The 56583-nt window shown below is 62.6% G+C and carries 51 protein-coding genes and 2 pseudogenes (2 of these 53 running past the window's edge); 22 read left to right on the top strand and 31 right to left on the bottom strand.

The features are described 5' to 3' along the window. The 3 genes from ACW4DH_RS04105 to ACW4DH_RS04115 form a co-directional block, all read right to left on the bottom strand. Window positions 1-1049, bottom strand: partial view of a phospholipase D-like domain-containing protein gene (locus ACW4DH_RS04105; RefSeq protein WP_459635090.1) — the 5' portion only. 82 nt of this gene lie to the left of the window's left edge; only the first 1049 of its 1131 coding nucleotides appear in the window; it begins with the start codon at window positions 1047-1049; its stop codon lies beyond the left edge, outside the window. Window positions 1050-1231: 182 nt separating this feature from the next. After that, window positions 1232-1579 carry a DUF6455 family protein gene (locus ACW4DH_RS04110; protein WP_459635091.1) on the bottom strand — a complete coding sequence of 116 codons (348 nt, stop codon included), beginning with the start codon at window positions 1577-1579 and terminating at the stop codon, window positions 1232-1234. A gap of 305 nt (window positions 1580-1884) precedes the next feature. Continuing rightward, complete coding sequence (locus tag ACW4DH_RS04115; protein WP_459635092.1) at window positions 1885-3096, bottom strand: zinc-dependent alcohol dehydrogenase; 1212 nt, start codon at window positions 3094-3096, stop codon at window positions 1885-1887. Between the two features lie 171 nt (window positions 3097-3267). Here ACW4DH_RS04115 and ACW4DH_RS04120 point away from each other — a divergent pair, with 171 nt between their 5' ends. After that, complete coding sequence (locus tag ACW4DH_RS04120) at window positions 3268-3822, top strand: hypothetical protein (protein ID WP_459635093.1); 555 nt, start codon at window positions 3268-3270, stop codon at window positions 3820-3822. A gap of 25 nt (window positions 3823-3847) precedes the next feature. Here the strand turns inward: ACW4DH_RS04120 and ACW4DH_RS04125 are convergent, their stop codons facing one another. After that, window positions 3848-4639: a sulfite exporter TauE/SafE family protein gene (locus tag ACW4DH_RS04125; protein WP_459635094.1), complete on the bottom strand. Its 792-nt coding sequence runs from the start codon at window positions 4637-4639 to the stop codon at window positions 3848-3850. A gap of 242 nt (window positions 4640-4881) precedes the next feature. Here ACW4DH_RS04125 and ACW4DH_RS04130 point away from each other — a divergent pair, with 242 nt between their 5' ends. From ACW4DH_RS04130 to ACW4DH_RS04150, 5 genes are all read left to right on the top strand, one after another. Continuing rightward, window positions 4882-5610: a methyltransferase domain-containing protein gene (locus ACW4DH_RS04130; protein WP_459635095.1), complete on the top strand. Its 729-nt coding sequence runs from the start codon at window positions 4882-4884 to the stop codon at window positions 5608-5610. Continuing rightward, window positions 5607-6761, top strand: coding sequence for an NAD(P)/FAD-dependent oxidoreductase (locus ACW4DH_RS04135; protein ID WP_459635096.1), 1155 nt, complete (start codon window positions 5607-5609; stop codon window positions 6759-6761). Before ACW4DH_RS04130 ends, ACW4DH_RS04135 begins: the two co-directional genes overlap by 4 nt. After that, entirely contained in the window at window positions 6761-7885 is a 1125-nt protein-coding gene (locus ACW4DH_RS04140) for a type III polyketide synthase (protein ID WP_459635097.1), read from the top strand. Before ACW4DH_RS04135 ends, ACW4DH_RS04140 begins: the two co-directional genes overlap by 1 nt. A gap of 89 nt (window positions 7886-7974) precedes the next feature. After that, window positions 7975-9528, top strand: a complete 1554-nt coding sequence (locus ACW4DH_RS04145; protein ID WP_459635098.1) for an alpha/beta fold hydrolase — start codon at window positions 7975-7977, stop codon at window positions 9526-9528. A 211-nt stretch (window positions 9529-9739) separates the two neighbouring features. Then, window positions 9740-11326, top strand: coding sequence for an alkaline phosphatase D family protein (locus ACW4DH_RS04150; RefSeq protein WP_459635099.1), 1587 nt, complete (start codon window positions 9740-9742; stop codon window positions 11324-11326). A 117-nt stretch (window positions 11327-11443) separates the two neighbouring features. Here the strand turns inward: ACW4DH_RS04150 and ACW4DH_RS04155 are convergent, their stop codons facing one another. The 4 genes from ACW4DH_RS04155 to ACW4DH_RS04170 all read right to left on the bottom strand — a co-directional run bounded on the left by ACW4DH_RS04155 (window position 11444) and on the right by ACW4DH_RS04170 (window position 15835). Next, a complete protein-coding gene (locus ACW4DH_RS04155; protein ID WP_459635100.1) occupies window positions 11444-13681 on the bottom strand; it encodes a glycerophosphodiester phosphodiesterase family protein in 2238 nt (745 codons plus the stop codon). A 271-nt stretch (window positions 13682-13952) separates the two neighbouring features. Then, the gene (locus ACW4DH_RS04160; protein ID WP_459635101.1) at window positions 13953-14165 is read right to left on the bottom strand and encodes a hypothetical protein; all 213 of its coding nucleotides are present in this window, start codon (window positions 14163-14165) and stop codon (window positions 13953-13955) included. A 340-nt stretch (window positions 14166-14505) separates the two neighbouring features. Further along, entirely contained in the window at window positions 14506-15198 is a 693-nt protein-coding gene (locus tag ACW4DH_RS04165) for an aspartate/glutamate racemase family protein (RefSeq protein WP_459635102.1), read from the bottom strand. A gap of 34 nt (window positions 15199-15232) precedes the next feature. After that, on the bottom strand, window positions 15233-15835 hold the full coding sequence (locus ACW4DH_RS04170) for a LysE family translocator (RefSeq protein WP_459635103.1): 603 nt from the start codon (window positions 15833-15835) through the stop codon (window positions 15233-15235). A gap of 97 nt (window positions 15836-15932) precedes the next feature. On the opposite strand from ACW4DH_RS04170, the gene ACW4DH_RS04175 reads away from it, so the two are divergent. Next, a complete protein-coding gene (locus ACW4DH_RS04175) occupies window positions 15933-17327 on the top strand; it encodes an aminotransferase-like domain-containing protein (RefSeq protein ID WP_459635104.1) in 1395 nt (464 codons plus the stop codon). A 132-nt stretch (window positions 17328-17459) separates the two neighbouring features. Here ACW4DH_RS04175 and ACW4DH_RS04180 read toward each other — a convergent pair whose 3' ends face one another. From ACW4DH_RS04180 to norR, 4 genes are all read right to left on the bottom strand, one after another. Further along, window positions 17460-17720 (bottom strand): hypothetical protein, encoded by a 261-nt coding sequence (locus tag ACW4DH_RS04180; protein ID WP_459635105.1) that lies wholly within the window; start codon window positions 17718-17720, stop codon window positions 17460-17462. Then, window positions 17701-18822 carry a methyl-accepting chemotaxis protein gene (locus ACW4DH_RS04185; RefSeq protein ID WP_459635106.1) on the bottom strand — a complete coding sequence of 374 codons (1122 nt, stop codon included), beginning with the start codon at window positions 18820-18822 and terminating at the stop codon, window positions 17701-17703. The genes ACW4DH_RS04180 and ACW4DH_RS04185 overlap by 20 nt, the downstream gene beginning before the upstream one ends. A gap of 119 nt (window positions 18823-18941) precedes the next feature. Continuing rightward, the gene (ytfE, locus tag ACW4DH_RS04190; protein ID WP_459635107.1) at window positions 18942-19598 is read right to left on the bottom strand and encodes an iron-sulfur cluster repair protein YtfE; all 657 of its coding nucleotides are present in this window, start codon (window positions 19596-19598) and stop codon (window positions 18942-18944) included. A 179-nt stretch (window positions 19599-19777) separates the two neighbouring features. Beyond that, window positions 19778-21298: a nitric oxide reductase transcriptional regulator NorR gene (gene norR / locus ACW4DH_RS04195; RefSeq protein ID WP_459635108.1), complete on the bottom strand. Its 1521-nt coding sequence runs from the start codon at window positions 21296-21298 to the stop codon at window positions 19778-19780. 185 nt (window positions 21299-21483) lie between these two features. On the opposite strand from norR, the gene ACW4DH_RS04200 reads away from it, so the two are divergent. After that, window positions 21484-21645, top strand: coding sequence for a DUF542 domain-containing protein (locus ACW4DH_RS04200; protein WP_459635109.1), 162 nt, complete (start codon window positions 21484-21486; stop codon window positions 21643-21645). A 22-nt stretch (window positions 21646-21667) separates the two neighbouring features. Here the strand turns inward: ACW4DH_RS04200 and ACW4DH_RS04205 are convergent, their stop codons facing one another. The 3 genes from ACW4DH_RS04205 to ACW4DH_RS04215 form a co-directional block, all read right to left on the bottom strand. After that, window positions 21668-21883 carry a hypervirulence associated TUDOR domain-containing protein gene (locus ACW4DH_RS04205; protein WP_459635110.1) on the bottom strand — a complete coding sequence of 72 codons (216 nt, stop codon included), beginning with the start codon at window positions 21881-21883 and terminating at the stop codon, window positions 21668-21670. A gap of 41 nt (window positions 21884-21924) precedes the next feature. Then, window positions 21925-23109, bottom strand: coding sequence for an NO-inducible flavohemoprotein (hmpA, locus tag ACW4DH_RS04210; RefSeq protein WP_459635111.1), 1185 nt, complete (start codon window positions 23107-23109; stop codon window positions 21925-21927). 187 nt (window positions 23110-23296) lie between these two features. Beyond that, a complete protein-coding gene (locus ACW4DH_RS04215; RefSeq protein ID WP_459635112.1) occupies window positions 23297-24283 on the bottom strand; it encodes an NAD(P)H-dependent flavin oxidoreductase in 987 nt (328 codons plus the stop codon). 263 nt (window positions 24284-24546) lie between these two features. On the opposite strand from ACW4DH_RS04215, the gene ACW4DH_RS04220 reads away from it, so the two are divergent. After that, window positions 24547-25419 carry a LysR family transcriptional regulator gene (locus ACW4DH_RS04220; protein ID WP_459635113.1) on the top strand — a complete coding sequence of 291 codons (873 nt, stop codon included), beginning with the start codon at window positions 24547-24549 and terminating at the stop codon, window positions 25417-25419. A gap of 15 nt (window positions 25420-25434) precedes the next feature. On the opposite strand, the pseudogene ACW4DH_RS04225 reads toward ACW4DH_RS04220, so the two are convergent. The 3 genes and pseudogenes from ACW4DH_RS04225 to ACW4DH_RS04235 all read right to left on the bottom strand — a co-directional run. Further along, window positions 25435-25800 (bottom strand): annotated as a pseudogene (locus ACW4DH_RS04225) (NnrS family protein); the annotation flags it as partial. A 70-nt stretch (window positions 25801-25870) separates the two neighbouring features. Continuing rightward, window positions 25871-27025: a cytochrome P450 gene (locus ACW4DH_RS04230; protein WP_459635114.1), complete on the bottom strand. Its 1155-nt coding sequence runs from the start codon at window positions 27023-27025 to the stop codon at window positions 25871-25873. Window positions 27026-27409: 384 nt separating this feature from the next. After that, complete coding sequence (locus ACW4DH_RS04235) at window positions 27410-28117, bottom strand: succinate dehydrogenase iron-sulfur subunit (RefSeq protein ID WP_459635115.1); 708 nt, start codon at window positions 28115-28117, stop codon at window positions 27410-27412. 710 nt (window positions 28118-28827) lie between these two features. On the opposite strand from ACW4DH_RS04235, the gene ACW4DH_RS04240 reads away from it, so the two are divergent. Further along, window positions 28828-30531, top strand: a complete 1704-nt coding sequence (locus ACW4DH_RS04240; protein WP_459635116.1) for a methyl-accepting chemotaxis protein — start codon at window positions 28828-28830, stop codon at window positions 30529-30531. Between the two features lie 264 nt (window positions 30532-30795). Here ACW4DH_RS04240 and ACW4DH_RS04245 read toward each other — a convergent pair whose 3' ends face one another. The 9 genes and pseudogenes from ACW4DH_RS04245 to ACW4DH_RS04285 all read right to left on the bottom strand — a co-directional run bounded on the left by ACW4DH_RS04245 (window position 30796) and on the right by ACW4DH_RS04285 (window position 39540). After that, entirely contained in the window at window positions 30796-31920 is a 1125-nt protein-coding gene (locus tag ACW4DH_RS04245) for a zinc-dependent alcohol dehydrogenase family protein (RefSeq protein WP_459635117.1), read from the bottom strand. 51 nt (window positions 31921-31971) lie between these two features. Continuing rightward, a pseudogene (locus tag ACW4DH_RS04250) lies at window positions 31972-32485 on the bottom strand (aldehyde dehydrogenase family protein). Window positions 32486-32563: 78 nt separating this feature from the next. Continuing rightward, window positions 32564-33994, bottom strand: coding sequence for a hypothetical protein (locus ACW4DH_RS04255; RefSeq protein WP_459635118.1), 1431 nt, complete (start codon window positions 33992-33994; stop codon window positions 32564-32566). Between the two features lie 121 nt (window positions 33995-34115). Continuing rightward, window positions 34116-34307 (bottom strand): hypothetical protein, encoded by a 192-nt coding sequence (locus ACW4DH_RS04260; protein WP_459635119.1) that lies wholly within the window; start codon window positions 34305-34307, stop codon window positions 34116-34118. A 338-nt stretch (window positions 34308-34645) separates the two neighbouring features. Continuing rightward, window positions 34646-35137 carry a YciE/YciF ferroxidase family protein gene (locus ACW4DH_RS04265; protein ID WP_459635120.1) on the bottom strand — a complete coding sequence of 164 codons (492 nt, stop codon included), beginning with the start codon at window positions 35135-35137 and terminating at the stop codon, window positions 34646-34648. 285 nt (window positions 35138-35422) lie between these two features. Beyond that, the gene (locus ACW4DH_RS04270; protein ID WP_459635121.1) at window positions 35423-36448 is read right to left on the bottom strand and encodes an AbrB family transcriptional regulator; all 1026 of its coding nucleotides are present in this window, start codon (window positions 36446-36448) and stop codon (window positions 35423-35425) included. Window positions 36449-36591: 143 nt separating this feature from the next. After that, window positions 36592-38097, bottom strand: coding sequence for a tripartite tricarboxylate transporter permease (locus ACW4DH_RS04275; protein ID WP_459635122.1), 1506 nt, complete (start codon window positions 38095-38097; stop codon window positions 36592-36594). A 10-nt stretch (window positions 38098-38107) separates the two neighbouring features. Further along, complete coding sequence (locus ACW4DH_RS04280) at window positions 38108-38557, bottom strand: tripartite tricarboxylate transporter TctB family protein (RefSeq protein ID WP_459635123.1); 450 nt, start codon at window positions 38555-38557, stop codon at window positions 38108-38110. Next, a complete protein-coding gene (locus ACW4DH_RS04285) occupies window positions 38554-39540 on the bottom strand; it encodes a Bug family tripartite tricarboxylate transporter substrate binding protein (protein ID WP_459635124.1) in 987 nt (328 codons plus the stop codon). The genes ACW4DH_RS04280 and ACW4DH_RS04285 overlap by 4 nt, the downstream gene beginning before the upstream one ends. A gap of 139 nt (window positions 39541-39679) precedes the next feature. Between ACW4DH_RS04285 and ACW4DH_RS04290 the strand changes: the two genes are divergently transcribed. From ACW4DH_RS04290 to ACW4DH_RS04310, 5 genes are all read left to right on the top strand, one after another. Next, window positions 39680-40348, top strand: a complete 669-nt coding sequence (locus ACW4DH_RS04290; RefSeq protein WP_459635125.1) for a response regulator — start codon at window positions 39680-39682, stop codon at window positions 40346-40348. Continuing rightward, a complete protein-coding gene (locus ACW4DH_RS04295; protein WP_459635126.1) occupies window positions 40345-41739 on the top strand; it encodes a sensor histidine kinase in 1395 nt (464 codons plus the stop codon). The genes ACW4DH_RS04290 and ACW4DH_RS04295 overlap by 4 nt, the downstream gene beginning before the upstream one ends. Before the next feature lies 1 nt (window position 41740). Continuing rightward, window positions 41741-42775, top strand: a complete 1035-nt coding sequence (locus ACW4DH_RS04300; RefSeq protein ID WP_459635127.1) for an ABC transporter substrate-binding protein — start codon at window positions 41741-41743, stop codon at window positions 42773-42775. 242 nt (window positions 42776-43017) lie between these two features. Then, window positions 43018-44196 (top strand): acyl-CoA dehydrogenase family protein, encoded by a 1179-nt coding sequence (locus ACW4DH_RS04305; protein ID WP_459635128.1) that lies wholly within the window; start codon window positions 43018-43020, stop codon window positions 44194-44196. A gap of 10 nt (window positions 44197-44206) precedes the next feature. Then, a complete protein-coding gene (locus ACW4DH_RS04310) occupies window positions 44207-45349 on the top strand; it encodes an acyl-CoA dehydrogenase family protein (protein ID WP_459635129.1) in 1143 nt (380 codons plus the stop codon). Between the two features lie 97 nt (window positions 45350-45446). Here ACW4DH_RS04310 and ACW4DH_RS04315 read toward each other — a convergent pair whose 3' ends face one another. Further along, the gene (locus tag ACW4DH_RS04315) at window positions 45447-45911 is read right to left on the bottom strand and encodes a hypothetical protein (protein WP_459635130.1); all 465 of its coding nucleotides are present in this window, start codon (window positions 45909-45911) and stop codon (window positions 45447-45449) included. A 313-nt stretch (window positions 45912-46224) separates the two neighbouring features. Here ACW4DH_RS04315 and ACW4DH_RS04320 point away from each other — a divergent pair, with 313 nt between their 5' ends. Further along, the gene (locus tag ACW4DH_RS04320) at window positions 46225-47460 is read left to right on the top strand and encodes a multidrug effflux MFS transporter (RefSeq protein ID WP_459635131.1); all 1236 of its coding nucleotides are present in this window, start codon (window positions 46225-46227) and stop codon (window positions 47458-47460) included. Window positions 47461-47487: 27 nt separating this feature from the next. Here ACW4DH_RS04320 and ACW4DH_RS04325 read toward each other — a convergent pair whose 3' ends face one another. Beyond that, window positions 47488-48087 carry a Yip1 family protein gene (locus ACW4DH_RS04325; RefSeq protein ID WP_459635132.1) on the bottom strand — a complete coding sequence of 200 codons (600 nt, stop codon included), beginning with the start codon at window positions 48085-48087 and terminating at the stop codon, window positions 47488-47490. A gap of 143 nt (window positions 48088-48230) precedes the next feature. Then, on the bottom strand, window positions 48231-49256 hold the full coding sequence (locus ACW4DH_RS04330) for a DMT family transporter (protein ID WP_459635133.1): 1026 nt from the start codon (window positions 49254-49256) through the stop codon (window positions 48231-48233). Between the two features lie 74 nt (window positions 49257-49330). Here ACW4DH_RS04330 and ACW4DH_RS04335 point away from each other — a divergent pair, with 74 nt between their 5' ends. Continuing rightward, window positions 49331-50185: a LysR family transcriptional regulator gene (locus tag ACW4DH_RS04335; protein ID WP_459635134.1), complete on the top strand. Its 855-nt coding sequence runs from the start codon at window positions 49331-49333 to the stop codon at window positions 50183-50185. Window positions 50186-50469: 284 nt separating this feature from the next. On the opposite strand, the gene ACW4DH_RS04340 is transcribed toward ACW4DH_RS04335, so the two are convergent. Continuing rightward, the gene (locus tag ACW4DH_RS04340) at window positions 50470-51363 is read right to left on the bottom strand and encodes a polyprenyl synthetase family protein (RefSeq protein WP_459635135.1); all 894 of its coding nucleotides are present in this window, start codon (window positions 51361-51363) and stop codon (window positions 50470-50472) included. A 139-nt stretch (window positions 51364-51502) separates the two neighbouring features. Between ACW4DH_RS04340 and fni the strand changes: the two genes are divergently transcribed. The 5 genes in view from fni to crtB are tightly spaced (each overlapping or abutting the next) and all read left to right on the top strand, a layout consistent with a single transcriptional unit that may run on beyond the window. Beyond that, a complete protein-coding gene (gene fni, locus ACW4DH_RS04345) occupies window positions 51503-52564 on the top strand; it encodes a type 2 isopentenyl-diphosphate Delta-isomerase (RefSeq protein WP_459635136.1) in 1062 nt (353 codons plus the stop codon). Next, entirely contained in the window at window positions 52557-53861 is a 1305-nt protein-coding gene (locus ACW4DH_RS04350; protein WP_459635137.1) for a glycosyltransferase, read from the top strand. Before fni ends, ACW4DH_RS04350 begins: the two co-directional genes overlap by 8 nt. Further along, window positions 53858-55048, top strand: coding sequence for a lycopene beta-cyclase CrtY (gene crtY / locus ACW4DH_RS04355; RefSeq protein WP_459635138.1), 1191 nt, complete (start codon window positions 53858-53860; stop codon window positions 55046-55048). The genes ACW4DH_RS04350 and crtY overlap by 4 nt, the downstream gene beginning before the upstream one ends. Continuing rightward, complete coding sequence (locus tag ACW4DH_RS04360; protein ID WP_459635139.1) at window positions 55045-56538, top strand: phytoene desaturase; 1494 nt, start codon at window positions 55045-55047, stop codon at window positions 56536-56538. Before crtY ends, ACW4DH_RS04360 begins: the two co-directional genes overlap by 4 nt. Beyond that, on the top strand, window positions 56535-56583 hold the 5' portion of the coding sequence (gene crtB / locus ACW4DH_RS04365) for a 15-cis-phytoene synthase CrtB (RefSeq protein ID WP_459635140.1). Its footprint extends 893 nt past the window's final position; only the first 49 of its 942 coding nucleotides appear in the window; it begins with the start codon at window positions 56535-56537; the stop codon falls past the right edge of the window. Before ACW4DH_RS04360 ends, crtB begins: the two co-directional genes overlap by 4 nt.

A 56583-nucleotide genomic window follows, 5' to 3' on the forward strand; every position in this document is an offset into this window, starting at 1 on the left:
TGCCCGCGTAATATTTCCTTACTCTCGGCAAACTGCCTTTCGAACAGCGTCACTATCGCCTGGGCGAATCGGGGGTCATCCACTTCCTGGTTGGCTTCCATGTTCCAGCGCAGGCTCCAGTGATCGAAGTTGCACGACCCCAGCGTGCACCAATCATCGGCCAGACAGAACTTGGCGTGGGTGAACTGAGGCTGGTATTCATAAATGCGCACCCCTGCCCGCAGCAAACGACCGTAGTAATGTTGCCCGGTATAGCGGACGCTGGGATGGTCGTGTTTCTTGCCCGCCACCAGCAAGCGCACGTCCACTCCCCGCCGCGCCGCCTGTGTCAAACGGTAACGCAGGCTGACCGACGGCAGAAAATACGGCGTGCAAATCCACATCCGCTGGCGTGACGCAGCGATACGTTGCAACAGCGAATTGCGAATTGCCTGGTAGCGTTGTCCACGGCCGGAGATGACCCGTCCATTCATGCCGGCCTCGTGTACCGGCAGCGCCTCGCCGTCAGGTACCGGAGGGATGATCGACGGCGTCTTTTCGCCCTCTTCGCCACGCGTCAGCGAAGCCTGCCACAGTTGCGCGAATAGCCGGCTCCAGTCGGCGACGACTGGCCCTTCGACGCATATCGCCACGTCGTGCCATTCATCGATGAATTCATCGATCATGCAGAAGCCACCGATGAACGTCATGCGTCCATCCACGGTCACCTGCTTGCGATGGTCGCGGGCCAGATTGGCGTTCAGGCGTCCGGCAGAGAGCGGATTGAAAAACCGCAGCGTTACGCCAGCCTGCGTCAGGCGTTCACGGTCCTGATCTTTCAGTCCCTGGGTGCCATAGGCGTCCAGCAGCATATAAACCTCTACGCCGCGCTGCGATGCACGTGTCAGCGCCTCGATTACACGGTCGGCGAGTCGGCCGGATGCCACCAGGTACTGTTCGACAAGCACCGACTCACGTGCCGCATCGATCGCCTCGAATATCGCCGGCCAGTAACGCTTGCCCTCCGGCAACAGCGTGAAGTGGTTATCGGCTTTCCATGGGTTAGGCATCCTTGCTCCCTTCTCTCTTCGATGAGGCACGTTCTGTATCCGCTTGAGTCTTCCAGACTAAAGCAGACTTGCCAACGATGCCCGCCAAACGCCGGTATCATTCAGGCTATCATGGCATTTAACGGCAGTGATCATAAAAAAACCGGCATCGTAATGCCGGTCTGGAGACTGCTCAGGTCAGGCTAGTCCATCATGGTCGCCACGCGCTCTAGCGCCTCGGCATTGGGACAAAATCCCCGGCACGCCTCGGTAGGGGTGTGGTGACGCATGGCGAGCCAGCAGCGCCCGACCTGGGGGCAGCGATTGCAGGTTCTTTCCACTGCCTGGAGTGTCTCCTTCCCCAGCGGGCCACTCGAGACAGAGATCCCGAGGCGCTGCATCATCACAGGCAACAGCGTCCTGGCCGGGATAAGGCTGTGCGCGACGTCCCGATTCAGCGTTCTCGCGACTTCCCGCTCGATGGCGGGCGCCAGCGGCATGGCGAGATTGCCGACGATCTTTCGGTAGGCATCGCCGCATTCAAAGGTCATGGACTGGACGACCCGTGGGGCCGAAGCCTCGAAACACCATTCGCCCAGACGCTCCCACCACGAGAGCCGGCCAGAAACAGGAGGCGCTGAGGAATGCGACGGGGAATGCAAGTGAGCCATACCTTACCTCTCGGACTTCTCGGGTTGGATGTCTCCTCGAGTATTGTTCCTGGATGGGTAGCGGGCCTTGACCCTTATCAAGCTTTGCGCCGTCAGTGTGGGCATCGTCATACAAGCGGGGCGCTTCCGCCCGTACGGAAACGCCCCATTCACGACAATGTTGTCAGCGCTCTGCCCTTTCGGCCTCAGCCGGCCTGGGGCAGCAACTCGACCTTGATCCAGCCGGCCTCGCGACGATCGAAGGCCTCGAAGGCTTCGATCACGTCGGAAATCGGCTTGGCCTGGCTGAGGATCTTGGCCGGATCGACCTTGCCGGCCAGAGTCAGCTCGATGAGCTCGGGAATGTACTTGCGATGGTTGCAGTTGCCCATCTTCAGCGTCAGGTTCTTGTTCATCGCCATGCCGATGGGGAAGGCGCGCATCGGCGGCGGGTAGACGCCGATGATCGACAGCGTGCCGGCCTTGGCCAGGCTCTGGACGGCCCACTGCAGTGCCTGGCTCGGCGCATCGCCCGGGTGCCAGTTGTCGCCGGAGGGATTGGTTTGCGGCGCGATGGTGCGCGACTCCTGCTCCTGGGTCTGGACGTCGCTCTTGTCCTCGGCATGCTCGTCATGCGCATGCTGGGCGTCGATCCCCACCGCATCGATGGCGCGATCCGGACCGATGCCACCAGTGAGCCGGATGAGCGTCTCCACCGGGTCCTCGCGGTCGAAGTTGATGCACTCGGCGCCCAGCTCGCGGGCCTTGTCCAACCGATCATCCTTGGAGTCGATAGCGAATACCCGCCCGGCGCCGAGCAGCTTGGCACTGACGATGGCGCACAATCCTACCGGTCCACAGCCGAACACCGCCACACTCTTGCCATCCTCGATATCGGCAATGTCGGCACCGAAATAGCCGGTCGGCAGGATGTCCGACATGACGATCGCCTGATCGTCGCTGATCTCCGACGGCAACTTGACCAGCCCGGTATTGGCGAATGGAATCCGCGCCTTTTCCGCCTGCAGGCCATCGAATGGGCCGGTCGCGGCCGGGCCACCGAAGAACGATGTGCCCGCCAGCTTGCCGTTGGGGTTGGCCACGTCGCACTGGGCATAATACCCCGCACGACAGTAGGCGCACGTGCCGCAGGCGATGGTCGAGGGAATCACCACCCGATCGCCCGGCACGAGATTGCGCACGTCGTCGCCCACCGACTCAACGATCCCCACCCCCTCGTGGCCGAGAATGGTGCCTTCCTTCATGTCCGAGAAAGTCCCGCGGATGAAGTGCAGGTCGGTGCCGCACAGTGCAGACGTGGTCAGACGAACAATCGCGTCGGTGGGTTCCTGTATCTGCGGTTCGGGAACGTCATCGACCCGAATGTCTCCGATTCCATGGAAAACGACAGCTTTCATCATGTTCTCCTGTGAGGTTTGGCTGAGGTTTAGAGCGTGTAGTACCTGAACCTATGCAGAGCGTAGATAGAATTGGCGGGGCAAGCACAGCGCGGGCAAGCTTTACATGCCAGCCTACGCGATGCGCGTTTATCCATGCGACACTATGTAGCTCACAGTCAGGAGAGACACATGACGGCGACACGGATGACCCGCACCTACGCAGGCCGCGTCCCGGCCAAGCCGATGATCGAAGGCGGCGCACTCTGGGTGCCGGTGGAACATCATATCGAAGGCGTTTTCGAGAATGCCGAGGCCGTGACCACGGTGACGTTCGAGCAGGCGCAGGGAGAATTGGCCGAGGAAGCCCTGGCGCTGGCGCAACAATACCGCACGCTACGCGAGCGGCTCGACACGCAGGAGCCGCATCCGCGCCATCATTTCGAGATGCAGGCCATCACCGTGCTGCCGTCAGGCATCGGCGATCCGGTGGAACGCGGCGGCTGGCAGCTTTACACGCCGGGCGAGGAACTCTATGCCTCACGCAGCCAGCTGGAACAGGGCCGGTATCGCGTACTGTACTACCGACTGACGCCCAAGGTGCCCGGCACCTTGCTGCACGAGGCACTCGAACAGTTCGAACTCGCCATCGTCACCCACGGCCGCATGCGGATAGAGCTCAAGGAGATCAATACCCGCATGGGGCGCAACGCCAACGAATTGAAGCGGCGCATGCTGCAGGCCTGAAACCCCGCCCGCGATGCATGGCGCCTTACACCAAAAAGCTGATGCCCACGCACAACAGCAACAGGGCAAACAGCCGCTTCAGCACGCGGGCGGGCAGCCGATGGGCGAGACGGACGCCGAAGCGTGCCGCGAACATGCTGGTCAGCGCGATACCGACCAATGCAGGCAGGTAAACATAGCCTGCGCTCCGGTCGGGCAGTTCCGCCTCGCCCCAACCCACCCACATGAACGACAGCGCCCCGACGATGGCGATCGGCAGGCCGCATGCCGACGATGTCCCCACCGCCTGCTGCATCGGCAGGTTGCGCCACAGCAGGAAGGGCACCGTGAGCGAACCGCCGCCGATGCCGAAGATCGACGATGCCCAGCCGATCACCGCGCCGCCCGAACCCAGCCACGCCTTGCCGGGCGGACGATAATCGTCCTGGCTGCCCTTGGGACGCCAGCTGAAGGTCAGCTGCAATGCCATGACGATGGCGAAGATACCGATGATCGTCTGCAGGTGCGGCCCGGCGATGTAGGACGCGGTGACCGCCCCCAGCGCACTGCCGACCAGGATGCCCAGCGTCATCCACCCCACCAGCGGCCACAGCACCGCACGCTTTTTATGGTGGGCCTGGATGGCATTGAGCGACGTGAACACGATGGTCGCCAGCGACGTGCCCACGGCGAGATGCGTCAGCACTTCGGGCGCCATGCCCTGCGCGGTGAAGCTGTACACCAGCACCGGCACGATGATCAGCCCACCACCGACCCCGAACAGCCCGGCCAGCACACCGGCAAAAATTCCCAGTATCAAATAGAGCACAAAGAGCATGGCCACTCCGTAACAGCCGCGAGGCGGCAACGATAAGCGCACTCGGCAACCGACACTCGCGCCGGCCCCCACGAAACAACATCAACATTATCAATAATTAGCATCGCATGATTGGCCGCCCGAACGAAGCCGGATTTTCAACTCGGCTCCTCACACCGCGCGCCCCCCTTGACCGCGGGCCAAAGGCTGACGACAGTAAAAGGGAATGGAGTTCACCTTTTCCTGACGACGGACATACGGACATGCTCACGTCGCTGACCCGACGCCAGCTCGAAGGCGAGCTGATGGACGAACCTGGCGTGGAGGCCCACGCCCATATCGATGCGCTGCGCGGCCTGCAACGTATCAACACCATGAGCCGCACCGCCGCCGTGTTGTGGCCCGAAATCGTGCGAATTGCCCGTGCCCACCCCGAGCGCGAACTCACGCTGCTGGATATCGCCACCGGAGGGGGCGACGTGGCGATCGCACTGGCCCGTCGCGCGCAGCGCGAAGGTATTGCGCTGCGCGTCGAGGCTTGCGATATCAGTCAGACGGCACTGGATTATGCCGCCCGCCAGGCTCAGCAGGCCGAGGTGCCGGTGCGCTTCTTCCGCCTGGATGCGCTCAACGCGGCGCTGCCGACCCGCTACGATATCGTCACCTCCACCCTGTTCCTGCATCATCTTGATGATGCGCAGATCGTGACGCTCCTCAACATGCTCTCCCGGCATGCCCGTCACCTGGTGATCAGCGATCTGATCCGCAACCACAGCGGCTATGGGCTCGCCTACGTGGGCTCCCGGCTGCTGTCCGCCTCGCCGATGGTCCACACCGATGCCATACGCTCGGTGCGCGCGGCATTGACCTTGCCCGAAGTTCGCACCCTGACCATGCGCGCCGGGCTGGGCAAAATCCACCTCAAGACGCATTGGCCGAGCCGTTTCCTGCTGCGCTGGTCGCATCCAGGCGCTCAGGGCGGCGGCGCATGAATGCCGCCACGTTGCCCCGTGACTGGGATGTCGTGGTCGTCGGTGCCGGTGTGGCCGGCAGTGTCTCGGCCTATCGGCTGGCCCGGCTTGGCCTGAGCGTGTTGCTGGTAGAGAAATCGGCGTGGCCCCGCGACAAGGCCTGCGGCGGCTGCCTCAACGCCGCCTCCCTGCAAGCGCTGAGCGATGCAGGGCTCGCCGAGGCGATCCATGCCGGCCCCGCCTACACGATGATGCACCTCGCCAGCGGCCGACAGCAGGCTCGCGTACCGCTGCCCGAGGGGCGCGCGCTGAGTCGGCGTTATCTCGATGCCCGCCTGGTGGAGTGCGCCACTTCCGAGGGAGCGAGCTTCCTGCCCGCGACCCAGGCGCTGCTCGGTGCCACGCAGCCGGATGGCCGTACGCTCACGCTGCGCCACGGCGATGAAACGCTGACCGTCACTGCCCGCCTGGTGCTCGGCTGCGACGGGCTCGGCAGTCGCCTGCTGCGCGAGGATGAACCCGATACGCTGGAGGTCGACAACGACTCGCACATCGGTCTGGGCACCACGCTGATCGATGCGCCCGAGCCCTACGCGACAGGCATCATCCATATGGCCTGCGGCCCGTACGGCTACGTCGGGCTGGTGCGGGTGGAGGACGCCCAGCTCAATATCGGCGCAGCCCTCGATCCGCGCTGGGTCAAGCAGCACGGCGGCCCGGCGTCGGCAGTCGCCGCGACGCTGCGCTCCGCCGGCTTTGCCACGCCCGCGGCACTGCAGGAAGCCAGCTGGCACGGCACTCCCAAACTGACGCGACGCCGCCACCGGCTGGGCGCAGCGCGTGTGCTGGTGTTGGGTGACGCCGCCGGTTATGTGGAACCCTTCACCGGTGAGGGCATGGGCTGGGCATTGGCCAGCGCGGCGGCCATCGAGCCGTTGGCGCTCGAGGCAGTGAACGCGTGGCACGACGATCTGGTGGAGCGGTGGACCGCCTGCCATACCGAACTGATCCGCACCCGACAGCTTGGCTGCCGGGGCCTGTCGAGCATGTTGCGCCATCCCCGGCTGCTCGAGACGCTGCTGCCGGTGATCGACACCCTGCCGGGGGCGGTCGCGCCGCTGACGGCGTGGCTCAATCGCGATTACAAGCTGACTCCCGCGGAGGATACCTGATGGCCGCGAATGCAATACTGCAAGGTCTTGGCGTGGCGACTCCCGCCGGGACACTCGATCAGACTGCCGCCGCCGAGATCGCTGAGACGCGTTGCTGCGCGAACGAGCGCCAACGCAAGGCGCTGCGACGCATCTACCGTTACAGCGGCGTGCAACGGCGTTCCAGTGTGCTGCTATGTCGCGGCGATGCCGATGATGCCGGCCCTGCGGACAATGAGGGCATTGCCGGCTTCGAGGCGTTCTTCCCGCCGGCGGCTTCGGCGGACGATTACGGGCCGCCGACCGCGGACCGCCTGCAGCGTTACGCAAAAGACGCCGGCCCGCTGGCGGCAACGGCATGCCGTGCGGCGCTCGCCGAGGCTGCGACCGAACCGGCGACGATCACCCATGTGGTCACGGTGTCGTGCACCGGCATGGTCGCGCCGGGGCTCGACAGCGAGCTGATCCAGCGTCTCGGGCTTTCGGTGGACGTGGGCCGGCTCAATCTCGGGTTCATGGGCTGTCACGGCGCACTCAACGGCCTGCGTACCGCCAGCGCCCTGGCCCAACAGGATTCTCGGGCCCGCATTCTGCTGTGCTGCGTCGAGCTTTGTACGCTGCACTTCCGCTACGGCTGGGACCTGGAAAAGATCGTTGCCAACTCGCTGTTTGCCGATGGCGCCGGCGCAGTGGTGCTCGGCCAGGGCGAACGGGCCGATAGCGGCTGGCGACTGCTCGACACGGCCAGCCGGTTAGCCCCGTCCTCCACTGATGCGATGACCTGGAAGATCGGCAATCACGGCTTCGAGATGACCCTGTCCAGCGAGGTGCCCAGATTGATTCGCGGCGCGCTGCGCGAATGGCTCGAGCCGTGGCTGGCGGGTCACGGCATGACCTTGCGCGACGTCGCGCACTGGGCCATTCATCCCGGCGGCCCGGAAATCATCCGTGCCGTGACGCAGGCGCTCGAGCTGCCGGAGGATGCCGACCGCGACTCCCGCGCGGTACTCGCCGAGCATGGCAATATGTCCTCCCCGACCGTGCTGTTCGTCCTCGAGCGCCTGCGCCGCCGCGCCGCCCATGGCCCCTGCGTGATGCTCGGCTTCGGTCCGGGGCTGTCGATGGAGGCTGCACTTCTAGTATGAATGGCACGAGCCTTGCGGCATCCGCCTGGGTTGCTAGGGTGAAATAAACGCTTCCGGGCGGGCCTTCAACAACAACAGGGATGATCGGCATGCAACGCATTCGACGTTTTCCGCTTCCTTCGTGCGTCGGCTGGATGACGCTCGCGACCCTCCTGTTCTTCACGATTCTCTGGCAGTCGCCGGCCCAGGCCCAGAGCCAGCCCCCAACATCGCAGGACGTGCCACGCCTGGAGAGATCGGAATGCGCGACACAGGCGCTGACCGCGCTGGAGGCGCAGTGCTACACCTTCTACGGTCAGGAGGACTGGGATGCGCCGAACGGCACCGTCATCGAACTGCCGGTGGCGGTGATCGCACCGCAGCAGGAGGGCAGCACGGACACGCCGGTAGTCTTCTTTCCCGGCGGGCCCGGCTACTCGGTCATCGGCAATCGCGACTACATCGACCAACTGCGCAAGGACATCGGCAACCGCACGCTGGTGGTGATGGATCATCGCGGCTTCATCCACGCCAAACCGGCGCTGGAATGCCCCGAATATGCCGAGGTGTCCCCCTACCACAACATCATCCATACGCCGGCCCTCACCTCCTCGCTGGACCCGATGCAACGCCTGAAGCGCATCACCGGCGTCGTGGCGGACTGCTATACCAAGCTCGAGGAAGAAGGCATCGCGGTGCCCCAGTACAACGAGTACGCCGTCTCGCGGGATGTCGACGAGATCCGCAGGCTGCTCGATTACGACACTATCGACGCCTTTGGCTCCTCCACCGGTAGCGGCACGGTGCTCTCCTATCTGCGTTACTACCCCGACAGCGTACGCGCCGCGATTCTCGGCTGGCCCTGGTTCACCAGCCTGCGCAACCGCCCGCCCGTGGATGAGTTCTATACCGCCAAGCAGACCTTCACCGACGTACTGGCGCTCTGCGTCGCCCAGGATGAAGCGTGTCGCGAACAACTGCCGGCCTGGTTCCTGGCCATCGACCGGGCGCGCCGTACGCTCGACGAGCGTCCCTTCACCGCCCGCGTCGAAGCGGTCGACGGCAGCGAAAAGACGCTCTACTTCGATGGCGCGGCCTTTCTCGACACCCTCTACCTGATGCTGCCGCAGGATTACGCGGCGCTGCCGAGCCTCATCTCCCGGATACAGGAAGGCGACTACGCGTCCCTCGCCGACTTCTTTCTGATCGACCAGTACACTTCGGCGCCGGAAGCGCCCCACTATGCGCTGGGCTATTTTCTCTCGCACGTCTGCAACGACATGGGCACCAACCGCCCTCGTCCCGAGGATTCAATCGCCGCGGTCCAGCGCGAGCCCGCCATCCTCGGCTTCGAGCCGCCCTGGTTATGTGCCTGGTGGGGCAGCGACGGGGACGTACCGCCGCAGCACAGCGACCCGGTCGAGTCCTCCACGCCGGCCCTGGCGATTCATGGCCAGATGGACCCCTGCTGCGGGACGCGCTGGAGCGAGCGGCTTCAGCGGACCATGCCCAACCTGCAGTACGTCGAATATCAAGCCAAGGGCCATAGCCCGGTCACCGAATGCCGCTCGACGATGATTCGCGCCTTTCTCGACGACCCCGGGGCCCCGGTCGACGACAGCTGCAAAAACGAGGTGCCGCTGGAGCCGTGGACGCTGGAGTAGAGCCGGGGCCGTCGGCCGTGGCGATTCATTCGGGCCCCATATTACGCGGGTGCCTTACGCAAGCGGCGCGGGTGCCTTGTGCAAGCGGTGACGCTTCGGGCCGGCCACGAGGATGGCAGTCATCTCATCGGGGGGTCATGGGGCTGTCAGCGCAGTGTCATACAGGGGCGTTACTTTCTGGGCATCGATAGCCACTGCAAGGATGCCCACCATGCGCATGACCCGCCGCCATTTTCTACGCAACTCCGCGCTGACCGGTGCCGCCCTGACGACCGGTACGCTATGGGGAGCGCCGGCGATCGTGATTGCCGATTCCCGCCGGCCCGTCACCGCACAAGGCATCATGAGCGGCGACATGCGCCCCGACGGCGCGATCATCTGGAGCCGCGCCGACCGCCCCGCGCGCATGTGGGTCGAGATCGCCGAACGGCCCGACTTCAAGTCGTCGCGCACCCTGGCAGGCCCCGACGTGTTGGAGGCCAGCGATTTCACCGGCAAGCTCGACATTCGCCACCGCCTTCAGGGCGACGGCCCGCTGCACTATCGGGTCCGCTTCGAATCCCTCGAGGAACCGGGCATTTTCAGCGAACCGTTGAGCGGACAACTACAACTGCCGCCGCAGACCCGGCGTGACGTGCGCTTCGTGTGGTCCGGCGACAATGTCGGGCAGGGCTGGGGTATCGACGAATCCCGTGGCGGCATGCGCATCTACGACACGATGCGCCGCGTGCAGCCCGACTTCTTCCTGCACAGCGGCGACACCGTCTACGCCGATGGGCCGCTCGAGGAAAACGTCACCCTGCCGGACGGTTCTAACTGGCACAACATCGTCACGCCGGCCAAGCGCAAGGTCGCCGAAACCCTGCAGGAGTACCGTGGCCAGCACGCCTACAACCTGCTCGATAACAATTTTCGGGCCCTGAACGCCGAGGTACCCTGGCTGGTGCAGTGGGACGATCACGAAACCACCAACAACTGGTACCCCGGCGAGCTGCTCGACGATGACCGCTATACGGTCAAGAGCGCCAACCTGCTCGCCGCCCGCGGCCGCCAGGCATTCATGGAATACATGCCGATCCGTCGCGATCCTGCCGATCCCGAACGCATCTACCGGCGCGTTCCCTACGGCCCTTCGCTCGACATCTTCATGCTCGACATGCGCCGCTACCGGGGGCCCAACACCGCCAACCGCCAGCGCGAGCCATCGAGCGAGACCGCCTTTCTCGGTGCGGCGCAGCTCGAGTGGCTCAAGCGCAGCCTGATCGACAGCACTGCCACCTGGAAGGTCATCGCCGCCGATATGCCGATCGGCCTGCTGGTACCGGACGGCAAAAGCGAGCCCCAGCACTTCGAGGCGGTGGCCAACGGAAACGGCCCCGCGCTGGGCCGCGAGCTGGAAATCGCCAACCTGTTGCGCGAGCTACGCGATCGCGACATTCGCAACGTGGTGTGGCTGACCGCCGACGTGCATTACACCGCGGCGCACCACTATTCACCGGACCGGGCCCAGTTTCAGGACTTCCTGCCATTCTGGGAATTCGTCAGTGGCCCGCTCAATGCCGGCACCTTCGGCCCCGGTGCACTCGATGATACCTTCGGGCCCGAGGTGGTGTTTCAGAAGGCGCCCCCCGAAGGCCAGGCCAACCTGTCGCCCGCCGCCGGCTATCAGTTCTTTGGTCAGGTCGATCTGGACAGCGAATCGGAAGTGCTGACGGTCACGCTCAAGGATATCGACGGACAGGCGCTGTTCACCCAGCAGCTCACGCCCGAGCGCTCCTCGCCGTCCGCCACCTCGTGATACTGACGAGCGCCAGCGCAAAGAGACAATGATCCTGGAGAACCAAGCGCCCCGCACATGACGGGGCGCCTGTATCGGGATGCTCTCTCGTCAGTACCGGCCTATCCCACTAATGGCCTAGCCCATCGCCCACCATTCGTGGCCCGGATCGATCCGCGCATGGTTCAGCTGATACGTCTCGCTGGTCACGAATTCCCGGGCCAGATCGGCCCGCTCAAGCGTGCCGTCATCCAACTGCGCCTGCCAGTCAGCCGCTTCCGCCTCGTCGATGGGCTCACCCAGTACGTTGAGATACAGCGATTCGATGAATTCACTGTCCTCGAGCCGGTCATCGCGCGCCTGGAACTCGGCACTGCCGGCCAGCTGCTGAGCAATATCGTCAACCGAGGCGCCCTGCGCGCTGGCCTCGCTCCATGCCGCCCGCTCCTCCTGCTGGGGCGCCCGGCCCAGAAAAGCACGGTAAAGCCCGGAGATATCCGCCTGGTCGGTGGCGAACAGCGCAAACTCGCCATCGCTGAACGCGACGCTCTGCACGTTGGTCAGCGTGAGCGAGTTTCCCAGCACACCGGTCAGGATGGCCCGGCCGCCCGCATCCAGCGCCAGGGTGTAATCCTCGCGGGCCCCCGGCACATGCAGCACATCGTTGCCGGTGCCCGCGTCGATCCTGTCCTGCCCATAACCGGCGTGGATGAGGTTGTCGCCGGCATTGCCCTGAATGACATTATCGAGCCCATTGGCGAACAGTTCGGTATCGTCGGTGCCGCGCAAGCGCACATTTTCCACGTTGTACGGCAGTATCAGTGTCTCGCCTCCCGCGTAGAGCGCCACATCGAGCCCGGACGTGCCCTGCCGGGCATTCAACGCCTCGGCATCGCGCACCAGAATGTCGCGCTGGTCGATATCGTTGCGATCATGGACGATGATGCCGGCGTCGCCAGTGGCGCTCTCCTGGTCGTGCAGGGCTTCCTTGAACGCCTCCAGGCCGCGTTGCAAGGGCTTCAAGGCCTCCAGGTTCAGGCCATTCGTACCGCTGCCGTCGGAATCCATGCCCGTGAGGAAGGCATCGACTTTCCGGAACCAGGCCGACTCGCTCAGCAGGCGCGCCGCCTCGAGGACAACCGGCTCCCAGCCGTGGTGAGCGGGCCGCGTATCGAGCTGGTCGATCACCTGACGGGCATCCTGCGGGAAGTCGGTGAACATGCCGTCGATGCCGGTCTCGATCAGTTGCACGTATTCCTCGACCGGCGTACGTACCGTGCCATCGGCGTGCAGCGACAGGAAACTCTCATCGGTGCGTACGGTATAGGGCACCACCTGGATGCCGGCTGCGTGGGCGTTTTCCACCAGCGCGGAGACCTCACCGGTGAGGATCTGGTCGATCTGCGCGATGCCGTTTCCGTTACCGTCCACCGGCACGCCAAGATCACGCTTGGGCAGGATGGCATCCTTGGACGGCCCGAAGATATCGGCGTAGGCGGACAGTGCCTGGGCGCCTTGCTCGGTCCACAGATCGCTGTAGATCGTGTCTTCGGCGATTGCGAGATCCAGCTCCGCATAAGCCTCCGGGTTGGCGCCGGGGTTATCCGCGTTGAAGTTATAGGCCACGTCCCAGGGCGTTCCGCCGGCACTGATCAACTGCACCAGCGGCAGGTCGATGCCAACCTCGGGCATGATGTCGTTTTGCAGCCGCAGCAGGTTCTCGATCTCGAACGACTGGACCGATACCCGCTGCGGGTCGACGAAATCATTCGCCATCAGCGTATCGATCAGGCGCTGGCTGGTATCGATATCGATCGCAGAGCCGTCGAGCAGCACGCCCTCTTCGGCGAAATAGGTGGGATGCTTGAGTTCAGGGATGATGGCGATCTGCCGGCCGGTCTCGGCCTCGACCGCTTTCACCAGCGCGATCACTTCTTCCAGGGTGGGAATCTCGAACTGGTCGTTGTACGCGGTGTTGCCCGGGCGATCCTCGGGGATGCGTTCGCGGGCATTCAGCGTCTTGAGCTCGGCCAGCGTGAAATCCTCGGTAAACCAGCCGGAGAGTTCATTGCCGTCGATCGTCTTGGTGGTATAGCGATCGGCGAACTCGGGGTGCTGCGCGACATCGGTGGTGCCGTTGAGCAGGTTTTCATGACGCGCGACCAGCACGCCATCACGGGTGGGGACCAGGTCGGGCTCGAGGGTATCCGCCCCCTGCTCGATGGCGACTCGGTAGGCCTCGAGGGTATGCTCGGGTCGGTAACCGCTGGCACCGCGATGGGCCACCAGATTGAAATCAGAGCTGTCGAAGGAGATATCGTCTTGGGTGAGGCTGTCGTCCTGGATGAAACTGTCGTCTTGAATAAGAAGGCGCATGGCATATGTTCCTAGTCGGGAGAGTGGGATCAAGCGGCCTTGACGCGGCATGGCCCAGCCCGCGATGGCAATGGAAAATATTGCCCACTCCGACGTTAGGCAGCGCTAATGACAGTCTGATGCCGGTACGGTATTCCCTCGTAATACATTGTTGTGCCATGTAAATATGGCGCGACAGGCCATGGTGTTCTTGCGCCGAAACCGTTTTCCCCACCGCTGCCGGTGTGCTTGCCTGCACGCCTCAATATCGTCGGAGGATTACGCCATCGCATCAACTCTGAAAGCTGATGCCCCTCATTCGGCAAGGCTTCGAGCGCAGTAGCGTGCCAAGAGTCAGCAGCCAGATGAGAGGCCCCGCCGCAAGCACCCCGAGCAGGCGGCGCCATCCCCGACTGCGGCCCACGACGCGGCGTCTTGACGCGATACCCAGGGTGACGACAAAGCCGAGGTGCGCCCAGATGATGGCGAGCAGTAGCATCGTCATGGTTCTTGCTCCTCATCCCTGCCTGCCTCGGCGTCACGGACGGCATGCTTAACCGGACTGCCGCAGGTCATGCATCGGCCATCACCGTTGAAGGCCCGCGTCCATTTGTCTGCGCAGACGTCGCCATAGTCGTCACTCATCGTCTTTCCCCCACGGTAATCAACATTGCCATGCGTCTCACCGGGTACCCATGTCGGCGAACGCTACGGGAGCAGGATAGCGAGATGGGATGTAGCTTTGATGAACGCAGCGCGAATCGATCGACAGGCGCGATCCATTGACAGCCGTCGCAGATGCAAGGGTGTCTGCTGGTCGCCGGGGCGTGGCGTCAGCATGGCACCTACGCCAATGCATGCTCCAAGGCGGCGGTGGCGTGCAGTGTCGTGGTATCGAACAGCGGCACCGCGCTGTCCTTTGCCGTCACCAACATCATGATTTCTGTACAGCCGAGAATGACTGCCTGCGCGCCCTGCGTCACCAGCCGGGCGATGACCTGCCGATAGATCTCACGTGACTCGGGGCGTATCTGCCCCGCCACCAGCTCCCGGTAGATGATATCGTGAACCCGTTGACGGTCGTCCGGCGCCGGGACGATAACCTCGAGGCCGTGTCTCTGCTCCAGACGCCCCTTGTAGAATTCGCCTTCCATGGTAAAGGCCGTGCCCAACAGGCCGACCCGTGACAACCCCATGGTCTTGATCTGCGCGGCAGTAGGATCGGCGATATGCAGCAAGGGAATGTCCACCGCCCGGGTGATGGCATCGGCCAGACAGTGCATGGTGTTGGTGCAGAGGATCACGAAATCCGCCCCGCCACTCTCCAGTTGACGGGCGGCTGCGGCCATCTCCTTGGCCAGCTCGTCCCAGCGTCCGGCATGCTGCAGCCGTTCGATATGTCCGAAATCCACCGATAGCATCAGGCTGCGCGCGGAGTGCACTCCGCCCAGGCGCTCACGTGCCTGCTGATTGATGATGCGATAATACATCTGAGAACTTTCCCAGCTCATTCCACCTATCATGCCGATCGTTTTCATATCACCTCTTTTTTACGCACCAGGGCCGGCACGCCTAGCCCAGAATGAACACTACGCAGGCCGCCGTCAGTCCTCCCATCGTGACGTTGAACACACGCCAGGCGCGCGGGCTGTCGAGCCAGCGGCCGATGACGGTGCCGAAGCCGGCCCACATCGAAATGCATGGCAGCGCGATCAGCTCGGCGAAGCCGGCCAGCAGCATCGCGTTAAGCACCGGATTGCCATTGTCGGGCAGAAAACCGGCGATCAGCGCCAGTCCCATGATCCAGGCCTTGGGATTGGCGAACTGGAACGCCGCCGCCTGCCAGAAGCTCAACGGACGCCCCTCGCCACGCTGGCGCAGATCCGGCGGCGGCGCCGTGGCGATCCGCCATGCCAGATAGAGCAGATAGGCGCTGCCCACCAGGCGCAGTAGCGTCTGCACCAGCGGATAACGCTCGAAGATCAGCCCCAGGCCCAGGGCGACGGCAGAGAACAGCACGAAGCAGCCGACCAGAATGCCGAAGATATGCGGCAGCGTGCGTCGAAAACCGTAATTGGCGCCGGAGGCGGTGAGCATGAGGTTGTTGGGGCCGGGCGTGATAGTCATCGAAATCATGTACAGCGCCGCCGGGCCGAGGAAAGCCAGAATCTCCATACATTGTACCCATACAATATCCGGTTAAAGGATTATCATTGCGCCATGACTCGAGCATAATGAGGATAAAATCAGCGTCAAAGGTTTTATTGTCACCATGACAATTTGGGCACCACACCTCGCAGACGAAGGGCCACGCTATCGGGCCATTGCCGAGGCCATCACCACGGCGATCGTCGAAGGCGAACTTAAACCCGGCCAGCAGCTTCCACCGCAGCGCCGCCTGGCGGACCGGTTAAAGGTCACGGTGGGAACCGTGACCCGGGCCTATGCCGAGGCCGAACGTCAGGGCTGGGTCGAGGCGCGTGTCGGCAGTGGTACCTACGTACGCGATGTCGGCTCCTCCAAGGGAGCCGACTTTCTGGCCTCGCCCCAGCTCCAGGATGGGATCATCGACCTGAGTCTGAGCCTGCCTTCACCTCATCCGCTGCGGGCCGCGGCGCTGGGGCGAGCCCTGCGAGACATTGCCGAGGACAGCGAGATCCTGCATCGCGCGGTGGAATACCAGTCCGAGCGGGGCGTTCTGGCCCATCGCGAACAGTTGGCGGCGTGGATGGCACGCCTGGATATGCATGTCGACCCCGAACTGCTGCTCGTTACCCAAGGTGGGCAGCACGGCATCAGCCTAGCGCTGTCCGCCTTGACCCGCCCCGGCGAACGCATCGCCGCCGACGCTCTCACCTATCCCGGCCTCATCGGTGCCGCCCAGCAGGCCCATCTCAAGCTACTGGGCGTGCCGCTGGACGCCGACGGCATGGACATGGGCGCCCTGGAGCGCCTCTGCGCCCAGCAGCCGCCACGCTTGGTCTACGTGACGCCCGATCAGAACAACCCCACCGGTGCGAGCCTTGCTGAGGCACGACGCGAGCAGCTGGCAGCGTTGGCGCGGCGCCACGACTTCTGGATTCTCGAGGATGGGGTGCAATACCTGCCGTCAGCCGAGCGTGGCACGCCGCTGTATCAACTGGCACCGGAACGCACGCTGTTCACCTTCAGCACGGCCAAGGTGCTGGCCGGAGGCCTGCGCATCGGCACGCTGCGCGTACCGCCACCGTTGCTTAATCGCCTCGGTGCCGCGATACGCGCCCAGAGCTGGATGGTGCCGCCGCTGATGGTCGAGGCGGTATGCCGCTGGATCGCCAGCGATGATGCGGACCGTTTGCTCGCCTGGCAGATCGACGAACTCGACGAGCGCCAGCGTCTGGCTCGCGAGATGCTGGCGGGATATGAACTTCACAGCCGGCCACATGGCGCCAATCTATGGCTACCACTGCCTGCCGGACTGCGCAGCGCCGTGATACTGGATGCCTTGGAACAGCGCGGCGTGCGCGTCACCAGTGCCGAACCCTTCTGCGTGGGCAGCACGCCCGCGCCGCAGGCGCTGCGCCTGTGCCTGAGCGCCGCCGCCTCACGCGAAGCACTGAAACAAGCCTTGAGCATTGTCGTCGAGGTTCTCGAAACCCCACCGCCTTCGCCTTGGAATACGCTGTAGGGTCTGTCCGAAAAAAAGCGGCTCCCGAGCGAGTCCCAGGCCGATGCTAAGGCGGGAGCAGAGCAGGACGATAGAGCATTGCCCAGAGCAAGAGCGGGACCGGTAACGATCATTAGCTGACGAGCCGCCGCATTACTTCGAAACCAAGGAGTAGAACTCTTCGGCCAGCAATGCCTGCATGCCGACATCCGTGAGATGACAGGCACAAGGGAGTTCCCCGGCCCCCTCTACCGTCCCGAACGTGAGGCGTTCATCCTCATCCGGCCAGCGAAGTGACTCGACGGCAGGGAACGACAGTACGGATTCGCAGATTTCATGGCAGGGACTCCTGGCAGGTAGACCAAGGACAGGGTATTGGCCGACAGGATCGCGTTCATGCGGGTAGCGGGTCATGGGCGAGGCTGCCGGCCGGCTGCTCGAACGTGCGCGGACTGGCCGGCCGATACTTGCGCATGATGTAGCGCAGTCGCTTCATCACGTCCAGATTGGCGGATTCCATCTTCGCCAGGGCGCTCATGGCCTCGTCGATGTGTCCTTCTTCATAGCAACGCACCGCCTCGATGGCCTGACGGTGCACCTCGATATGCGGCACCTCCAGCGCACGGAAATCCTCGTCGCTGTAGAACTGTTGACTACCGGCGCCGTTGTAGTACCAGCGGCCCAGGGCGCACTGGGTCTCATCGGGGAGCTCCTCGGCCCGGGTCTCCGACAGGCCCATGAAGATACGGTAGACCTCGAGCTTGATCTCCAGCTCCTCCAGGTTGGCGAGTTCCACCTCGCTGAGCATGGCGGAGAAGGAGAGTGCCTGGCTGCTCTCGCCGGTCAGGGCCAGCAGCTGTTCGGTGCGCCTCATCACCTGGCTCGCCTCGGTGCTCAGCCGCTCAGCCTTGCGCGCATTGTCCTCCATCACGCCATCCACCTGGTCGGCCTGGCTGAGAATACTGCCATTGAGCCCGCCGATCTCGTGGGTGGCGTTCGTGGTGCGGGAGGCCAACTCGCGCACCTCGGTAGCCACCACGGCGAAGCCGCGCCCGGCGTCGCCGGCCCGTGCCGCCTCGATGCTCGCATTGAAGGCGAGTAGCGTGGTCTGCAGTGAGATCTCCTCGATGACACCCACGAAGTTGCCGATGCGGCCGGCATCACCACGCAGCGAGGTGACCTGTTCGGCGGCCTGGCCGATGCACTGGTTGAGGGCGCGAAGCTCCGCCACCATGGCGTTGAGGGCGTCCTGGCTGCGCAGGGACTCGCTGGAAGTGAAATCGGTGACGTTGCGGTTGTTCACCAGCAGCTCGGAGAGCTCGGTAAAGGATTCGCGCAGGGCGACCACGGAGTCGCCGAAACCGGTGAGATTGGTGAACAGGTGGCGATGCACGCCCTGCTCGTTCTCTAGTTGGGCGATTCGTGCCTGCAGTCGGTCGCGTTCAGCGAGAGAGGCAACGGCCTCCTGGGACGGATTGGGGGATGAGGCGATGGCCTTGCGATTCCAGAGGCGCATGGGAGCTCCAGTCGTTCGGGTGGAAGGGCTCGACGCCGACCGCACCGGGGAAGCACCGGAGGAAGACGGGCGGCGTCCGCGACAGGCCGGGGCGGCCCGCCGGTTGTTGTTATCGTGGTCTAGCCCACACGGTCGAAGAGTACGTTGTTCTCCAAGTGGATGTGCTGCATGATATCTTCGCGGAACTCGCGTAGCCCGGCATAAAGGGCACGCCAGGTGGTGCAGGCCCCCTTGGGCGGGGTGATGTCGTCGGTCAGCGCCATCATCTGCGCCAGGTTCTCGCCATGATCGTCGTGCTCGTGGCGCATTATCGCGATAGGGCCCTGGGCCTGGGCGCCCATGCCCTGACGCAGCATGGGGAAGAGAATCTGTTCCTCTTTCTGCATGTGACTCTCCAGTTCCTGATGCATCCCCACGAGGTGCTCCGCCAGCCCGCTGGGGCAGCCCTCGCGCCCGCCATGGACCTGCTCGACGCGCTGCGCCATGCGCACCAGCTCTGGCAGCTGCTGGCGGTGGACGTCGTGGTAGCGGGACAGGATATGGTCGATCAATTCGGCGTTGCTGGCCGATGCCCAGTCGTGCTCGTTGCGCATGCCCTGCGGCAGCGCCTCGAGCTCCGCCACGAGCGTCTCGAGTGCCAGATTGGCGCGTTCGGCAGCCTCGCGCAGACTGATGCGTCCACTGCAGCAGAAGTCGATATTGTGGTCGTGGAACACCCGTGTGGCGCCGGGTAAGGTCAAGGCGGTGCGGCCGACGGGCTGTTCGATCAGGTTCATGGCAGTCATTCCTCTTCGAGATGAGAGACACTTCTATTTAGATTTAGCAAACAGCGTGCCAGTTTCCGAACCCCGTCATCAGTGGCCTTGGCCGTTTTATGGTAGAAAACACCCCACGAAATCAGGGTAAAAAATACCCCTAAAGGTGGAAATAACCATGTTCAACGGATGCCGGCCGGCTACTTGATTCCCAGCCGGCGCGCCAGCTTGTGCAGATTGCTGGAGTCGACCTTGAGCAGGCGCGCCGCCGCCGACCAGTTCCCGTCGACGCGTTCGAGGGCGTGGTGTATGGCTTGCCGCTGACTACGCGCCACGCTGTCGTGCAGCGCGTCCACCGGGGCGTCCCGGGACGATGCCACCGTCACACTCGGCGCGGCGATAGCGACCGACGGCAGGTCGAGCAGCCCAGGTTCGAGAGTGACGATATCCTCACGCCGCGCGCCCCGGCTGAGCGCCTTGATTGCCGCGCGGCTGATGACGTGCTCGAGCTCGCGCACATTACCCGGCCAGTCGTAGCCACTCAGCGCGTCCTCGGCGGCCGGCGACAGGCGCAGGCTGCGTAACCCCAGGCGGGTCCGGTTGAGCTCAAGGAAATGTCCGGCCAGCACCAGCACGTCGCTGCCCCGCTCACGCAGCGGCGGGATCGGTACCGGATAGACCGAGAGGCGGTGGTAGAGGTCGGCGCGAAAGTGACCGGCGCGCACACTGTCGTGCAGGTTGCGGTTGGTGGCGGCGATCACGCGCACATCGACATGGCGCGGTTCGTCCTCCCCCAGGCGCTGGATCTCGCCATTTTGCAGGGTACGCAATAACTTGGCCTGGATGGCCAGCGGCAGTTCGCCGACCTCGTCGAGGAATAGCGTCCCGCCGTCTGCCGCCTCGAAGCGCCCGGCGCGGGCATTGCCTGCTCCCGAGAAGGCGCCCTTCACGTGGCCGAACAGCTCGCTTTCGGCCAGCGATTCCGGTAATGCCGCGCAATTGACCTGAATCATCGGACGCCGCCGGCGCCGTGAACACTGGTGTAGATGGTGTGCGAACAGTTCCTTGCCCACCCCGGTCTCCCCCATGAGCAGCACGGACAACTCTGAATCCCCCACCACCTCGAGCTCGTCCAGCAACTGACGAATGGTCGAACTCTGCCCAATGATCCCACCCTCCTGACGCTCGCCAACGCCCTTGCCAGTGTCGCTTCGCGACAGATGCAGGCGACGCACGTCCTGCTCCAGGCGGGTCATGCGCACGGCAGCCTCGACCAACAGGGTGAAACGCTGCAAGTCGCCCTGAGCGCGCTCGTCGAAGGTGCCTGGGGTCAGCGCATCCAGGGTCAATGCCCCCCACAGGCTGCCCTCGACATACAGGCTGATGCCCATGCAGTCATGCACCGCCAAGGGTTCGCCTATCTGGTTGTCGACCAGGCCGTCGTAGGGGTCGGGCAGGGTCGAGTCCGGCGGGAAGGCCACCGTCTCGCGTTGAGCAAGGATCGCTGCCAGGCGTGGATGCTGGGCCACCACGAAGCGCCGCCCCAGCGCCTCACGCGCCAGCCCATCGACCGCCACCGGGCACAGCGCATCGCCGTCAAGGCGCAGCAGCCCTACCGCGCCGCAGCGAAAGTATTCACATAGCGTTCTGGCTAGGCGCTGCAGGCGCACTGCGTTGGGCAGTTCGGCGGTGAGATCGGCCAGCACGATATCTTCGAGCATGACGGGCTCCTGGCGGGGCGAAGCGGAAACGGTTGGGGTAAAAGTCACCGGCATCCGGTCATTATTACCGCCTCCGAACCGGGTAGAGCTGACCCCGATCAAGAGTAACCAAAAGCAATCAGGCACTTAAAGTGGGCATACCGGATGCAACGGAAGGGCACACGCTTGATAAAAAGGAGAGCGCCATGACCCTTCTCGACTGTCCCGTCGGCCAACTGGCTCGCCGGCAGCCCGGCGCCACCCGGGTGTTCCATGATGATGGAATCGACTTCTGCTTTGGGGGTTACACCCCCGTGCGCGATTCGCTCGCCAAGCCGAATAGGCCCGAACATGGGCGAACGCAGTGATGATCTTGCCCGCGAGGCACCGTTACTCGTCGATCTTTGTCAACGCCGAGTCCTTGTGCATGGCCACGTGGTCCGTCTTGTCGCTCTTGATGGCGTACTGTGGCTCATCCTCGCTGGCTCGGCGCCTATGCCCCTTGTATTCGGTGTCCTGGGTATGGATCTCGATGATCCGGCCACTGACGCGCCCAGCCTCGGAATTCCAGGTGACGTGATCCCCTATCTTGAAACGCTTGGCCATGTGTACCTCCCGATCGATCGCCGAGCCCCCCGGTCGCCCATTCAGCGCAGCGCGGCACTCGGTCCGAAGTATTCGTAGTGACGGTGTTCCTCGGGCACACCGAGGGCTTCCAGCGCCTTGTCCATGTCGCGCATGAACGGCAGCGGCCCAATGAAGTAGCAGCTCGGCGTCTGGTCCTCGGGCAGGTACTCGGTGAGCAGATCGTGGTTGATCAGCCCCTTGTACTGCTGCGTCTCCTCGGAGGTCGGCTCGCTATAGAAGAAGCGATAGACCAGGGCATCACCGTGGCGCGCGACCAGCGACTCGACATGTTCGCGGAATGCATGTACCTCGTGATGGCGGGCACCGTGCAGGTAGACGACCCGACGCCCTTCGCCCAAAGCCTGCTCCACCAATGACAGCATGGGCGTCTGCCCTACCCCGGCGCTGACCAGGAACACCGGTGCGTCACGCTCGTCGAGGATCAGCTCGCCCACCGGCGGAAGCAGCTTGACGTGATCGCCCACCGCTAGCCGGTCATGCAGAAACCGGCTGGCGGCCCCTTCGGATTCCCGCTTCACCGAGATTCGATAATGATCCTCGCCCGGCTTGGAGGTCAGGCTGTACTGGCGAAGCGCATGCTGGCCATCGATATTCAGAGTAATACCAATGTACTGGCCCGGATGGAAGCTCGAGATCGGTTGGCCATCACTGGGCTTGAAGTAGAACGAGACGATCTCGCGACTCTCCTGGACCCGGTCGACCAGCACGAAGTCACGCTCACCACGCCAGCCGCCCGGCTCCTTTTCCAGACGCTGATAGGTCGATTCCTCGGCCTCGATCAAGCGGTCGGCAAACTCCCAGTACAGGCCGCCCCAGGCGTCGGCGACTTCGGGCGTGACCGCGTCGCCCAGCACACGGCCAATGGCCTCCATCAGGCACTCGCCGACGATCGGGTACTGATCGGGCTGCAGGTTGATCGCCACATGCTTGTTGATGATCGGCGCCGTCAGCGCTTCCAGAGCCTCCGGATCCTGGCGATTCAGTGCATAGGCCACGACCGCTCTGGCCAATGCCCGCGGCTGAGCGCCGGTTTCCTGATGGCGCATGTTGAACATGGAGCGCACTTCGGGGTAGCGCTCGAACATCAGCGGATAGAACGTGCTGGCGATGGTCTCGGCATGTTCGGCGACGACAGGTGCCGTGGCTTCGATGACTTGTAGCTGCTTTTCGTTGAGTTCACGCATAAGAATTCCTGAATTGAACAATACACACTGAACAGGGTATGCAAGGGCACCTCGAATGAGGTGAAAGAGCGTTACATACGTTGAATATTCCAACCGGCCAGGTCAGCGTCCGTAACCGCCTACCCCCAATGTCTTGGCCAATGTCCCGGATAGTGCCGATGCATCCTCAGCAGATGTCGCTCGAACATCATTCACCCCCCAGCCGGCCCAGGCAGAGACGTGCTTCATCGAGGATCCGACAGATTCGCTCTTCGGCACTGCAGAGCCCTCTCACCTGCCCACAGGACTGCCCACAGTACAGTGCCATGTCATCGATCTGACCGGTGGCGTCCGCCAGCGGCGAATCGGTGGAGAACAGATACACGGGCTGGCCGTCCTGCTCGCCGATTACCGTATCGGGGTGGGCGCCGACGTATTTGCCTTCCAGTACGGCATTGCGCAGCACGCGCACCGGTGCCGGCTCGTGCCAGTTGCGCCGGAAACGTGTGGTGTAGCAGGTTTCATCGGCCCCGGCCTGGACGATGCGCTGCTTGTGATGATCGTGGGCGTTGGCCTCGTGGGTGGCCAGCAGCGCGGACCCCAGACTGACGCCTTGGGCCCCCAGCGCCAGGGCGGCGACCAGCGCCTGGCCCGAGCCGATACCGCCGGACGCGACCAGCGGCACGGGGCTGTCGGCGGCCAGCTGAGGCAGTAGCGTGAATACGCTCGTCGTGCCACGCACGTGTCCGCCGGCTTCGTGTCCCTGAACGATCAGCACATCGGCGCCCGCGGTCAACGCCCGCTCGGCGTCATGCCGGCTGCCCACCTGATGGATGACCTGGACACCTTCCTCCTTGAGGTGGCGTACCAGCGCCTGGTCCACGTCCCAGAACAGCACCATGGCGGGCACCTGCAGGGCCAGACAGGCCTCTACCTGCGCCTTGAGCAGGGCCCGGTCCGTGGCGGCGGGAATCAGGTTGACAGCAAACCGAGCGTTGCATTGTGCCTGAAACGCCGTCACCTCAGTGCGGACACGCTCGACGGGCTCGCGCACCAGGCCCAGCACCCCGAAGCCACCGGCGCGGGCGACCGCCAGGGCCAGTGGGTGGCGGGAGACGCCGCCCATCCCGGCCAGCAGAATGGGCACCTCGCAGCCGAGGCACTCGAGCAGCGGCGTACGCAGGGCGTCGGTCATGGCTTGGCTCCTGTTTCGTCAATGAGCGGGGCACCGGCCAGGTAGGCGTTCAGCCACTGGCTCTGCTGGGGATTGAGGGTGCGAAGTAGCGGCTCGACCTGCTGCCAGTGTGGTTCTGTAAAGGGGAGGGGAGCTAGGCGGGCCGTCATTGGAAACCTCATCGGCGCGAGCGATGAACGCAGTATGCCGAGCCCCGCCTATGCAAGATAATGAAATATACTGGAATTTAATATCATTGTTTTTGCTATATAAAGGCGGCTTCCTTGGACATCGACCTGGCCCGGACCTTTCTGGAAATCGTACGCACGGGGAGCTTCATCGCTGCGGCCGAGCGACTGCACGTCACGCAGACCACCGTCACGGCGCGTATCCACAATCTGGAGGGACAACTGGGCTGTCGGCTGTTCATTCGCAATCGGGGCGGCGCTCGGCTGACCGGCAACGGCCAGCGCTTTGTCGGCCATGCCAGCCAGCTGGTCAGTACTTGGGAAGCAGCCCGCCGCGAGCTGCCGATGCCCGAAGGGACCGAGGAGATGCTGTCGCTGGGCGGGGAAATCAGCCTGTGGAATCCGCTCCTGCTGGGCTGGTTGAAACAGCTGCGCCAGCGCAACGCCTCGCTGGCGGTGCGCGCGGAAGTCGGTGAGCGCCAGACGCTGCACAAGAAGCTGGAACAGGGATCGCTGGACGCCATTCTCGTTCATCAACCCGACTACTGGCCGGGCATTCAGGTCGAGCAGTTGCTCGAAGAGAAGCTGATCATGATCCGCAACCCCAAGGCGCCCGACCCTTACATCTATATCGACTGGGGGGAAACGTTCCGCCGTCGGCACGACACCGCCCTGCCTCACCTCGCCCGGGCCAGTCTGAGCATCGACCTGGGACCGCTGGCCCTGGAGTACCTGCTGGAGCACGGAGGAAGCGGCTACTTTCGGACCCGGGTGGCGCTGCCCTTCCTGACGCAGGGGCAACTGGAGCGCGTCTCGCACGCCCCGGAATTCGGCTACCCCGTCTATCTGGTCTACTCCCGCGAGCGCAGCAGCGACCTGCTGGAGCAGGCCTTCACCACGCTGCGCGAGACCGCCACCGACATGGAAGTCTGGGAGTCCACGGAGCCCGCGCTGTACGCTTCCCGATAGCGGTGGGGCATTACGGTAGCTGCGGGGCACGCAAGCCCGCCGTAGCAGCATCATCCCCAGCGCAATCGCGAAGGTTGTCCCCAGCAGGGGTGGCAGAAAGCTGGTGGGTACCAGCAGATATCCCAGCCGCGCGCCTAGCCATACCAGAAACAGCACGACGAGACGGTGCGGCGGCATGGGGCCCAGCAGGTATCCTGCGATTACCGCCAAGGCAAAGCCGAACAGCAATTCCCGGGCATGGGCCAGGCCGGTACTCAACCCCGACAAATCATTGGGGTGATGGAACATCGCCCATAGGGAAAGCGGTACCAGCAGAGCCGCATATATAGCCGCTGCGGGAAAGAACAGAACCTGGGCGGAAAGTTTGTCGCGTGTTGCCACTGTTTACGGGCCTGACTGTTTACGATCCTGACTGCCTCAAGGTCCTGGCTGTATCGACGCGTATCCTCATTCACTCGATCCACAACGGCAGCGAGGCAAACCCACTCGTCGGGTAAACTGCCCTGACCGCAGGCTGATCCGGTAACGGGGCAATCGCTTGTGTATGGGCGAGTAGTGCCTCGATCACGATACGCAGTTCCAGCCGGGCCAGAGGCGCCCCTGGGCAGACGTGAACGCCGGCGCCGTAGAGCAGATTCAGGGACGGATCACGATCCAACCGGAATTCATCGGGATCACCGAAGACGGACTCGTCGCGGTTGGCCGAGGCCCAGAGCAGAGTCATGCGTTCGCCGGCTTCGAGCTGGCAGCCCCCGATCTCCACCGGCCGGGTGGTGATCCGGCGATTGGAGATGAGCGGTGCGTGGATGCGCAGGATTTCGTCGATCGCCGCAGGCAGCAGGCTCGGCCGATCACGCAGGTCGCGCTGCAGCTCGGGATGCTCGGCCAGGTAGTGGGCGATAATCCCCACGCACGAGGCAATGGTTCCCAGTTCGCCGACCGTCCAGTTGCGTATGATGCTGATGATTTCCTCGTCGCTCAGCGGCCGGTCCCCGATACGCTCACCGAGCAGTTCGGTCGTGACATCCTTGGGTGCCTCATTGCCGGCTTCGCGTCGTTCATCCAGAAGCGCTCTGATATAGCCATCGAACTCGAGAGCGACAGCCGTCATGGCATCCGTGTTCCCCGCCAGGGTGGCCTGATGATTCTTGCGGGTCCACTCCCCTAGAGGCTCGTGCAGGCTCTTTGGCCAGCCCATGAAGGCACACTGAATACGCAAGGCGTAATCCTGGGCGAACTGCCCCATCAGCTCGATCCGCCCACCCGCCGGGAGCGTGGCTGCCAATTCATGAGCGATGTCCCGGCACACCGGCAGGAAATCCTGCATGCGCCGAGGGCTGAAATAGGGCTCGATAATCTGCCGGTAGCGGGCGTGTTCGGGCAGGTCCATGCCATTGGGCACGGAGAGATGGCTGGAGACGGCATTGCTGAACGTCTCATGATCATCGAGTACTCGCATCACGTCCGCATGCCTGAACAGCGACCAGTGCAGGTAATCGCTGTGTGCCACAGGACAACGCCTGCGCATCTCATCATAGGCAGCAATCTGATCGTCCAGGACGGCCTGGGATCTAGGGTCCCAATCGGAGTGGAACTTCTGGTTCATACTTCTCCCGGCTATAGTCAAGTGGCATGGCACGCGACGGAATGCGACGGATACGCGCCATCTGAATGAGTGCAATGTGGCGCAGAAAATATCTGCTCAATGTTGGCTAAAATCAGCACTTTCCAAGCCACACCCAGCGTTTTTCGCTTCTCCCGAGGATGAACGAACTTCCGTTCAGTTCTTCTGAGTTTTCCTCCCTTATGAGTCCCCCCTTGGTGACCGATAGTCGTTACTTCGGGCATGCCGACGTTGCCGTAAATAACATATATTATAAATACATCTTATTGGCTCGCCAGACAACTATAGCCATCACGGCTGCGGCACAATACACATGGAAATTGACTTATACGAAAATAAAATTGAGAAACAATATTGTAGAAAAGCTCAAATACTTTCCTTCAACAGCATTTCCCGGATATGGCCGATAGCCTTCATCGGATTCAATCCCTTGGGACAGACCCACATGCAGTTGCCGATCTGGCGGCAGCGAAAGACACTGAAGGGATCTTCGAGCTCGGCCAATCGTTCCCGCGTTGCGGTATCACGACTGTCGTTCAGAAAACGATATGCCTGAAGCAGCCCCGCCGGCCCGATGAATTTCTCCGGATTCCACCACCAGGAGGGACACTGCGAAGAGCAGCAGGCGCACAAGATGCATTCGTACAGGCCATCGAGCCTGTCACGGTCCTCGGGGCTCTGCAGGCGCTCTATGGCCGATGGCGTGCTGTCGTTGATGAGATAGGGTCGAACCTTCTCGAACTGCTTGAAAAACAGAGCCTGATCGACGACCAGATCGCGAATGACCGGCATGCCGGGAAGCGGCCTGAGGGTTAACGTATCTCCCTGATTCAGTGCTTCGGCCACTGAAGTAATGCAGGCCAGTCCGTTCTTGCCGTTGATGTTCATCCCATCCGAACCGCACACACCTTCGCGACAGGAGCGTCGGTAAGCCAGGTCGGGATGGGTGACCTTCAGATGCTCCAGTACCTCGAGCACCATTCTGTTACGTAGCCCATCCTCGACTTCGAAATCTTCCATGTAGGGGGTCGAATCGGCCTCGGGATTGTAGCGATAAAGGCGGACAGTAAACATGGCACTCCTCGCAAATCATGACAAGGGGGACAGATATAGGGAAGCTTCACCAAGCATGCCATAGGCTATTTTCCCCACCAAATCGAACAGAATAATGAAAGTCATATTTCCTCTTGAAAGCATGGCATTTACTCCATGAGTTTTATCAAAACCTCCCTATAAAGGAGTAATATATACCTCGATGGTGATGCCTGTTATCTCAGCCTTAAGTTAACTAACACTTGATACAGATCAACTAAAAATGTTTTGTATCAAGTATGACTCGTCGATTCTTGTCGAGACTTCTTTCCGACGCGACAGCCAATGATGGATTAATCGGGTGATACCAGGAGACAGCAATCCCACGCCGGGCAGGCCGGATCATGCAGGGATACGCAGCAGACCGGCTGCGCCGCGCCTGTCCCGATCTGCCTAACTACAAGCTGCGGCGTGGTCTCCTTCTGTGTCGACAGCACTGACCGCGAGCTTCCCCCATCTGTTTGCCACTTCCCTTATCAAGCGTAGCGTTCAAGCAAACAAACAAGCCAACTAACACTTAGCTAAACAACCAACTCAACTATTTGTTGCACTTGGCCTTAATGTTCATGACCGTACGCCGATACCGATATATGACTACAACTAAAACTTCTGCTTTGGATGCCGCAAAAATGCTAAAGACAAGGCTAAAGCCACGCCGCTTATTGTCGTTAAGCCTGCAAAACAAGATATTGATGCTGGTACTGGTCCCGCTGCTGCTGATCACGATCACGCTGGCCAGCGTGGCGGCTTATGATCGTGTTCTCGCGTCGCACACCACGCTGGCCGAGCAGCACTCGATGCTGGTTGAGGCGCGCAAGGCTGCGGTGCGTAACGTTATCGAAGCCGCCATGTCCTCCATCGCACCCATCGTTGCCAATGCCGGCCCCAATGATGTCGCCGCACAGGAACAGGCCAAGGAGATCCTGCGCCGCTTTCGCTTCGACAAGAGTAACTATGTTTTCGTCTACGATTATCATGGCAAGGTGCTGGTCCAGCCCATGATGCCGGATCGTGAGGGCACCAACGGACTCGATACTCAGGACCGCAATGGCAAACCGCTGATTCGCGACATGATCGAGATCGCCCGCAAAGGCGGCGGCTTCTACCAGTACGCCTGGCCGCATCCCGATACGGGCGAGATCGAAGCCAAACATTCCTACGCCACAGGGGTTCAGAAATGGGGATGGCTGGTAGGCGCCGGCGTCTATGCCACCGACATCGACGCAGCCATGGCCGCTGTCGAAGCCGCAGAAGCTAGCGCTCAGCACCAGTTCATACTCAAGACCGTACTGATCGGCAGCGCTATCTTCATGGGGGTGGCCGCCATCGCCATCTGGCTCGTCCGGCGCACCGTCCAGCCGATCCGGCGTACCGCCAGCGCCATGCAGGATATCGCCAAGGGCAAGGGCGATCTGACCCGGCGGCTAGCCATCGAAAGCGACGATGAAATCGGTGACCTGGCCAGACAATTCAATGCCTTCGTGGTCCGCATGCAGGATACGCTGCGCGAAGTCCGCTCCAGCACCTTGAGCGTCTACCAGACGGCAGGCGACATCGCTCAGGGCAGTGAAGAACTGGCATCGCGTACCGAGCAGGCTGCCGCCAATCTGCAGCAAACCTCAGCCTCCATGGAGGAAATCACCTCGACGGTCAACAACAGTGCCGAATCGGCCCAGCAGGCCAACCAACTGGTACTTTCCACCGCCGAGGTGGCCCGCCAGGGCGAGGCGGCGATGAGCCAGGTCGAGCGCACCATGAGCGATATCGATGCCTCGGCCAGCAAGATCGGCGATATCGTTTCGATGATCGACTCGATCGCCTTCCAGACCAACATCCTGGCGCTCAATGCCTCCGTGGAAGCCGCCCGTGCCGGCGAGCACGGCCGGGGGTTCGCCGTGGTCGCCCAGGAAGTGCGCATCCTGGCCAGCCGCTCCAGCGAGGCGTCGCGCGAGATCCGAACGCTAATCGATGACTCCGTGTCGCATACCCAGTCAGGTGCCGGTCTGGTGCGCAGCGCCGGCCAGACCATGCGCGAAATCGCCACCCATGTAGCCCGTGTCACCGCCGTCATCGGTGAAATCAGCGCGGGCGCTAAGGAGCAGAGCAGCGGCATCGTTCAGGTCAACACCGCCGTCGCGGAGATGGATACCATGACCCAGCGCAATGCCGCCATGGTCCAGCAGTCCGCTACCGCCGCTGCCGACATGCGCCTCCATGCAGAACGCTTGAATCGGCTGATCAACACCTTTGTGCTGGGCGAAGACACCCCCACACGTGGATCGCATCATGCATCACCAGTTGCCGCCCCCCGCGCAATGGCCGTGACACATTCTCCCAAGCCGCCGGCCAAGCAACACGCCGGACGCGAAGCCGCCCAAGAGTGGGAAACGTTTTAAAACGGGCGACAACGCAGAGAGACAATAACGAAGGAGAGCCTGTAGCCCAACAAAGCACCTTTCTATATAAAGCGCCTGCCTATAAAGGCAGGCGCTTTATTATCTTACGGCTCGTTGTGCTACATAGAATAGGCCTAGGCATCCTCGTCCAGTAACCCAGCTCACGGGCATCCTGCCTCTCGAGATTTTAGGCAAGGCTTAATGATCCGGTTAAAAGCTCGACTGACTGAGACGTACAGCTAAGCATTTCACTACAAAGTAAGCTCAGAACTCAATGACCTGTCGAATAGCTTGGCCTTCGGCCAACCGGTCGAAGCCCTCGTTAATTTCGTCAAGCTTCAATCGGTGGGTTAGGAGTTTGTCGACCGGCAAACGACCAGCCTGATAGAGCGCAATATACTCAGGTGTGTCCAGCGCAGGGACATGCCCCCCAAGATAGGAGCCTATTAGCTTGCGCTCCTCAGCGACCATCCGGGTCGGGCTAATCGAAAGCCTGACATCGGGATGGGGTAATCCCGAAGTGACGGTAGTCCCGCCCTTCCCTGTCGCCTCGTAGGCAAATTCGAGCGCCTTGGCGACACCGGCAAATTCGGCGGCAATATCGACGCCGCCACCGGACAACTCACGCACTTGCTCCAGCGCATGCGGATCAGCACTATTAATCGTATGGGTAGCCCCCATCGCCTTTGCTGTTTCAAGTTTCTCGGCACTGATATCGGCGGCAATCACCTGCCGCGCTCCTCCCGCTAGCGCGCCTAACACCGCAGACAAGCCAACACCTCCAAGCCCCACCACCAACACCGAATGACCTAGGCGCAACCCAGCCGTATGTACTACCGCACCAACTCCTGTCAGCACCGCACAACCAAACAGTGCAGCGATATGAAATGGCACGGTAGAATCAATCTTGATCAGCGAATGGCGTGAAGCCACCGTATACTCGGCAAAGCCGGACACACCGATATGATGGTTTACCGTCTCGCCGCCGCGATGTAGCCGAATGCCACCCCCCAGAAGCGTACCGGCAGCATTGGCCTCTGCGCCAGGTTTGCACAACGACCCTCGCCCCGCAAGACAGAAACTGCACGTGCCACAGTTCGGTGCGAACGAAAACACGACATGATCCCCGGGCACAAAGTTATCCACACCAGGCCCTACTTCCACCACTTCACCGGCCGCCTCGTGGCCAAGCACCATCGGCATCTGGCGCGGGCGATCACCATTAATGGTAGATAGATCCGAGTGACATAATCCTGCCGCACGTACACGAACCAATACTTCATCCCGCGCGGGGGGATCTAGATCAACTTCTTCAATCGATAAGGGCTTCGAGCTGCTGTAAGGTTTCTCCAGCGACATCTGCCGAATTACTGCTGCACGCGTTTTCATAACCCCTCCAAGCTTTAAAAAGCTTTAACGCTAAAAGTTAGTAATGTTGCGTTAACCAACATTTCCCAGGCACAAGTATTTGAGTTCTGCATATTCATTGACCCCATAACGCTCCACGCCCGATACCGGAGGCTTTCACACCACCAAAGGGTGCCGAGGCGGTAGAGATTAGTCCCGTGTTGATGCCCACCATGCCGTATTCCAGGGCTTCAGAAACACGCCAAATACGCGTCACGTTTTCGAAGTAGAAATAAGCCGCCAAGCCAAATTCAGTATCGTTGGCTTTTGCGATGACGTCAGCTTCACTATCAAAACGGAAAATCGGGGCCAACGGACCGAAAGCTTCCTCACGAGAGCTCAATTGACGGACCACGGGGCTATCGGTGAGGACAGGACCAGCACGTTGCCTGAGCGTGCCATTCTTTGCTGCTGCTTTTAGATCGGCCCAGATCAACATCCCGATGGCTTGGCCTTCGTTATCGAATACTTCTACGGCGTCGCTGCCCTGCTCATGAAGCAGGGCTAACGCCGCCTCCATTGCCAAGTCTTCCTCGATCCGCTGCATTACCTTTAGCCCCTCGGTAATGTCTGGCGGTCTCCCCGAGAGAATTTAGGTACAGCAATGAGAGCTGATTCCGACATATTAATTCTGCAGGTCGTTGGGCGACTCGGAAGTATGGGTATTTATGGCAGATTCTTTACTCTCAACCAGATCTTTAGCAAAGGTCTGGTCGTTCTCACCGGAGAAGAATCGCTTGCCGTATATTAATAGACATAACGCGACACCAACGGCAAAAGCCCAGGTGGCGCCTTTGGTCACCAGTACTGCAGCGATTATTCCAGCGATTCCCAAGTCTCGCTGACTGCGTGCCTCCATAATGCCGATACGTACGCTGACATAGCCTTGGATAAGTAAAGTAAGTGCCAGAGCAATACCCAAAATCGGTTGCACTAAGCTGACGATCGGCATCAATAGTAGGCCGGTGTTAGTGCCCCAACGAAAGGATCCGGAGCCGCCAAATATCGAATTCATGGCAGCCTTACCTTCCTTATACCGTTCGGTGATGACAACATGCATTGCTGCCCAAAGCGGGCCCGCCATGACTACATCAGGCCCCAGAATACTCATGCCGAGGTTGCGGCCACCGAAGATCATGTGCGCCCGGTTGGGGTTGTAGTCAATCTTTTCATCAGAACGCTTCTCGTCGGCCTCATCGAGAAGCGCCTTGCTCTGAAGAACATCACCGAATAGCACTATATAGGCGGCCAGCACGGTGGGGATTGCAGTAATAAACATCATTAGCGGTGGTAGCCCCACCCCAAAGACGGTGTACTCGCTGAGCATCAGCATAAAATCAGGCTGGCTGAACCCCCATTCCACGTTAGGCCATGGAGCTTCGCCAAATAGCGGTGCAATCACAATAGCCAGCACGATGATCGGAAAAATTCCCAACTTGCCTATTATTCCCCAGAGGCCGCCCTGAGCTTTCAACTTATTAAAGTGACGCGAAAAGATTAAATAGAAGGCTATGCCTACAGCGATACTGATGGTAAAAGGATATTGCTCGAAGCGTCCCCCTTCATCGAATATTACCACAACAGCAGCCAAACCAGCGCCCATTATCACACCGGACTTAATAGCAGAAGGAATCATTCTGACAACTTTACTTGCCAACCCCGTTCGCCCTAGAATTAACGCCAGTATGCCTAGCATCATTTGAAAGGCGATTAGGGCATGTACGCGCGTTTCTCCCTCGGGAAAGGTAGCGACATAAGCCATGACCAGAGGAATAGCCGGAGTGATCCAGCCAGGTACGACGGGGTCTCCCAACAGGTGGTGCAAGAGATAAAGTAAGCCATTAAGTATGACGATAGCCAAGGCTGCTTCGAAGGGCATGCCCAGCAGTTCAGTCATCAGGGGGATAGCCGCCAAATCCACCGCGCACATTAGCAAACCCTGCAAATAGTCGGGCAGCTCGAAACGGTAATGTATGAAAGGCAGCCGCAGTTTGAAAGGCCCCAACGGGATATACGGCGCTTCGGCGCCATCGGTGCGGTGTTTCCAAGAACTCATAGCGAGTCTCCAAAAACTCAATCATTGTTGGTTTTGTATGATGAGTAAATACATCACCATTCCAAGCACATTGCGATGCAATTACAGGCAACTCTTACGCCAACTCATACATACATTCAAATCATTGATTTTTAAATGCTTTCGCTAGAAAATAAACTAAAGTATAAAAACTGCCTTGGTTCAATCTTTCATCAGAAGATAGTTTTTGATGATAAGGTTCATCAATAAGCACAGCAGCTTCACCTCCGTACGCATCTTCTCGTCGCTGCACAACATTTCTAGAGGAACTCGGTTCTATATCACCAACCAACATTTAGCTTATGCTAAATTAACAGGATGGCTGTAGGGTTCTAGAGGAGGATTGAGTGCTAGTCCCGCATCGGGCGCTGTATGCGGGGCCGACCTTTCAGACGGAACGTAGGCTTATGCCATGCCTCCATCGCTCCCAGAGCATCTACCAAGCAGCACGACGGACGCGAAGCTGCCCAGGAAGAGGAAACGTTTTAAGGTGGGCGACAACGCAAAGAGACAATAACGAAGGAGAACTTGTAATCCGATAAAGCACCTTTCTATATAAAGCGCCTGCCTATAAAGGCAGGCGCTTTACTTACGGCTCGTTGTGCTACATAGGATTAAAAGTATCCGAACACCTTAACCGGCTTTCTTATTAACGTTCGCCTTGGCAAGCGTCGAAAGCTTGTCATCGGTAGCTTTTTCTTCCTTGAGTGTCTCGGCCAGGATGTTCTTGGCCTCGGTGTAGCCGAGCTGCTCGGCCATGGCGCACAGCGTGCCGTAGGCGGCGATTTCATAATGCTCGACCTTCTGTGCTGCGCCGATCAGGCCGGCATCGAGCACCGGGCCCTTCTCCGTGGCATCGATCAGTTCTTGACCTTCCTCGATCAGACTCTCCATGGCGTAGCATTTGATCCGCTTGATGCGAATGTCGGGAATCGTATCCGCAGCCTGCTCGAGCCGCTCCACCTGGCCGCGCGTCTCCTCGAGATGCTCCTTGAACGCATCGGCCAGCTTGGGGTCGTCCGCGGCACGGGCCAATTTCGGCAGTGCACGAGTAATTTGCTTCTCCGCGCTGTTGATTTCGGACAATAGGCGCATGAAAAGACCGTCGGCATCCTTGATAACCATGTTTCGCTCCATCTCGCTGGTAATAAGTGTCACTCTCGCATCAAGCGTTGCTGAGACTTAAACCTAGCAGGAGTTTCTTCGATGGCAATGACGCACGCCGCAACTTATTGCGCAATAAAAATAAACGAAACATAGGATAACGAAACCTGAATCTACTGTAACTCTTACGCATTTTTATTTTATCAGCGTAAGTAAAAGTTACTATAGCAATTATTGTTTATTCCCTTGCATTGATCCGGCGCCTTTAACACTGGGAATGTCCAACCCGAGGCAGGGAAAACCGGGCTACGCCCGGCGACGCTGGAATATTCTCAACAACAGCGGCATCACCATGATCAGTACCGTAATGCGCAGCAGATGGTGAGAGGTTACGAACGCCGGATCGATGCCCAACGATAGCGCTACCAGGCTGAGTTCGGGCGCTCCGCCCGGCATATAGGCCAGCAGCGCCGCTGCCGCCGAATATCCGGTAATGGCATGCACCAGCCAGGCGGCGGCGATGGCGATCAACAGCAGCGCCACCGCTTGAAATATTGCCATCAGCAGATTGACGCCCACCGAAGCCAGCGATGTCCCTCCGAAACGCACGCCGACCGAGACGCCGATGATGATTTGCGCCAGCGCGACGATGGTCGGCGGGATAGCAGCCTCGGTCACGCCGGTGATGTGCAGGGCACCGGACAGCAGCACGGGGCCGAACAGCAATGGATTGGGCAGATGTAACCGGCGCCCCAGCCACATGCCGACCGCGCCGGCCCCGATCAGCAGCAGGGCATCGCCGAAGGCCGGTACCGTCAGCCACTCGGCCAGCGTCAGGCTGCGCGACTGCAGGCTGACATGGCCGATCAGATTGAGCGCCGGCGGAATCGCCAGCAGCAGCACCAGGATGCGCACCGCATGGGTTAGCCCCACCACACGCAGGTCGGCATCCGAATCCGCCGCCATCAGCGTGACCGCCGATACGCCGCCGGGTACCCCTGAATACATCGCCGTATCCATGGAGTAGCCAGCAACGCGTCGGCCGAACCATACCGAGAATGCCATCATCACCGCCGTGGCCAGCAGCATCAGGGCCAGACTCGTACCCCATAGGCTCACGTCCCCCGTCATACCGGGGGTGAATGCCGCCCCGAGCATCACTCCGATCACCACCAAGACCGCCTTGCGCGAGGTGGTGGGTGCACGCAACCGCACGCCGCCCAGGCTGAGCACGGTAGTCGCAATCAGCGCCCCCAGCAGCCAAGGAAGAGGTATGTCGAGTGCGTAGGCGATGCCGCCACCGGCAGCACCGATGGCGAGTGTAGGAAGCAACTTGCCGGTCGCAGCGCACCGGCCTTTGATCGTGCCAATCAAGGCGAACCCTCGGTCATGAGCCCATATCAAGCACTGGGCCCGGGATCGGCACTCTACGCGTCCGGTCCCGGGCCCAACGCCGCCAGAGGATGCGGCAAGTATCAGGTGCCGTCCAGCGACTTGCGGGGCAACAGCTTCGGCAGCAGCCACGGCACCACCAGCAGCAGCGCCGCAGCGATCCACAGTCCCAGCGAGATGCCGGATTGCCATAGGATGCCGACGTCACCGCCGCTGATCGACAGGGCACGGCGCAGGTTGTCCTCCATCAGCCCACCCAGCACGTAGCCGAGGATCACCGGTGCCAGCGAGAAGCCCAGCTTGCGCAGCAAATAGCCGAACACGCCGATAATCAGCATCAGGTAGATGGCCGTGAGATCGGAGTGCAGCTGGTAAACTCCGGCGAAGGCTAGAATGGCAATGCCTGGTACCAGCACCCAGCGCGGGATGGTCAGCACCTTGGCGAACAGGCCCGCCAACGGCAGGTTGAGTGCCAGCAGCACCACATTGCCGATGTACAGCGAGGCGATCAGGCCACCGGCGACCTCGGGGCGTTCGGAGAACATCATCGGTCCCGGCGTGATGTTATAGAGCATCAACGCCCCCAACAGCACCGCGGTGGTCCCCGAGCCGGGAATACCCAGTGTCAGCATGGGCACGAAGGAGCCCGCCGCGGAAGCATTGTTCGCCGCCTCGGGCGCCGCCAGGCCACGCATGTCGCCGGTACCGAAGGTGCCCTCCTTGTCGGAGAGTCGCTTTTCAGTGGTATAGGCGACCGCCCCGGCCACGGAGGCGCCAGTACCCGGCAGCACACCGACGATGAAACCGATCAGCCCGCAGCGCAGCATGGTCCACTTGCAGTAGGCGAGTTCCTTGAGGCTGACCATCACCCGCCCCAGCGGCGGCATCTCATCGCTGGCGTCTTTGCGGTTGGCGTGCTCGAGCATCAGCAGGATCTCGCTGATCGCGAACAGCCCGATGATCATCACTACGAAGTCGATGCCGTCGTAGAGTTCGGCCATGCCGAAGGTGTAGCGCAGCACGCCGGTGCCGGAGTCCACGCCCACCATGGCGATCATCACGCCGAGCACCGCGCCGATAGCGGTCTTGATCGGATCCTTGCCCATCATTACCGCCATGGAAGAGAAGGCGAACACCATCAGCGCAAAGAACTCGGCGGGGCCGAACATCACCGCAACCTCAGCCAACAGCGGCGCGAACAGCGTCAGGCCGATGATGGCAATAGTCGCACCCACGAACGAGCTCACCGCAGACAGGCCCAGCGCTGGCCCGGCCAGGCCCTTCTTGGCCAGTGGATGGCCATCGAGGGTAGTCATCACCGCGCCGGCATCGCCGGGCACGTTGAGCAGGATGCTCGACATGCGCCCGCCGTACTCCGCCCCGGTATAGACGCCGGCCAGCAAGATCAGCGCCGACTCGGCAGGCAGGCCCAGCGTATAGGCCAGCGGCATGAGAATCGCGATGCCGTTGATCGGGCCGATACCCGGCAGCGCACCGAACAGCGTCCCCAGCACGGCGCCCAGAAAGGCGAGCCCCAGATTGAGAGGGGTCAACGCGACGCCGAAACCGTCTATCAGAAAATCGAACATGCCGGGCTCCTCAGGCGAAATCGGCCAGCCAGTAGCCGCTTGGCAGTGAAATTCCCAACCCCTGCGTGAACAGGAAGTAGCTGCCCAGGGTCATCAGCACGGCGGCCAGCAGCGCCTTGAGCCAGGTCGCCTCGAACAGCCGGGCCAGGGCCAGCACCGCAAAGAAGGTGGACCCGAGAAAACCCAACTGAGTGAACAGCAGCGCATAGACCACCAGCACACCCAGCACCGCCAGCAGCTTCAGCATCAGTGCCTTATCCGGCCAGTGGCCGTTCTCGCCCGGACGGAACACCAATACCAGGGACAACGCGGCCAGTATCCCCGATAATCCGATGGGGAAGGCCTTGGGGCCCACAGGCTCATAGCTGAACGGGATCTGCAGGTTGGCGGTCTGGGCGGCGGCGAACGCCGCCAGACCGATCAGGGCGAGTCCCAGGACGCGGTCGGCGGCGAGTTTCATTGCGTCAGACCTACTTCTTCGGCGAGTTGCTTGAACTGAGCGACCTGCTCCTTGACGTAGCTGTCGAAGTCATCGCCAAAACGCGACATGGGAAACAGCCCGCGCGCCTCGCGCAGCTCGGCAAACGCCTCTTTCTCGGATAGCGTCTTGAGCTTATCTACCCATTCCTGATAAGCCTCGTCGCTGACGTCGGGACCCATGTAGTAGCCGCGCCAGATCGGCCACTGCACGTCGTAACCCTGCTCGGCAGCGGTGGGAATATCGGTGTACGGCCCGCCCAGTCGCTCCTCGGAGAGTGAGGCGAGCACACGGATCTTGCCGCTTTCCAGATGCGGGCGCAGCTCGGACATGTCACCGGTAAAGACCTGGATGTGATCGCCGAGCAGCGCCGCCAGCGATTCGCCGCCGCCTTCGAAGGCCACGTAACGCAAATCGCGCGGCGAGATGCCCGCTGCCTTGGCGGTCAGCGCCGCCTTCATCCAATCCTGGCTGCCCACGGTCCCGCCGGCACCGAAGACGATCTTGCCCGGCTGGGTCTTGAGGTCCTTCATCAACTGATCGAGGTTCTGCCACGGCGCATCGGCATTGACCACGATGGCCCCGTAGTCGGCACCCAGCGCACCCAGCCAGCGCACTTCGTCGGCATCGTACTGACCGAACTTGCCGAGTGCCAAGTTGACGGCTGCCCCGGTACTCGCCGCGACGATCAGGTTGGGATCGTCGTTACGCACGCCGTTGACGTGGTTGTAGGCTACCGCGCCGATGCCGCCCGGCATGTAGCTGACCATCATCGGCTTGTCGATCAGGCCAGTTTCCTGCAATGCATTGGCCGCGAGGCGGCAGGTCAGGTCGTAACCACCGCCCGGCTTGGCCGGTGCGATACACTCGGGAGCGTCGGATTGGGCCTGGGATGTGCCGGCCATCAGTGCGCCGCTGAGTACCAGCAACGAGGACCAGTGGCGGAATGCCGAGTTGAATTTCATGGCGGACTCCTGTTTCTTTATTGTAAGCGCGAAGGTTATCCCTCCCTGCCGTCACCGCAGCGATGACTTTAGAGATGCTAGAGACACAACCTTTCATCAACCTGTCATCCGCCGCCCATTTCCTTGAGACTTTGGTCCAATGCGTCTGCTTATCGTCGAAGACGACCCCTTGATTGCCCGCTCCCTCGTTCAGGCTCTCGGCCCTTTGGGCAATACCGTCGAGACGTTCTCTTGCCTGGGCGAGGCCCGCGCGGCATTGGCGCATAGCCGTTTCGACCTGGTCGTGCTCGATCTGGGGCTACCCGACGGTAATGGCCTGACCCTGCTCGCCGAACTGCGTGAGCGTGGCGATGCCACGCCGGTGATGATCCTCACTGCCCGCGACGGCATCGACGAGCGTGTGCGCGGCCTCGATCTGGGCGCCGACGACTACCTGGCAAAACCCTTCTCGCTGGCCGAACTCGAGGCGCGGGTCCGCGCTCTGCTGCGCCGTAGCCAGCAACGCACCGATAACCGCCTGCAGCTCGGCCCGCTGTGCTTTGATCCGGTCTCAGGTGCCGCCACCCTGCACGGCGAGCCCCTGGCCCTGCCGCGCCGCGAGTTGGTGCTGCTGGAAGGTCTGCTGTTGCATGCCGGGCGCATCGCGCCCCGGGAATTATTGGCCGACCGCCTGTTCGGCTTCGGTGACGTAGGCTCCAATGCTTTGGAGGTCTACATCAGTCGCCTGCGCAAGCGCCTGCAGGGCAGTGGCCTGCGCATCCGCACCCTGCGAGGAATGGGTTACCGCCTGGAGGATGACCCGGCGTGATCGTCATCGACGGCACGCTGAAGCGGCGCCTGGGCATCTGGCTACTGGCCACTGTCGGTACCCTCGGCGCATTCCTGTTGATCGAGGCCTACACCAGCGCCCACCGCGCTGCCGACCGCGCCTACGACAGCCAGCTCGAAGCAGCGGGCCTGACCATCGCCGAGGCGATCCAGTGGCAGGACGGCCGGCCAGTCGTGGAGATGCCGGCGGCGGCCTTCCAGATCCTGGCCACCGACCAGCAGGAGCGGGTGTTCTATGCGATCCTCGACGCGACCGGCCGCGAGGTGACCGGTAATCTCGACGGGGCCGTTACAACGGAGTGGCAGCGTGCCGCCCAGACCGAACCGATGTGGATGACGGTGCAACACCATGGCACGCCCATCCGCCTGCATGGCCGCGAGCTGACCTCCGCCGGCTGGGAGTCGTTGGATCCGGTGCAGATCTGGGTCGGGCATACCCTGTCGGGCCGCGAAGCCCTGTCCAGCGACCTGTTCGTGCGCGCCCTGACCCGCTTCCTGGCCATGGTACTGGCGGCCGGATTGTTGATGTTGCTAGCCATCCGCACCGCGCTGGGTCCGGTGCGCCGCCTGCGCCAGTTGCTGCGTCAACGTGATGCGGACGACGTGCGCCCGTTGCATGCGCGGGTGCCCGGAGAGCTCTACGACATGGCGGAAACCCTCAACGCGCTGTTCGCCCGCCAGCGCGAGGGCCGCGACGCCCTGCTGCGCTTTACCGCCGATGCCAGCCATCAACTCAAGACCCCGCTCGCCGGACTGCAGAGTACCAGCGAGCTGGCCCTGCAGAGCGAACGCCCCGACGACTGGCGCCAGGCCTTGGAGATCGTTCATGACAATGCGGCACGCACCAGCCGCCTGGCCGGCCAGCTGCTGAGCCTGGCCCGCCTGCGGCATATCGAGGCAGGCAGTCTGGTCACGGTCGATCTGGCTACCGTACTACGCGATACCGTCATGGAATGGGCCGAGCGCGATGTCGCCCAACATCACGACCTGGGTCTGGCACCGCTACCCGACGCGCCGATACGCATCCAGGGCGAGCCTTGGTCACTCAAGGAGATGATCGGCAACCTGATCGACAATGCCCTGCGCTATACACCGCCGGGCAGCGAGATCACCCTCGGCCTGGAACGTCAGGGCGATATGGCGCTGCTAGTTGTCGAGGACAACGGTCCCGGCGTCAGCGACGACCTGCTGGGCCGCCTGCATCAGCCCTTCGAGCGAGGCGGGCGTCAGGATACCCAGGGCTCCGGTCTCGGCCTGGCCATCGTCGACTCCATCGCCCGACGTCACGACGCCATGCTGAGCGTACGCAGCGCACCAGGCCATGGCCTGTGGATCGGTATCCGTTTTCCGTTGCTGCCGGAGGAGACCTGACATGATGCGACGCTGGCTGGCGGGTCTTGTGCTGCTCGGCCTGATGCCGTTCGGCGCATTGGCGCAGACCGGGACACCCCTAGTGATCGAGGCTGCCCTCGACCGCCAGGTGATCGCCCCGCTGCTTAAGGCCTTCGAGCGCGCCCACCCCGACATTGCCTTGGAGTATCACGACCGCTCGACGCTCGAAGTCGACCGGCATGCCCGCAAAGTCCGCCCGGCCCCCGACGTGGTAATCAGCTCCGCGATGCCGTGGCAACTGGCACGGGTCAACGAGGGCCTGGCCCAGCCGCCGAACAGCGCCGCGGCCCGTCACTGGCCAGAATGGGCAAAGTGGCGCGACGAGGTGTTCGGCTTCACCTTCGAACCGGTGGTCACCGTCTACCGGCTCGACCTGGTGCGGCACATGATCCCACCCGCCACACACGCCGACCTGCAAACCATCCTCACCACCCAGCAGGAGCTTCTGCACGGACGTGTGACGACCTACTCCCCGGGCCGCAGCGGCGTCGGCTACACCCTGTTCCAGCAGGATGCCCGTTATTCGCCGCGCTTCTGGGACCTGGTCGCCGCCATGGGCGCCGTCGAGGTCAGCCTGGAGGACAACACCCAGGCCATGCTCGACGGCCTGACCGACGGCAAGTACTGGGTGGGCTACAACCTGCTGGGCTCTTACGCCATGCATTGGGCACAGGACCATCCCGAACTGATCGTGCAGGTTCCCCAGGACTATGCACTGGTAATGATGCGCATGGCTTTCGTGCACCGCGACGCTCCACACCCGGTAGTCGCCAAAGCGTTCGTCGACTTTCTGCTCAGCGTCGAGGGCCAACGCATCCTCGCCGGCAGCACACCGCTGTTCAGCGTGCTACCCGAGGTCATCGGTCCCTACACCGCCCAGCGCCTGCGCGATCAGGTCGGCGAACGGCTCTACCCGATCCCCATCAATGCCTCGCTGCTGGCCTTTGTCGATCCGTTGCGTCGCAAGGCCTTCATGGCTCGCTGGAATCGCGAGATCCGGATATTGGAGCCGTAAAAACTCAGCCTTGTTTGGCTCGGCTAGCGCCTGCACCAAACCTCAATACCGCCCCCACCCTCTTTAACCGCATAAGACCAAAGACAGGCTCGGGAACTGGCCACGGTGCTGCTAGCATCCTGAAGGTATCGCCAGATGTGGAATCCGGTTTCGCATTACGCCTCATGCTTGGGTGCGCATGTCACTCACGAGGCGGACCGGATCTCTGGCACCCCGCACAACCACAACAAGGGAGAGGCGAAGTGGCTGATCTGGAAACATTCCGTCAGGAGACCCGTGCCTGGCTTGAGGAAAATTGCCCACAAAGCATGCGCTCGCCGTTCAAGAGCGATAAGGATGTTTGCTGGGGCGGACGCCGCTGTCAATTTCAGAGCGAAGAACAGCGACTGTGGCTCGAGCGCATGGCTGCACGCGGCTGGACTGCGCCGGACTGGCCGAAGGAGTACGGCGGCGGCGGCCTCTCCCGCGAGGAGCACAAGATTCTGCGTGAGGAGATGGCGCGCATCCAGGCCCGGCCGCCGCTCAACAGCTTCGGCGTGTGGATGATCGGCCCGGCCCTGCTCAAGTTCGGCTCCGAGGAACTGAAGCGCCAGCACCTGCCCCCCATCGTGCGCGGCGAGATTCGCTGGTGCCAGGGTTACAGCGAGCCGGGTGCCGGCTCCGACCTGGCCGGGCTGCAGACCCGTGCGGTGGACAAGGGCGATCATTTCATCGTCAACGGCCAGAAGGTATGGACGTCCTACGCCGACCAGGCCGACTGGATGTTCGCCCTGGTACGCACCAATCCAGACGTCAAGAAGCAGTTGGGCATCAGCCTGGTGCTATTCGACATGACCGCTCCCGGCGTCACGGCACGCCCGATCAAGCTGATCTCGGGCAGCTCGCCGTTCTGCGAAACCTTCCTCGACGACGTGCGCGTCGAGAAGAACCAGGTCGTCGGCGAAATCGATCAGGGCTGGACGATTGCCAAGTACCTGCTTACCCACGAGCGCGAGATGATCGGCGGCATGGGACGTACCGCCGCCGGCCAGAAGACCCTGATCCAGCAGGCCGTGGACGAGTTGGGCCTCGAGCAGGGCCGCCTGGCCGATGGCCTGCTGAGAAGCGACATCGTTCGCTGGGACCTCGACGCCAAGGCCTTCGAGGCAACGGCGGAGCGCGCCCTCGATGAGGCCAAGGCCGGCCAGGGTGTGGGGAATACCTCGGCGATGCTCAAGTACTACGGCACCGAGCTCAACAAGCGCCGTCAGGAACTGCTGATCGCGCTGTACGGCAGCGAGGCCATGGTTTGGGAAGGCGATGCCTGGGACGAGGGCGCGCTGCCGCGACAATGGCTGCGTTCCAAGGGCAACTCCATCGAAGGCGGCACGTCGGAAATTCAGCTGAACGTGATCGCCAAAAACATTCTGGGTCTGGGGTGAGGTGCGCAACATGCAACGTCTGGTACTTAACGAAGAACAACAGATGCTCAAGGACGCCGCCAAGGGCTTCCTGCAGGAAAACGCCCCCATCGCCCAGCTGCGCCAGCTGCGCGATAGCCGCGACGCCACCGGCTACTCTCGAGAATTATGGCAGCAGAGCGTCGAGATGGGGTTCGTCGGTACGCTGATTCCCGAAACGTTTGGGGGCTCCGCATTCGGTCACGTCGGCATGGGCCAGATTTTCGAGGAGGCCGGGCGCAACCTCAGCGCATCGCCGCTGTTCGCCACCGGCGTGCTGGGAGTCGGCGCGCTATTGTTGGCGGGTAGCGAACGACAGCAACAGCAATACCTGCCGGCCATCGCCGAAGGAGCCCTGCTCATCGCGCTGGCGGTGGATGAAGCCGGCCGTCATGCGCCCCACCATATCCGCACGCGTGCCGAGCCGCACGGTGACGGCTTCGTGATCAGTGGAAAGAAGACCTTCGTCATTGACGGCCATGTCGCCGACAAGCTGATCGTGGTGGCACGCACTGCAGGTGAGCCCCGCGATACCCAGGGCATCACCTTGTTGCTAGTCGACCGCGACGCCCCGGGAGTCGAGGTCGAACGCACCTTCATGGTGGATAGCCGTAACGCCGCCGTGGTGCACTTCGACCAAGTCCAGGTCGAGGGCAGCGCGTTGCTGGGCGAGGCCGGCCAGGGCTATGCGGCCCTCGAGAGGCTGTTGGAAATCGGTAACGCCCATCTCGCGGCGGAGCTGCTGGGCATCGCCCAGGAATCCTTCGAACGCACCGTGGATTACCTCAAGGAGCGCAAGCAGTTCGGCGTTACCCTCGCCTCCTTCCAGGCGCTGCAGCATCGCGCTGCGCATCTATGGAGCGAGATCGAGCTGCTCAAGTCGGTGGTACTCAAGGCGCTCAAGGCGCTGGACGACCGTGACGCCGAGACATCGGCGCTGGTCAGCCTGGCCAAGGCCAAGGCGTGCGAAGTGACGGAGCTCGCCACCAACGAAGGGGTACAGTTGCACGGCGGTGTGGGCATGACCGACGAATACGATATCGGACTGTTTCTCAAGCGTGCCCGCCCGGTGCAGCAGTTGTTCGGCGACTACCGCTACCACGCCGACCGCTACGCGACGCTGAACGGCTACTGATGGCGCCTCGGCCAAGAAGCGGCGGATAAAAAGAAAGGGCGGAGAAAAGAGAAGAGGCACGCCATGGCGTGCCTCTTCTCTCCCCATGTGCCGCGACTTACCTGTCGAGCGCCACCATGACCTGCATCACCCGCTCGCGCGTGGTGCGGATCGCAGGGTCCTCGGACAGATCGTCGAAGTCGCCGCGCAATGCCTTGAGCGCATAGCGTTCGCGGTCGATCTCCGCAGCGGTGCGCACGCCGCGTCGACGCAAAAGCAACACCGGCGGACACCACCCCTGCAGCGCATGTTGCAGCAAGAAGCCACTCACCGCCGCGGGTAGCAACAGCCAACGGCGGTCGAGCGTGGCGCCCAAGGCAACGCCGGCCAGCCCCAGCGTCGCGGCATTCGCCTCCAGCGTACGCTCGATATCCCACTCGCGGTCGAGTTCATCCAGGCGGTAATCGATCTCGTAGGGGTGCTCGGCAAAATAGGCGACATTCGCCTGAATCTCCTCCTCGATGCGCCGGTTGATACTGTCACTAGTGCTGGCCGCGACTCGGTCGGTAGTGGATGGCAGCATATATTCCTCTGATTAAGAGTGTCATTCGTCGGTGGCCCGTTACCGGCACACGCCAACAAGCTGGCCACCTCGGGATATTCATAGAATATTGAACGCTACTGAGCATAGTGTATGACCGGGCATGCGCGAGCGCCGAACCGCTGCGCATCACGGAGCATCGCTCTTCAGCACCGCTCCCTATCGCTATCATCGAACCGGCATGACATCGCCATGTTTGGCGAGCATACATATCGCCTGCAGAAGCGAACCTCACGACCCGCTACACTAGCGGTTCATTGCGCTGCACCTACCATTCGAGAATGCTCCGGTATCCATGATCAAACTCACGTCTCCCCTTGCCGTCTTCGTTCTTGCCGCCATGGTCGCGCTCGGGCCACTGGCGACCTCGATGTATCTACCCGCCTTTCCGGCCATGGCCCGCTCGTTCGACGTCGGCGCGGACCGGATCCAACTGACCCTGAGCGCCTACATGATCGGGCTCGCAGTGGCGCAGCTCGTCAGTGGACCGCTATCCGACCGCTTTGGCCGCAAGCCGTTATTGCTGACGGGGATGGCGCTGTTCTGCCTGGGTAGCGTGGGCTGCATGCTGTCGGACAGCATCGGTATGCTGATCGGCTTTCGCTTTCTGCAGGCGTTCGGCGCCGCTGGCGGCATGGTGCTTGCCCAAGCGGTGGTTCGCGATACCTTCGCACCGATCAATGCCGCCAAGACGCTGGCTTACATGGGCAGCACCACTGCGCTGGCTCCGGCCATCGCCCCGATCGCTGGCGGAGCGCTGCTGGTGGTCTTCGGCTGGTCGTCGATATTTCTCGCCCTGGCGCTGTATGCGGCGCTGATGCTGGCCGTGGTGGGCGCCGGCCTGCCCGAATCGCTGCCGTTGGATCGCCGCCAGACCCTGCATCCCCGTTCGGTGCTGCGCAACTACCGCGCGGTGGCCCAGAGCCGTATCTTCCTCGGCCATGCTCTCGCCGTGAGTCTGATGTTTGCCGGGCATTATGCCTTCATGTCCGGGGCGCCCTTCGTGCTGATCGACATTTTCGGCGTGCCTGAATCGCGCTTCGGCTGGTACTTCCTGCTCGTCGTCGCCGCCTTCATTACCGGCAACCTGCTGGGGGCTAGATTGGGCGCGCGCTTCGGTGGCCATCGCCTGATCATCTTCGGTGCCTCGCTGTTGACCCTCGCCGGGGCGGTGATGGTGGCCTGTCTACTGGCGAAGTCCAGCTCGGTGGTGGCGGTCATCGCCCCGCAACTCGTCTACGCCATCGGCGCGGGTCTCATGATGCCGCAGCTGATTGCCGGGGCGCTGATGCCCTTTCATCACATGGCGGGTACCGCCGCCGCGCTGATGGGATTTTTGCAGATGGGGGGCGCGGCGATCACCAGCGGCCTGGTCGGCCGCCTGTACGACGGCACGGCACAACCCATGGCACTGATCATCGCCCTGTCGGGTGCCAGCGCACTGGCCGTTTACCTGCTGCTGATCCGCAAGCCGGTGATGACCTCGGCCGAGGCCGAGGCGGCACCCGATGCCGGCAAGCGTCAGGATTGACGAACGCCCGCTTCGGCCCTGCTGACCCTATATCCCGAACAACCAGCGTGCCCCGTAACCCCAGACTAGCACGGTCACGGCCAATAGGGCCTCGAGCACCAGTACGCCGATCCCCAGGGTCGCCCCGGTGATGATGAACCCTTCCTCGCGGCTGATGCCCAGGAAGGCGGGGGTTCCAAGATAGAGCAGATAAGCGCTGTAACAGAGCCCGATGATGCCGGCCAGCAGGCAGAGCCAGACCAACGGGTAGAGCGCTACCAGCCCCGCTAGAAGCATGGGGGTCGCCACGTAGCCGGCAAAGATGATGCAGCAGCGTCGGCTGGGGCGGCTGGGATAGCGACGCGCCAACCAATAGATGACGTTCCCCATCAGGCCGATCGCCGCCAGGATAATGACATAAAACGCGACACCGGCGCCCAAGGCATCCCAAAGCGTCAATACGATGGGGGCGCTATGCGTCAGGCTCCACCCGACCTGCGTCGTACCGATAAAGGCACAGACCACGGGTATCGCCGCGATCTCCAGAACGTGGTGAGCGTAGAGATGCGTCACAGTCTCTCTCTCGCTCTGGATCTGTTTCCATTCCCGGTTGGGATGGGCCATCAATCCCCAGACATGAGTGAGCATGACAATTTCCTCCAGTCGCCGACCCCCTTACCCTCTTGCAGTATAGATAACCGGGACGGAAGTAAAGACATCATTGCATACTCATTGACAGCCGGCGGATCGGCGGGCATCGACATGAACCTGCACCTGATCACTCGCTGAAGTCAGCGATCCTTAACCATCGTGGTGTCCTGAAGGGCGACATCTCGAAGGCCGGTTGAACCGGAAGAGGGCACCGTCGAAACTGAGTCGCATGGCGCGGGGTCGGCTTGCCGGGCCTCGGCGCGCACCACTAGCCAGATGCCGATCGCGGAAATCGCCATCCCGGACGCCATGTGCCAGGACAGCGGTTCATCGAACATGGCCCAGGCCCAGAGCAAGGTGATCGGCGGGCTGAGGTACAGCACGCTGGCAACGCGGGTCGCGGTGCTTCGGCGCAGGCAGATCCAATACAGCCCGTAACCGATCAGGGTCGACAGGCCCGTCCACAGCACGCTCAGAGCGAAACCCGCAGTGGGAATCGGTGCCAGACTGCCTTGGCTGCCCTCGATGGCGGCGAAGGCGAAACTCGAGACAAAACACTGCAGCCAGAGGTTGGGTAGCAGGCCCATTGATTGTGAGGTGCTGGCGCGTTTCTGCCACAACGTCGCTACCGCAAGCGACAGCATGCCCGCCACCGGCAAGCCGTAGGCCCACAGCGGCGCGCCGCCCAGCACCAGCGCGCCATGGGTCACCCACATCACGCCGATCAGCCCGACGATCAACCCCAGCCAGACCTGACGCACCAACCGCTCGCCAAGAAACGCAGCTGCCAGCAGCGCCATGCCCAGCGGCAGCAGGTCCGCACACAGGGCGGCGAGCCCGACCGGAACCCCGAGCGTGATGCCTTGCGTCAGCCCGGTCAGATACCCAGCCATCGCCAGCAGGCCGATCCCGGCGTGTCTCAGCAGGACGAGAAAAGGTGTCTTCAGCAGCGGTCTGTAGACGAAGAGAAGCAGGAGAAGGCAGACCACCACGCTGCGCCAGAGCGCTACCAGTAATGCCGGGGCGTAATCGATGGAAAAACGTGCGCCGACGAACCCTGAACTCCAGGTCAGCAATAGCCCCGCCTCTAGCAAGGGCAGCGGCAAGGTCTGATGCCAGTGGCGGCGCATCGGCTTGGCGTGTCGAATCGGAAGAGGTTGGCTCATTCCCAAAGGCTAGGGAACTGACGTAATATAATAAATCAAAATAATATGCAGTAGTTGTTCACCAGGATTGAATCATGACCGCCATTCTCGACATCGACCTGTTGCGCACCTTTCATGCCGTGGTGCGCATGGGGAAATTCAGCGCGGCAGCCGAGCAGCTGCATAAAAGCCCGGCGGCGGTGAGCGTTCATATTCAGCGTCTTGAGGCGGTGGCGGGCGGTCGGCTGCTGAATCGCGATAACCAGTCAGTCTCCCTCACGGTGCTGGGCAAGCGCCTGTTGGTCTCGACCGCCGAGCTGTTACGCACACACGATCAGGCGTTGGCTGATCTGCACGGCACTGACCTCGCCGGGTGCATCACGTTGGGGGTCTCTGACGAATACGCGACCCATGTCATCCGGGACATCCTGCCAATGTTTACCGCCGCCTGGCCGAACGTGGTGCTGGAGCTCAAGACGGGGCCGAGTTATGCACTGAGAGAGTGGCTACAGCGCGGCAAATTGCAGACGGCCGTGGTGGCCCAGCCCAAAGGTGACGTCGGCCCAGACGCCCAAGTGTTGATGTCGACCACGCCGGTCTGGGTCGGTCCGACAAGTACCGCCGTGGCGCTCGATGATCCATTGCCTTTGGCCGTGCACGCTGTTCAATGCCCTTACCGAGAGGCCATGACTGAATCGCTCAAAGCGTCAGGCCGAAACTCACGGATCGTGCTTGAAAGCCACTCTAGTCAGGCGGTCAAAGCCTGCGTGGAAGCGGGGTTGGCCGTCAGCCTGATCGACCGGGCCAAGGTCACCGAGCGCATGCAGATCCTCCAAGGAATGCCAGTCATCCCAGACCATGACATCGTGTTCGTGCGCAGCGCTGCATCTCGTGGGGATGAGGTGGTGGGATTGCTGACGCGCGCGATACAGCAGTCGTTTCGGTTGTAGGCGGGGGGCCGCTGCTTACAGGCGCAGTGCCCAAATACAGATGCGCGGCCATGTCCCCATCTATCAGGCGTCGGTGCAACTGATCGAAGCCGCCGGGGACCGCGACGGGAACGGCGGCGAACGTTTAAGCTTCGTTTCGAGCAGGTTGAATTAGCCTGCGACCTGCGCATTATCGTGGGAGGTGATCTGTTGTGGCATCTAATGTCTGCTTTTGGCCCGAAAGCAGCCCTAGTCAATCGAATCAACCCTCAACTCCTCACCCTACCGATACGGTCAGACACGCCTTATCGGGTAAAAAGCTCATGCATGAAACGGCTGATCGCGGGGTCGGGTCCGTACACGTCAAAGAGATGCCGATCCGCCTCACCCAGGTAGAAGTCAAGACGCCGGCGCGCCTCGTCTGCGCCGAGCAGAGACACCAGCGTGACCTTGCCGTCGTCCTGGCCGGTATCCTTGCCCTGCCCGGCATCGCCGTCGGTGAGGTCGTCGTATAGCTGGAAGGCTTGCCCCAGCGTCAGCGCAAAATGGCGCAGCGACGTGGCCACCGGTTCGCGCGCCTCGGCAACGAGCACCGCCATAGCCATCGCCACCTCGAACAGCACACCGGTCTTCAGCGTGTTGGTGGTCATGATGGCGTTGGCCGAACGCCGCTGACGGCCTTCGCGAAGGTCCTCATACTGGCCCTTGACCAGGCCGTGCGTGCCGACGGCCCGGGTCAGTCTGGCCGTCAGTTGCGCTCGCAGTGTCGATGGCACCTGCGGAACGCTTGCGACTAGACCGAACGCCTCGCTCAGTAGCGCCACCACGGCGAGCATCGCCACGTCCTCGCCGAAGCGGCGATGCACCGTGGGCCGCCCGCGGCGCAAGCTGGCGTCGTCCATGCAAGGTAGATCGTCGAGAATCAGCGAGGCGGTGTGGACCATCTCCAAGGCACAGCCCAGCTCGAGCGGGGCCGCCGAGCGATGTCCCAGGCCGCGGGCCGCCAGTATCAGCAGGATCGGCCGGACGCGCTTGCCTCCCGCCAGCAGGCTCTCGCGCATCGCCAGGGTCACCGGATCGCCGGCCTGTTCCGCATTCGGCAGCAATTCACCGAGTCGCGTATCGACTCGCGCGCGAATATCCACAAAGTCATGAAGGTCGAAGCCGTCTTCGACGGATAAGGGGGGTGATGTTGCCATCAAGCGAAGCTCCCGTTGGCATCCCTGCACTGCGGCGACGCGTAATCGTTTAAATGACTATCCTTGTCCCAGCTTGGCATAAATTCCATGTGCGATATAAACGAGGTCTTACACGCAAGGACTTCGCTCAGGAGCCGTCATGGCCGACAACGATCTGGTAGACCGCAAGAACGATCATCTGAACATCGTGCTGGATGACCGGCGGGCCCTCGCCCCGGGGCACACGGGTCTGGCGCGCTACCAGTTCGTCCACTGCGCCCTGCCGCAGCTGCATCTGGATGACATCGACCTGACGACCCAGCTGTTCGGCAAGCGCCTGCGTGCGCCGCTGTTGATCAGCTCGATGACCGGCGGCGCCGAGCGGGCAGCGATGATCAATCATCATCTGGCCGAGGCCGCCGAAGCGCTCGGCATTGCGCTGGCCATCGGCTCGCAGCGGGTGGCGCTACAGTCCGGCAGCGATCACGGCCTGACCCGGGATCTGCGCCGTCTCGCGCCGAACGTCCCCCTGCTGGGCAACCTTGGAGCCGCCCAGTTGCTTGAGCGCTCGGGCATCGAGTGGGCGCAGCGCGCCGTCGAGATGATCGGCGCCGACGCACTCATCGTGCATCTCAACCCCCTGCAGGAAGCCGTGCAGACCGGTGGCGACCGCGACTGGCGCGGCGTGCTCGATGCCATCCATCATCTGGTGGCGACGCTCGAGGTGCCGGTGGTGGTCAAGGAGGTCGGCGCGGGCATCTCCGCCTCGGTGGCCCGCTCGCTGGTCGAGGCCGGCGTCGCAGCCATCGACGTGGCGGGGGCCGGCGGCACCAGCTGGGCCGCGGTGGAGGCCGAACGTTCACCGGACGCGGCCTCGCGCCAGGTGGCCATGGCCTTCGCTGGCTGGGGCATACCCACCGCTCTGGCTCTGCAGTCGGTGCGCCAGGCTCTGCCCGACACGCCACTGATCGCCTCGGGCGGTATCCGCGACGGGGTGGACGCCGCCAAGGCGATCCGTCTGGGCGCCGACCTGGTCGGCCAGGCGGCGGTCGTGCTACACAGCGCCACGCAGTCCAGCGAGGCGGTCGTCGAGCACTTCGAGATCGTGATTCGCCAGTTGCGCATCGCCTGCTTCTGTACCGGCAGCGCCAACCTGCAGGCCCTGCGCCAAGCGCCGTTGCTCGACCTTCAGGATCCGGCCCTAGGTAGCCTGCATGGTTAGGGAACCAAGGCCTATACATATAGGTGTCATCGCGCCCCCCTTCCCCAGCCACTACCGCGCCCTGCAGGCCCTGGCCGTAGAGTTGATCGAACGCGGCCATCGCGTCACGTTTCTTCACCAGCCGGATGCGGTGCGCTGGCTCGATGATTCACGCATCGGTTTTCATGCAGTAGGGTATGCCAGTCATCCTCCCGGCTCGCTGGAGAGACTCCTGCAACTGGCGGCCACTCCCGGCGGCCCGCTGGGGTTGCGCCGACTGATCCGCGAACTGGCCCGCACCACCGACATGCTGTGTCGAGAGGCGCCGGCAGCATTGCAGACCCTCGGGATAGACGCCCTGCTTTGCGACCCGATGGAGGCCGCCGGCGGCTTGATGGCCGAAGCCGCCGGCCTGCCCTACGCCTCGGTGGCCTGCGCCCTGCCGGTCAATCGTGAGCCCGGCGTTCCGCTGGCGGTGATGCCCATGGCGTATGGCCAAGGGCCGCGCTTTGCGCAGATGTACACCAATAGCGAGCGCATCTACGACGCTCTGATGACGCCGCTGCGCCGGGTCATCGCCGGCCACGCCGCCGCCTTCGGGCTGTCGCCCCGCGACGGGCTGCACGACTGCCTGTCGCCGTATGCCCAGCTTAGCCAGACGGTGCCCGGCTTCGAGCTGCCGCGCCGGGCCTTGCCCGCGCACTTTCATCATGTCGGGCCGCTACGTTCGCCCGCCATGGGCCCAGAGGCGTTGGGCATTCCGGTAGCGAACGACCGCCCGCTGGTGCTCGCCTCGCTGGGCACGCTGCAAGGGCATCGCTATCCACTATTCCGGCGTATCGCCCGGGCCTGTCGGCGCCTCGACGTGCAGTTGCTGCTCGCGCACTGCGGCGGCTTGGAGGCTGCCCAGGCGCGCTCTCTCGAGCGCGAGGGCGCTACCTGGGTCGTGGATGTCGTACCGCAACGTGCTGCGCTGGCCCAGGCCGATGCGGTGATTACCCACGGCGGCCTCAACACGGTGATGGACGCCCTGATGACACGCACGCCAATGCTCGTGCTGCCCATCGCCTTCGACCAGCCCGGCGTCGCAGCGCGCATCGACCATGCCGGCGTCGGGCTACGCGCCTCACCGCGCTTCGCCAGTTCCCGCATCCTGAGCGCGAAGCTGGACGAACTGCTGCACGACAAGCGCTTTACTCCACCGCTGGCGCGCCTGGGGGCGGAAGTCGATGCCGTGGGGGGCACCCCGGCCGCAGCGGACATCGTCGAACGTGCGCTGGGCATCACCGCTCCGGCTGACAGGGTGCACTGCGCATGACGCTCACTCGCTACGATCTGATCCTGGTGGGCGGCGGCCTGGCCAACGGCCTGATCGCCTTGCGCCTCAAGCGCGAACGGCCCTCGCTGCGCCTGTTGATGCTCGAACGCGACGCCCGCCCCGGCGGCAACCACACCTGGTCGTTCCACGACGGCGATCTCGACGCTGCCCAGCACGCCTGGCTGGCACCGATGGTCGGCTGCCGCTGGCCGAGCCACCGGGTGATCTTCCCGCAGCGCTCGCGTCAGTTGCGTGGCGGTTACGCCAGCATCTTCTCGGCGGATTTCGCCCGGGCACTGGAGGCCGCACTCGGTGAGGATTTGTGGTCCGGCACCCCCGTCGACGCAGTGCAGCCCACGCAAGTAAGCCTAGCCGATGGCCGAACTCTGCACGCCGGGGCAGTGATCGACGGACGCGGCGTGACGCCCAGCCCGCACGTGGCATTGGGCTATCAGGCCTTTCTCGGCCAAGAGGTGCGCCTGGCGAGTCCGCATGGCCTGACGCAACCCATCCTGATGGACGCCAGCGTCGCCCAGAACGACGGCTATCGCTTCGTCTACGTGCTGCCTTTCACGGCCGATACGCTGCTCATCGAGGATACGCACTATGTTGGCGGACCACAGGTTGACGAGGCGACGCTGCGCGAGCATATCCAAGCCTATGCCCGGTCACACGGCTGGCAGATTCGCGAGGTCCTTCGCGAAGAACGGGGCGTGCTGCCGATCACCCTGGCCGGGGACATCGACGCCTTCTGGCACCATGCCAACGGCCAACCGCGCAGCGGCCTGCGCGCCGGGCTGTTCCATCCCACCACCGGCTATTCGCTGCCGCATGCCGTTCGCTTGGCCGAGCGCATCGCGCGCCTCGACGATTTGAGCGCGCCGGCGCTGTTCGCGGCCATCCGTGACATGGCCCGCAAGGAGTGGCGGCGTCAGGGGTACTTTCGGCTGCTCAATCGCATGCTGTTCCTGGCCGGGCAAGCCGATCAACGCTGGCGGGTCATGCAGCGCTTCTACGGACTGCCCGAGCCGCTGATCGAGCGTTTCTACGCCGGGCGACTCACGGCTGCCGACAAGCTGCGCATCGTCATCGGCAAACCGCCGGTGCCGCTGGGCGAGGCGGCCCGGGCCGTGCGTCTGACCACACCCGACCAGATCCACACACAACAGGCAAGGAATCGACCATGACCCCACCCAAGCGTGCCGTGGTGATCGGGGCCGGCTTCGGCGGCCTGGCTCTGGCCATCCGCCTACAGGCCGGCGGCTACCGGACCACGCTGCTGGAGAAGCGCGACAAGCCCGGGGGCCGCGCTTACGTCTATGAAGATCAGGGATTCACTTTCGATGCCGGGCCCACGGTAATCACCGACCCGTCTGCGCTGGAAGAGCTCTTCACGCTCGCCGGCAAGCGCATGGCCGATTACGTCGAGCTGCTGCCGGTCTCGCCGTTCTATCGCCTGTGCTGGGAGGATGCCCCTGCCTTCGATTACGTCAACGACCAGGCCGAACTCGAGCGGCAGATCGCCGAGCGCCACCCTGCCGATGTGGAGGGCTACCGCCAGTTTCTGGGCTATTCGCGCGCGGTCTTCAAGGAGGGCTACCTGAAGCTTGGCGCGGTGCCGTTCCTGACCTTTCGCGACATGGTACGCGCCGGGCCGCAACTGGCGCGGCTACAGGCCTGGAAGAGCGTCTACGCTATGGTGTCGCGCTTCATCAAGGACGAACACCTGCGTCAGGCGTTCTCCTTCCACTCGCTGCTGGTCGGCGGCAATCCGTTTGCCACGTCATCGATCTACACCCTGATTCACGCCCTGGAGCGCGAATGGGGCGTGTGGTTCCCGCGTGGCGGCACCGGGGCGCTGGTCCAGGGGATGGTGCGGCTGTTCGAGGAGCTCGGCGGCCAACTCGAACTCAATGCTCCGGTGAGTCGCATCGAGGTCAACGATGACCGCGTCAGCGGCGTCATTGTCGAGGACGGCCGCCGCTTTCCAGTCGACGCGCTGGCCTCCAACGCCGATGTGATGCACACCTACGGTCAGCTTCTCAAGGAGCATCCGCGTGGCGTCCACCAGGCCAAGGCGCTGGGCCGCAAGCGCTTCAGCATGTCGCTGTTCGTGATCTACTTCGGTCTCGACACGCCACCGCCCGAAAATCTGCAGCACCATACGGTGTGTTTCGGGCCGCGCTACCGCGAGCTGATCGACGAGATATTCAAGCGCGAGACGCTGGCCGACGACTTCTCGCTCTACCTGCATGCGCCGTGCGTCACCGATCCCTCGCTAGCCCCGTCCGGCTGCAGCGCGCATTACGTGCTCGCCCCGGTGCCGCATCTGGGCAACGCGCCCATCGACTGGACCGTCGAGGGGCCGCGCTACCGCGATCTCATCCTCGAGTATCTCGAGCGGCACTACATTCCCGGCTTGTGCGAACATCTGGTGAGCTGCCGCCATTTCACGCCCGAGGATTTCCGCGACGAGCTCAACGCCCACCTGGGCTCGGCGTTCTCGCTGGAGCCCATCCTCACCCAGAGCGCCTGGTTTCGCCCGCACAATCGCGACGCCCAGATAGACAACCTCTATCTGGTGGGTGCCGGTACCCATCCCGGCGCCGGTGTGCCGGGGGTGATCGGCTCGGCCAAGGCCACGGCCGGTCTGATGCTGGAGCGGCTCGACACATGAGTGATACGCCCCACCGGAACGATCTGGCACGCCACGCGACCCAGA

It is taken from the genome of Halomonas sp. WWR20, assembly GCF_054602495.1.

What these genes read in the sequence shown, in the direction of transcription:
- ACW4DH_RS04215 (WP_459635112.1), bottom strand. Translation starts at nt 24,283, where the DNA reads ATGACCGACGCCCTGCGTACGCCGCTGCTCGAGTGCCTCGGCTGCGAG.
- ACW4DH_RS04330 (WP_459635133.1), bottom strand. Translation starts at nt 49,256, where the DNA reads ATGAGCCAACCTCTTCCGATTCGACACGCCAAGCCGATGCGCCGCCAC.
- crtY (WP_459635138.1), top strand. Translation starts at nt 53,858, where the DNA reads ATGACGCTCACTCGCTACGATCTGATCCTGGTGGGCGGCGGCCTGGCC.
- ACW4DH_RS04340 (WP_459635135.1), bottom strand. Translation starts at nt 51,363, where the DNA reads ATGGCAACATCACCCCCCTTATCCGTCGAAGACGGCTTCGACCTTCAT.
- ACW4DH_RS04115 (WP_459635092.1), bottom strand. Translation starts at nt 3,096, where the DNA reads ATGAAAGCTGTCGTTTTCCATGGAATCGGAGACATTCGGGTCGATGAC.
- ytfE (WP_459635107.1), bottom strand. Translation starts at nt 19,598, where the DNA reads ATGAACCTGATCGAACAGCCCGTCGGCCGCACCGCCTTGACCTTACCC.
- ACW4DH_RS04205 (WP_459635110.1), bottom strand. Translation starts at nt 21,883, where the DNA reads ATGGCCAAGCGTTTCAAGATAGGGGATCACGTCACCTGGAATTCCGAG.
- ACW4DH_RS04200 (WP_459635109.1), top strand. Translation starts at nt 21,484, where the DNA reads ATGACCCTTCTCGACTGTCCCGTCGGCCAACTGGCTCGCCGGCAGCCC.
- ACW4DH_RS04170 (WP_459635103.1), bottom strand. Translation starts at nt 15,835, where the DNA reads ATGGAGATTCTGGCTTTCCTCGGCCCGGCGGCGCTGTACATGATTTCG.
- ACW4DH_RS04125 (WP_459635094.1), bottom strand. Translation starts at nt 4,639, where the DNA reads ATGCTCTTTGTGCTCTATTTGATACTGGGAATTTTTGCCGGTGTGCTG.
- ACW4DH_RS04360 (WP_459635139.1), top strand. Translation starts at nt 55,045, where the DNA reads ATGACCCCACCCAAGCGTGCCGTGGTGATCGGGGCCGGCTTCGGCGGC.
- ACW4DH_RS04235 (WP_459635115.1), bottom strand. Translation starts at nt 28,117, where the DNA reads ATGTTTACTGTCCGCCTTTATCGCTACAATCCCGAGGCCGATTCGACC.
- ACW4DH_RS04350 (WP_459635137.1), top strand. Translation starts at nt 52,557, where the DNA reads ATGGTTAGGGAACCAAGGCCTATACATATAGGTGTCATCGCGCCCCCC.
- ACW4DH_RS04285 (WP_459635124.1), bottom strand. Translation starts at nt 39,540, where the DNA reads ATGAAATTCAACTCGGCATTCCGCCACTGGTCCTCGTTGCTGGTACTC.
- ACW4DH_RS04165 (WP_459635102.1), bottom strand. Translation starts at nt 15,198, where the DNA reads ATGAAAACGATCGGCATGATAGGTGGAATGAGCTGGGAAAGTTCTCAG.
- ACW4DH_RS04325 (WP_459635132.1), bottom strand. Translation starts at nt 48,087, where the DNA reads ATGCTCACTCATGTCTGGGGATTGATGGCCCATCCCAACCGGGAATGG.
- ACW4DH_RS04150 (WP_459635099.1), top strand. Translation starts at nt 9,740, where the DNA reads ATGCGCATGACCCGCCGCCATTTTCTACGCAACTCCGCGCTGACCGGT.
- ACW4DH_RS04180 (WP_459635105.1), bottom strand. Translation starts at nt 17,720, where the DNA reads ATGACCCGCTACCCGCATGAACGCGATCCTGTCGGCCAATACCCTGTC.
- ACW4DH_RS04255 (WP_459635118.1), bottom strand. Translation starts at nt 33,994, where the DNA reads ATGAGTTCTTGGAAACACCGCACCGATGGCGCCGAAGCGCCGTATATC.
- ACW4DH_RS04185 (WP_459635106.1), bottom strand. Translation starts at nt 18,822, where the DNA reads ATGCGCCTCTGGAATCGCAAGGCCATCGCCTCATCCCCCAATCCGTCC.
- ACW4DH_RS04140 (WP_459635097.1), top strand. Translation starts at nt 6,761, where the DNA reads ATGGCCGCGAATGCAATACTGCAAGGTCTTGGCGTGGCGACTCCCGCC.
- ACW4DH_RS04265 (WP_459635120.1), bottom strand. Translation starts at nt 35,137, where the DNA reads ATGGTTATCAAGGATGCCGACGGTCTTTTCATGCGCCTATTGTCCGAA.
- ACW4DH_RS04335 (WP_459635134.1), top strand. Translation starts at nt 49,331, where the DNA reads ATGACCGCCATTCTCGACATCGACCTGTTGCGCACCTTTCATGCCGTG.
- ACW4DH_RS04300 (WP_459635127.1), top strand. Translation starts at nt 41,741, where the DNA reads ATGATGCGACGCTGGCTGGCGGGTCTTGTGCTGCTCGGCCTGATGCCG.
- ACW4DH_RS04120 (WP_459635093.1), top strand. Translation starts at nt 3,268, where the DNA reads ATGACGGCGACACGGATGACCCGCACCTACGCAGGCCGCGTCCCGGCC.
- hmpA (WP_459635111.1), bottom strand. Translation starts at nt 23,109, where the DNA reads ATGCGTGAACTCAACGAAAAGCAGCTACAAGTCATCGAAGCCACGGCA.
- fni (WP_459635136.1), top strand. Translation starts at nt 51,503, where the DNA reads ATGGCCGACAACGATCTGGTAGACCGCAAGAACGATCATCTGAACATC.
- ACW4DH_RS04160 (WP_459635101.1), bottom strand. Translation starts at nt 14,165, where the DNA reads ATGACGATGCTACTGCTCGCCATCATCTGGGCGCACCTCGGCTTTGTC.
- ACW4DH_RS04320 (WP_459635131.1), top strand. Translation starts at nt 46,225, where the DNA reads ATGATCAAACTCACGTCTCCCCTTGCCGTCTTCGTTCTTGCCGCCATG.
- ACW4DH_RS04315 (WP_459635130.1), bottom strand. Translation starts at nt 45,911, where the DNA reads ATGCTGCCATCCACTACCGACCGAGTCGCGGCCAGCACTAGTGACAGT.
- ACW4DH_RS04240 (WP_459635116.1), top strand. Translation starts at nt 28,828, where the DNA reads ATGCTGGTACTGGTCCCGCTGCTGCTGATCACGATCACGCTGGCCAGC.
- ACW4DH_RS04260 (WP_459635119.1), bottom strand. Translation starts at nt 34,307, where the DNA reads ATGTTGGTTGGTGATATAGAACCGAGTTCCTCTAGAAATGTTGTGCAG.
- norR (WP_459635108.1), bottom strand. Translation starts at nt 21,298, where the DNA reads ATGCTCGAAGATATCGTGCTGGCCGATCTCACCGCCGAACTGCCCAAC.
- ACW4DH_RS04230 (WP_459635114.1), bottom strand. Translation starts at nt 27,025, where the DNA reads ATGAACCAGAAGTTCCACTCCGATTGGGACCCTAGATCCCAGGCCGTC.
- ACW4DH_RS04175 (WP_459635104.1), top strand. Translation starts at nt 15,933, where the DNA reads ATGACAATTTGGGCACCACACCTCGCAGACGAAGGGCCACGCTATCGG.
- ACW4DH_RS04130 (WP_459635095.1), top strand. Translation starts at nt 4,882, where the DNA reads ATGCTCACGTCGCTGACCCGACGCCAGCTCGAAGGCGAGCTGATGGAC.
- ACW4DH_RS04275 (WP_459635122.1), bottom strand. Translation starts at nt 38,097, where the DNA reads ATGTTCGATTTTCTGATAGACGGTTTCGGCGTCGCGTTGACCCCTCTC.
- ACW4DH_RS04290 (WP_459635125.1), top strand. Translation starts at nt 39,680, where the DNA reads ATGCGTCTGCTTATCGTCGAAGACGACCCCTTGATTGCCCGCTCCCTC.
- ACW4DH_RS04280 (WP_459635123.1), bottom strand. Translation starts at nt 38,557, where the DNA reads ATGAAACTCGCCGCCGACCGCGTCCTGGGACTCGCCCTGATCGGTCTG.
- ACW4DH_RS04310 (WP_459635129.1), top strand. Translation starts at nt 44,207, where the DNA reads ATGCAACGTCTGGTACTTAACGAAGAACAACAGATGCTCAAGGACGCC.
- ACW4DH_RS04110 (WP_459635091.1), bottom strand. Translation starts at nt 1,579, where the DNA reads ATGACCTTTGAATGCGGCGATGCCTACCGAAAGATCGTCGGCAATCTC.
- ACW4DH_RS04155 (WP_459635100.1), bottom strand. Translation starts at nt 13,681, where the DNA reads ATGCGCCTTCTTATTCAAGACGACAGTTTCATCCAGGACGACAGCCTC.
- ACW4DH_RS04145 (WP_459635098.1), top strand. Translation starts at nt 7,975, where the DNA reads ATGCAACGCATTCGACGTTTTCCGCTTCCTTCGTGCGTCGGCTGGATG.
- ACW4DH_RS04135 (WP_459635096.1), top strand. Translation starts at nt 5,607, where the DNA reads ATGAATGCCGCCACGTTGCCCCGTGACTGGGATGTCGTGGTCGTCGGT.
- ACW4DH_RS04245 (WP_459635117.1), bottom strand. Translation starts at nt 31,920, where the DNA reads ATGAAAACGCGTGCAGCAGTAATTCGGCAGATGTCGCTGGAGAAACCT.